We start from the raw sequence: 57,671 nt of genomic DNA on the forward strand, positions 1-57,671 counted from the left end.
CCAGTCGGACGGCCGCCCCGCGGCGCAGATTGCGCAGTTCCTCTTCGATCGTCTTGAGGAGGTTCTCAGCCTCTTCCTCGTCGATGTAGAGGTCGCTGTTGCGGGTGATGCGGAAGGCCTTGGCGGACAGGACCCGGCATCCCGGGAAAAGCTTTGCGCAACAAAGCTTAATCACGTCGCTCAGAAACAGAAACCGTTGCGAACCGGCCTGATCCGGGATCAGTTCCACGATCCGGGGAAGGATGCGCGGAACCGGAAGGATCGCCATCCGGTTTTCGATCTCGGGGGTTTCCGGATAGTCGAGGGCGACGAGTACGTTGAGGGTCTTGTTGCCGATCTCCGGGAACGGGTGGGAGGGGTCGATGGCCAGCGGAGTGAGAACCGGGAAAACCTCCCGTTCAAAGTAGCGTCGAACCCAGGCCTTTTCCCGCCGGGTCAGGGTCTCGAGGGTCTTGAAGACGATATTCTCCTGCCGGAGGGCCGGGACCAGCTTTTCGTGCCAGCAGCGGTACTGGTCCTCAACCAGAGACGCCACCACCGAGTGGATCCGGCGCAGCTGTTCCCGGGGATCCAGTCCCTCGATGCTCTTCTCGCGGACGCCCGAGTCGACCTGCTGGATAAGGCCGGCGACCCGGATTTCGAAGAACTCGTCGAGATTGGAGCTGACGATGGCGAGGAACTTCAGACGCTCAAGGAGTGGTGTGGCCTCACTGACGGCCTGGTCGAGCACCCGTCGATTGAAGGCGAGCCAGCTCAGTTCCCGGTTGAAATACGGCAGGCGTGACCGCTCGGGCGGGTTCGGATCGAGCGTTGTGTCAGTGGAATCAGCCATACCTTCGGTTCGAGATCGGAAGTTCCCGGTCGCTCGCCTTGAGAAAAGATGAGCGAGCGGTTTCACGCCTGTCAATGAACGAGGCGGGTGCGCCGGCGGATTGCGGGATAGGCCGATCCGGAGAGGCACCCGGATCGAACGGATTTTTGAAACGAACGGACTTTCTTCGTGAATATCGCCTGAAGTGCCTTAACGATACTGACATTCCGCTTCAGTTGCCGCGGAATCCGACCCACCCATGGCTCTCGAAACAAGGACGTCCGACTCGGTCGAGGTTTCCAACTGGGTCCTCGTCCGTCGTCTGCTGCTCATGGGGTGGAGCTATCGGAAGGGGTGTATCCGTATCCTCAGCCTGCAGATCGTCCTGCTGACCATTGGTTTGCTCGGACTCAGCCTGACCGGTCTGGGCATTGACGTGATCCATGCGGAAATCGATCCCAGTCACGCCTCGCCGGCCTGGCCTTTCGGGCTGGCCCCGCCTCCGGGGTGGCCGAGTATGGGCAAGATTGGTCTGATTGCCGGTGCCATCCTTCTGCTGGCCCTGGTCCGGGCAACGCTCAATTATGCCTACCAGGTCTCGGTCGCTCATCTCGTTCACGAGGAAATCGTCCTGGATCTGCGGGAACGCGTCTACGACAAGCTCCAGAGCCTCAGCTTCCGGTTTTTTGATGCCAATGCCAGTGGATCCATCATCAACCGGGTGACCGGCGATGTGCAATCGCTGCGGCTCTTCATCGACGGGGTCATCATCCAGGGAGTCATCATGATCCTCTCGCTTGCGGTCTACTTCACCTACATGGTGAATCTGAGCGCGATGCTCACTCTGGCCTGCCTGGCCACCACGCCGATGATCTGGGTGGCCTCCATGCTCTTCTCGGCCAAGGTGAAGCCGGCCTACCGCCGGAATCGGGAACTCTACGACGAGTTGGTACGCTCCCTGGCCGAAACGATCCAGGGTATCCAGACAGTCAAGGGCTTCGGCAGGGAAAAAACCCGTCGGGATCTCTTCCTGGATATCAACCGGAAGTTCAAGCAACAGCAGCGCAGCATCTTCTGGAAGGTCAGCATTTACTCGCCGACCGTGGGTTTCCTCACCCAGATCAACATGATCGTCCTTCTCGGATACGGTGGTTTTCTGGTCTATCGGGGCGAGTTGGCCCTCGGGACCGGACTGGTCGTCTTTGCCGGCCTTGTCCAGCAGTTCTCCGGGCAGATCGCGAACATCGCCAATATCGCCAACAGCGTGCAGCAGAGCCTGATCGGAGCCCGGAGGGTCTTCGAAATCCTTGATGCACCGGTCGAAGTGGCGTCCAAACCGGATGCGGTCAGGCTCCCGAAGGCCCACGGAACGGTTCGTTTCGAGCAGGTGGGTTTCGAATACAAACAGATGGACCCGACTCTGCGGGATATTGATTTCACCGTTGAGTCGGGCCAGTCGGTGGCCATTGTCGGGGCCACCGGTGCGGGCAAGAGTGCCCTGGTCGGACTGATCCCCCGGTTCTACGATGTGACCTCGGGTCGGATCACTCTCGACGGAGTCGACATCCGCGACATCGACCTCGATGATCTCCGGCGCAATATCGGGATCGTCTTTCAGGAGAGCTTTCTCTTCAGCAACACGGTGGCTTCCAATATCGCCTTCGGGCACCCGGAGGCGACCCGGGAGCAGATTGAGAAAGCCGCCCAGGTCGCGGCGGCTCATGATTTCATCATGGAGTTGCCCGATGGATACGAGACCATTCTCGGCGAGAGTGGGGTCGATCTGTCCGGTGGGCAGCGGCAGCGACTGGCCATCGCCCGTGCCGTTCTCCTCGAGCCCTCCATCCTTCTGCTCGACGACCCGACCGCGGCGATCGACCCTGAAACCGAGCACGAGATCCTCGAAGCGATGCAGAGCGCGATGAAGGGACGCAGCACCTTCATTGTGGCTCATCGACTGAGCACCCTGCGGCGGGCCGACAAGATCGTCGTTCTGGATCGCGGATCCATGGTCCAGACCGGAACCCATGAACAGTTGATGGCCCATCCGGGCCTTTACCAGCGGTTGGCCCGTCTCCAGATTGTGGATGATCTTCGGGAGAAGGAAAACATTCTCAAGGAGGTCCGGCCGGGATGACCCACCCATGAGCACGGCACGATTGAGTCTGACCCAGGTCCGGCGGGACGATCATCAGGAGGTGGATCAGAGGCCTCTGGACTTCGGCCTGATCCGGCGGATGTTCGGCTACACCAAGCCCTACGCCTGGAAGCGCAATGCCCTGGTTGTCCTGACCCTGACCCGGTCCTTTCAGCTGCCCCTGCTCGCCTGGGCGGTCGGAGCCGCGATCAGCGGCCCGATCGCCAGCCGGCAGCCCGACCTCCTGACCTCGGCCGTCCTGGCCTACGGCCTGCTGGCCTTCTCGACCGATTTCATTTTCCATTTCCGACAGAGGTATGCCCTCGAGATGGGTGAAGCGGTCATGCATGACCTCCGCAATGAGCTCTTCGCTCATCTGCAGAGGCTGCCCATGAGTTTCTACAATACGACCCGCCTGGGCCGGATCATCAGCCGGATGACTTCGGACATCGAGACCATTCGGGTGGCCGTCCAGGACGTTCTCTTCGTCACCCTCGTCCAGATCGGGCAGATGTTCGTCTCGGCGGCCCTCATGCTTTACTATGACTGGGTGCTTTTCACCGTCATACTCTGCATGGCGCCGATCCTCTGGCTGCTCAATCGCTACTTTCGCCGCCGGCTCAGCCGCAGCACCCGGGAGGTCCAGGAAAGCTTCAGCCGGGTCACCTCGGCCATCGCGGAATCGGTCAGCGGCATCCGGGTGACCCAGGGCTTCGTCCGGCAGGCCACCAATCTCGGGATTTTCCGGGGCCTCATCGTCAACCATTCCCGCAACAACATGGATGTGGCGCGAATGTCGGCCAAGCTGAATCCCCTGCTCGAACTCAACAGCCAGTTCTTCATTGCCGTCCTCCTTCTCCTCGGTGGTTACCGCGCCCTTCAGCCGGGCACGGGAACGGAAATCGGCGACCTCATCCAGTTCTTTTTTCTGGCCAACCTGTTCTTCTCACCGGTCCAGTCACTCGGCAACCAGTTCAATCAGGCCATGACCGCCATGGCCGGAGCGGAACGCGTCTTCCGTCTCCTTGACCTGAAACCGGAATGGGAGGACGACCCGGCTGCGATCGCCATCGAAGACATCCGGGGCGAGATCGAGTTTCGGGATGTGAATTTCGGATACAAGACGGACCGTCCGGTGCTGCACCACGTCAGTTTTCTTGCCGAAGCCGGACAGACCATCGCCCTCGTCGGCCACACCGGCAGCGGGAAGAGTTCGATCATCAACCTGATCTCGAAATTCTACCTGCCGACCGGCGGAGAGATCCTCATCGACGGTCGGGAGATCCGCACCATCACCAGCGAATCCCTCCACCGGTTGATGGGCACGGTCCAGCAGCAGAATTTCCTCTTCACCGGCACTCTGATGGAAAACATCCGATTCGGACGCCCGGAAGCGACCGACGACGAAGTCATCGAAGCCGTCAGGTCGCTCGATTGCCTCGATCTGATCGCCGTCCTGCCCCAGGGATTTGGAACCGTGGTCGGCGAGCGCGGCTCCGGCATCTCGGCCGGACAGCGGCAGTTGGTCTGTTTTGCGCGGGCCATGCTGGCCAATCCCCGGATCCTCATTCTTGACGAGGCGACCAGTTCGATTGACACGGTCACCGAAGCGCGTCTCCAGGCCGCCCTCGACCGCCTTCTGACCGGTCGGACCAGTTTTGTCGTGGCCCACCGCCTGAGCACGATCCGCAATGCGGACCAGGTCCTCGTGCTGGATCAGGGCAACCTGGTGGAACGCGGGACCCACGACGAATTGATCAAGAAGGGCGGCATTTATGCCGGTCTCTACGCCCAGTTCAACCAGGAACCGGACGGCTCCGGCTGAGGAGGCGCATCAGCCGATCTTGGCTCGAATCGGGCGGATTCTGCGTCGACGGTGCTGTTCCGCGACACTGCCCCACCCGGGCATTCGGAAGCGGGGTCTTTCGGGTCCGGGATTCGTGGCGCTGTCAACGATCGCCTCCCGGTAGTCCGGCAGCAGCGACATCGGATTTCCGGGCGCTTCCACCAGGTGATTGAGGATCTCCTCGTAGCGCCGGACATAGCGCAGGATGGTGGTCTTCCTGAAGGTGCGGGTTCGATAGGAAATGAGCAGGGAAATCCCCTTGACCGTGTCGCGAATCTCAATCTTGGGCAGGTTCGGGCCGGCGCCGAAATGGCGGTGGACCGGGTCGATTCGCGTTCCCGTCAGGTGAAGGCCCGCCGGATCGTCGGCGCCGTGAACGATGAAGAACGGCGTAAGTCTGCCGCCTTTCCGGCCGTTGGCCTTGAGAAACTCGGTCACGATCTCTCCGACGGGGAAGGTCCGGCGCTCGATGGCCTTAATCCACTCGCGGGTGGAGGATTCAAGAAAGGTCGAGAAGGTCCGGATTGGGTCGGGTCGGGCGCGGAAATAGATCATCCGTCCGAGGTGCCCGACCATCCGGGCGGCCGCCGGATGAGCCCGTCCGTCGACGACCGAAGCGATGAGAAAATCCGTTTGTCCCGTGTGACGGTTCACGAGAACGGCATTGGATGCCATCAGCGTCATGAATACGGTTGTGCCGAACCGTCGGCTCAATGCGCGGACTCCGGATGCGAGGTCGGGGGGAAGGAGAAAGTGGAGGGTTCGATCCGTCCCGTCATCCCTCTCGGTGACGGGCCCATCGGTTGGAAACCAGGCCCCCAGAGGCGGACCTGAAATCGTCTCCCTCCAGAAGGGTTCCATCGATTGCTTCAGGGCTGGGGTCAACTGGCGCCGCTCCCAGGCGACGTAGTCGATTGGCTGATACTTGGGCATTGGCCAGTCGGGCGCTTCTCCCCGATCCAGTTTCTCGTAGAAGGCGGATACCTCCTCGTAGAAGAGCGCCAGTGAAACGGCATCAAAGTGGGCATGGGGGAAGATGAAAGTGACAAAGTGATCGTCGCTTCCAAACCGGGTCACCTTCACTCTTGGAGTGGAGACGCCGGACAGATTGATCCGCTTCCGGGCGTCCTCACGGAATTCCGCTTTGGCCCTTCTGAGGCGCTGATGTGGCGGCAAACCGGACAGATCCTGTCTCTGAATCACCACTCGGGCCGAAGGCTCCACCGTTACCCGCACGTCGCCGGCCGCGTCCATCCAGGTCCTGGTCCGCATCGCTTCGTGGCGCTTTATGAACAGATCAATGGCATCTCTCAGGGCCCTTTGGTTGAACGGACCGCGGATCCGGAATGCCCGGCTGATGTTTCCGCCTTTGCGTCGGCTGCCCGGTCTGAAGTTCTTGAAATACCAGGTAATATTGCCGGCTGCTTTGGTCTGGCTCCTTTTGTTCAGGCGGATCATTCGGGACGAGACCGACTTCGCGGATTCTCCCTTTCGCTTCAGGGCCAGCCGGGCCAGACCACGAGGAGTGGACGCAGTGTGGAGATCGGTCAGAGTGAAATCGATCCCGGTCCGGCGGGACAGCCGGTAGACCAGCCTCGAAGCCTGCAAGGAATCGCCGCCGACGCAGAAGTAGGAATCGTCGGGCCCGACGACCGGTCGATTCAGGATCTCCGCGAACAACCGGGTGATGGAGGCTTCTTCTTCACTGACCGGAAGATCCTGCGTTTCGATCGGGCTTTCATCCGCGCCGGCAGAACCTTCCGAGGCCATCCGGGCGAGCGCACGACGATCAATCTTGCCGTTCACGTTTCGGGGCAGTTCCCGGACCACCTCGAGTCGGGTCGGGACGAGGTAGGCCGGGAGCCTTTCCCTGAGATACTGGATCAGATCCTGGCCTGCGGGCCGATGGTCTCCCGGAGCCGCGACCCAGGCGGAGAGAAACTTGCCGGTTGCCGGATCGCTTTCGACGAGGACCGCGGCCTGTCGGACGGCTGGATGCCGGCAGAGTGCGCTCTCGATTTCCCCGGGTTCAATCCGGTGTCCCCGTATCTTCACCTGTTGGTCGATTCGCCCGATGTACTCGATCAGCCCGTCTTCCCGCCAACGAACCAGGTCGCCGGTGCGGTAGAGCCGATCACCGGCATGGAAGGGACTGGGCAGGAACCTTTCGGCGGTCAGTCCGGGTTGGTTGAGATAACCGCGGGCCACTCCGGCCCCGCCGATGTAGAGCTCGCCCACCGTTCCGATGGGGACCGGACGGAGTTTCGAGTCGAGAACATGGCAGTTGGTGTTGCCGATGGGACGCCCGATCGGGATCGAACCGCTCTCCGGATCAATCCCCGGAGGGATCCGGTAGCAACAGGCGAACGTGGTCGTTTCAGTCGGACCGTAGCCATTGATCAGCCGGGTTCCGGGCAATGCCGCCTGGGCCCGGGCGATGTGGCCCGGGGAAAGGGCTTCTCCTCCCGTCAGGAGTTGCCGGACCGGCTTCAATATCCCGGGCGCTTCATCGATGATGAAGTTGAACAGGGAACAGGTCAGCCAGAGGGTGTCGATCTGCTCCCGGCGAAGAACCTGTTCGAGCTTTTGAATGGTGGGGACGCGATCGGGAAAGACAACCAGGCGTCCTCCGTGAAGAAGCGCTCCCCAGATTTCGAAGGTGGAGGCGTCGAAGGAGGCCGGAGCCAGGTAGAGCAGTCGGTTGTCCGGCCCGAGTTCCGCATAATCGATACCGAAGAGAAGACGCGCGACGGCACGGTGGGGCACCTCGACGCCTTTGGGCTCTCCGGTCGAGCCCGAGGTGAACATGACGTAAGCCGGATCGTCGGGCCTGACCGGCACCACGGGTGGTTGGGAGGGTGGGGTGCCGGGTGCGGGTCTCTTCGCTTCGAGATGGGTGAAGCCATTCCCCCGGAGCCGGTCGGTGTGGGCTGCGTCATGGAGTATGATCCGTGTGCCCGATGACTCGAGCAGCAGGCGCAGCCGTTCATCGGGGTATTCCGGATCGAGCGGAAGGTAGGCGGCGCCCGCCTTGAGAATCGCGAGAACCGCGACGATCTGCTCGACGGATCGCTCCGTCAGCAGGCCCACTCTGTCCCCGATCCGCACGCCCGTCTCAGCAAGTCGATGGGCCAGCTGATTCGACGCGTCCTCCAGTTCGCCGTAGGTCAGGGAATCCTCCTTCGATTTCAGGGCCACCGCATCCGACCGGCTTCGTGCCTGTCGCGAAAAGAGGGCGTGGATCGTCCGGTCGGACGGGTAAGGTGTCCGACGGCAGTTCCACTTGTGCAGGGTGGCCGCTTCCTTCCGGCCGAGAACGCCAAGCGATCCGACGGTTGAATCCGCATCCGAGGCGAGTTGACCGAGGACCTGTGTCATCCGGTCTGCCAATCGTCTCAGCGCGGTCTCGGTCCAACGGGTCGGATCCCATGTCATCTCGATCCGGATCCGACGGCCATCGTAAACCTGCACTGTCAGGGGGATGTCGGTCGTGGCCTCCAGAGTGAAGGTCCATCCGACGCCGGGAAGCGGCGCGCCCAACTGTTCGGAAAGCTGATAGCGTTCGTAGCCGACCAACGTGTCAAACAAAGCGGTCGTTTCCGGCCAATTCCAGGCCTGCTGAATCAGGTGAAGCGGCGTCTGTTCGTGAGGTCGCATGGCAAACCAGTCGTTCCGGAGGCTGCGCAACCAGTCGAGTTTGGGGCATTCGTCGTCCACTGTGATGTGGAGCGGAACGGTGTTGACGAAGACACCGACCATTGAATCGGCCCGATCGATCGGCGGGTGCCGGCCCGCCCGCGGTGCCCCGAAACAGATGTTCCCCCGGCCTGTTGTCCTGGCGAGGGTCAGGGCCCAGGCTGCCTGGGTCAGGGTGTTCAGGCTGAGGTCGTGGCGGGCGGACCATTGGCGGAGGGCTTCCGTGGTCGACCGTTCAAGCGTGAGGGAAAGCCGCCTGCGGTCCTCCTGGCCGGAATCCGGAAGTTGAGACGGGGTCAGATCCAGCGGCGTGGGCTCCGCACCTGCCCCCACTTTGCGCCAGAAGGACAGCGAGGTTTGAAAATCGTTTCCGGCGACCCAGGCCAGATAATCCGTGTAGCGCGGAGCGGGCGTGAGTGCCGCCTCCCGGTCTTCCAGCAGGGCACGGTAGATCTCCTGGAATTCCCGGAGGAGGATGAGGCGGCCCCTTCCGTCGAAAAGCGCGTGATGGGAGGTCCAGAGAATCTCGGTCTGACCGGATCCGAATGAAAAGAGCCGGAAACGCATCAGTGGCGCCGTGTCGATCGGCATTCCAAGTTCACGATCGCGTCGCCTCGCCTCACTGAGCATGCGTTCCCGGCCTGCCTCGCGGGGGTCTTGGATCCTGGAGGCATGGATCGGGATTTCCACCTGGGGAAGCGTCTCCATCAGGATCCGCCCATCGGGTCCTGCCACGAATCGACTCCTCAGCACTTCATGACGTGCGGCCAGGAGGGCCCATGTTCGGCCGAAGACATCCGTGTTGAACGGTCCCTTCCACCTCCAGCGGAGCTGTTGCAGATAGTGCGCCTTCTCGGGCGAGGCGATCGTCCGCATAAGCATGGCTTCCTGCATGGGCAGGGCGGGATGTGATGTCAGGGTGACCGGTTCCGGTGTCAAAAGCCCCTCGGGAGGTGCCATGGTGCGAGAGTAGAAAGTGAAATCGAGCCGTGAAGAATCCAATGATTGATCGGGGATAACCGGTCCGGGCTTTAGCTTTGGTCTCCGCTTCCTGCACCTCCCGGACCACCGGGGACATCATGAAGCGGATTTCTGGATGCAATTACCATGCCTTCTGATTGAACCGAATCGGGATACCCATGGTTCTTGGGGCTTGAGCCGGACTTTAGGCCAGGATAGGACCAAGATCGAACAATATCTGCAGAGTCGATTTCCCGCCCTGCCGGTTAGAATCCGCCCGGTCCCATCTCTCTCGAACGAATCCATGAACGTCATCCTGCTTACCGTGTTTATCGGCTTGATTCTGGTTGGCTTCTTTGTGGCATTCTTTCTCAATCAGCGCCGCCACAGTGTCTACAGCAGCCCGGAGCGGGATTCTTTGCTTCCTCTTGAGGATGAGGATTTTGTTTCGGAGACGCGCCCCTCGGGCCCTCCGCTTGGAACCCCGTCTGTCACGGATACCCCCGTCAGGTGATCCCCCTTTCCATCCCTCCATCCCCATCATTCCTTTGTTCAACCCAACGCTCGAATAAATGAACGGACAGAAGACGACCATTGAGTACGACGATCGTATCGTGCGCATGTTCATGATTGCCTCCATCTTCTGGGGCGCGGTCGGCATGCTTGTCGGCGTCATCGTCGCCACCCAGCTCAATTTCTGGAGGGTCAACTTTGATCTCCCCTGGCTGACTTTCGGCCGGCTGCGACCCCTGCACACCAACGCGGTCATCTTCGCCTTTGTCGGCAATATGATGTTCGCGGGCATCTACCACTCGACCCAGCGCCTGTGCAAGGTCCGCCTCGCCTCTGATTTTCTCTCCAAACTCCATTTCTGGGGCTGGCAGCTGATCATCGTGGGTGCCGCCATAACCCTGCCCCTCGGTCTGACCCGATCGAAGGAGTATGCCGAACTGATCTGGCCGATCAATATCGCGGTCGCCGTGATCTGGGTGGTCTTCGCCGCCAACTTCTTCTGGACGCTGGCCAGACGCAACGAGAAGTCACTCTACGTCGCCCTCTGGTTCTATATCGCGACGATTGTCACGGTGGCGGTGCTTTACATCGTCAACCATCTGTCGATTCCGACCAGCCTGGTCCACAGTTACGGGGTTTTCGGAGGGGTCCAGGATGCCCTCGTCCAATGGTGGTACGGCCACAACGCGGTGGCCTTCTTCCTCACCACTCCGATCCTCGGGATCATGTACTATTACCTGCCGAAGGCGGCCCAGCGACCGGTCTATTCCTACCGGTTGTCGGTGGTCCACTTCTGGTCCCTGGTCTTTCTTTACATCTGGGCGGGCCCGCACCACCTCATGCACACCGCTCTGCCGCATTGGCTGCAGTCGCTCGGCATGGTCTTCAGTCTCATGCTCTGGGCGCCGTCCTGGGGCGGCATGCTCAACGGTCTGCTCACCCTCCGGGGAGCCTGGGACAAGCTGCGGACCGATCCCGTTCTCAAGTTTCTCGCCGCGGGCGTCACCTTCTATGGCATGTCGACTTTTGAGGGGCCCCTGCTCTCGATCAAGTCGGTCAACGCCCTCGGCCATTACACCGACTGGATCATCGGGCACGTCCATGGAGGGACTCTCGGGTGGAACGGCTTCATGGCGGCAGGCATGTTCTACTGGCTGGCCCCGCGCCTCTGGAACACCAAGCTCCACTCGGTCGCCATGGCCAATATGCATTTCTGGCTCGGGCTGGTCGGCATCCTTCTCTACGTCGCCTCGATGTGGGTCTCCGGGATCACCCAGGGCCTCATGCTCAACGGAACAACCGAGGGCGGTGCGCTGCTCGCTTACCCGAATTTCCTCGAGACCCTCAATTCAATCCGGCCCCTCATGGCCACCCGCATCATCGGTGGCACCCTCTACCTCGTGGGCTGGTTCATGCTGATCTGGAATATCTGGAAGACCGCAAAGAGTGGCTCGCCGGTCAACGGTACGGTCGAGGTCTACATTGAGGAGAAGGATCCGGCCGACAAGATGACACTATTCGGCACATTCGTGAATGCGCCTTTCGTTTACAGCTTCCTCATCATCGTCCTGGCCATGACCTGGGCCTTTGGACGCGACTGGATCTCCCTGGTCTCGATGATCCTCCTCTTTCTCACCTGCATCATCGCCTTCATCCACCTTCAGCAGGGAGAGGACAACTGGGCGGCCTGGTACGACAAACTCCTCTCCAATTTCTTCCCGTTCACCGTCCTCGTTCTTCTCGCCATCCTCGTCGGCGGTGTCTTCCAGATTGTCCCGATGGTCACGGTGGGTCGTGAACGGGTGGTCGACGACCGGATCCAGGTGCCCTACACGCCACTCGAATTGGCCGGCCGCGACATCTATGTGCGCGAGGGCTGCTATACCTGCCATTCCCAAATGATCCGGCCGTTTGTCTCCGAGGTCCTTCGCTATGGAGATTACTCCCGGCTGGGCGAGAGCATCTACGATCATCCGTTCCAGTGGGGCTCACGAAGGACCGGTCCGGATCTCGCCCGGGTCGGCGGCAAGTATTCGGATATCTGGCACTTTCAGCACATGGCCGACCCGCGCAATCTGTCACCCGGATCGAATATGCCGCGCTATCCCTGGCTCTTCACCAGCGCCACCGATGTGGCCGCGTTGACCTCGAAGATCCGCGTTCAGCGCATCCTCGGAGTGCCCTATCCCGAGATGACGGCTGAGGACATTCAGGCCGATGTCAGCCGTCAGGCTGAAGCCATCGCTGCCGGACTTGCCACCGATGTGGATATCGCTCCGGACCGGGAGATCATCGCCCTGATCGCCTACCTTCAGCAAATGGGCAAATCCGAAGTGGCCACTCCGGGGGATCTGGCCGATACCCGTTAACCGCCGGACTGACTCCGAGCGATGTTTCAAAGAATCAACTACGAAGACTGGCAGATGCTCTACCCGATCGTCGGGTTCTCCATCTTTTTTCTCATATTCCTGGTGGCTGTCATCTGGATCATGAGAATGAAAAAGGAGAAGGTGGATCGGATGGGGCGGATGCCGTTGGATGACAGCGACGATCTGAACGCCCATGGCAAGAGAACCGAATAAACGCCCCCCGGAGGATTCCGTCCGCGAGCACACCTACGACGGCATCCAGGAATACAATAAGCGGCTGCCCAACTGGTGGCTCTTCACCCTCTACGGAAGTATTGTCTTCGGCTTCTTCTACTGGTTCTACTTCCACCGCAGCGGAGTCGGCACCTTCGACAAGGAGCAGCTCGCCCAGAAGCTTGCGGCGATCGAAGCGGCCAAGGAATCCGGGCAGGCGAGCATCCTTGACGATGACGGCCTCTGGGCCCTGAGCAAGGATCCCAAAGCGGTTGCTGCGGGTCAGGCCACCTTCGAAGCCAATTGCATTGCCTGCCATCTCAAGAGCCTGCGGGGCAAGGAGGAAAGCCCGACCGCGATCGGCCCCAGCCTGGTCGACTCCGAGTGGCTTTATGGAGGAGGCAAGCCGACCGGATTCAAGAATACCATCCTCCACGGGTCTCCCGATGTGACCAAGGGTATGGTGGCCTGGGAAAGTATTCTCGGCGATCGGCGGATTTCCGAGGTCGTCGCGTATATCCTGAGCCACCACGAGAGGGCGGAAGACGGGACGGCCCTCTGAGCGGCTGTCCTACGAGTGATGAAATGTGTCGTTTCTGACCAAACCCTGCGGGCCCGGGTACCTCGTCCCCGCCTTGCCCGGCGACCCAAAGCAATCTTCAGCGGCACGCTTCAGCGCTCGCAGGACAGCCGCTGAGGTTGCGGCCTCGGCCGATCCGGTTTAGAGGGAGGACTTACCATGGCTGCACCGAACATTCGACCGTCACGCGAATCCGTCACCACGATCAATGAGGATGGATCGCGGTTTTTTCTTCACCCGGCCGATGTTCGGGGTCGTTTCACTACCTGGCGCCGGGCAACGGCCCTCTTCCTGGTCGCTTTCTACGCTCTTCTGCCCTGGATTCCGGTCAACGGCTATCCGGCGGTCTTTCTCGACGTCCGCCAGCTCCAGTTTCACTTTTTCGGGCTGACCTTCGCCGCCCAGGATCTCTGGCTGGCCTTCTTCCTGATCAGTGGTCTCGGATTCACCCTGTTCTACCTGACCGCCTTCCTCGGTCGGGTCTGGTGCGGGTGGGCCTGCCCGCAGACGGTTTTTCTGGAGCATGTCTACCGCCGCATCGAGCGCTGGCTCGAGGGCGACGCGGCCAAACGCCGCCGGCTCGACCAGGCTCCGTGGAAAGCAGACAAGATCATTCGGCGCGGAGCAAAGCACCTGCTCTTCGTCATCGTCTCCCTTGCCATCACCCACCTCTTTCTTGCCTACTTCATCTCCATTCCAGAAGTCTGGCGGATGATGACGACGGCCCCGACCGACAATTGGGGAATCTTTGTTTTCGTCTTCATCGCCGCGGGCATTCTCTACTTCAACTTCGCCTGGTTTCGGGAACAGCTGTGCATCATCATCTGCCCCTACGGGCGCCTGCAATCGGCCCTCATCGACGATGACTCCATGGTCATCGGTTACGACGAACGCCGGGGAGAGCCGCGCGGCAAGGTCGGGGCGGAGGGCGTGGGGGACTGTATCGCCTGCAATCGCTGCGTGGCGGTCTGCCCGACCGGGATCGACATCCGGCAAGGGCTTCAGATGGAGTGTATCGGGTGCGCCAACTGTATCGATGCCTGCGATGAGATCATGGAAAAGGTTGGCCGGCCGAAAGGTCTGGTGCGTTACGATTCTCTCAACGGACTGGCCGGTCTGAAGACCCGGATCGTCCGGGCCCGTGTCGTTCTCTATACCGTTCTCCTCCTGATCGGCGCCACCGTCATGCTCTTCTCCTTCAGTCGCCTGAAGCCTGTTTCAGCGACGGCTTTTCGCATGCAGGGCGCGCCCTATATTGTCGATGATACTTCCGTTCGGAACCAGTACCTGGTCCGGATCGTGAACAAACGCAACCGCCCCGTAACCGTCTCCGCCCGCCCGGTGGCCGATGCTGCCGGACTGGCCTGGACCGGCCTGGACCAGCCCGTTACCGTCGACCCCAACAGCGAAGAGGTCCGCCCCCTCATCGTAACGGTGCCGCGGGCGCAATACGTCGGTCCCTTTCACCTCATGGTGGAATTGACGGATGAAGCCGGAGAGATTCGGATCGAACGGAAGGTTGAATTCCTCGGTCCCAATCCGAACCGCCTCCTGAAGTAAGATGCGCTGGTTTCTTGATCGCCCCTGGCTTCTCGCCGTTCTCGCCTTCGTCATCCTGATCGGCGCCTGGATCACCTTCTTCATTATCGCCGGTCGCAACGCCCCCGAACGCATTGAGGTCCCCTCCCGCGATCAAGGGGTTAAGCCGCAATGAAGGGGTCAGGCCGCTTTTTGTTGACGAATTCATGAATTTGTCAACAAAAAGCAGCCTGACCCCTTCTGGGATCAAGACCTGCAAACATTGTGGAAATCCCCTCGACGAAGCCACGGCTCCCGAGGCGGCGGAACGGGGTTTCTGCTGTTCAGGCTGCGAGTATGTCTACCGGCTGATTCACGGACAGAAACTGGACCGGTTCTATGAGCTGAGGGGCCGGACGGTGGATCCGGTCGGGGGCTACGTCTTCCGTCCCCGGGACACCCGATGGCTCAAGGGTCTGGCTCTCGAGGCGGAAAAGAAGGCTAAGGACCGGGCGGTTCTGACCCTGAGGGTCCAGGGAATCTCCTGCGTCGGGTGTGTCTGGCTGATCGAGAAGGTATTTCTGGATCGGGAGGGTGCGCGATTGGCCCGGGTCAACGCGACCGAGGGCACGGTGCGTCTCGAATGGGTCCCGGGTCAACTGGACGTGCCGGCCTTTGCCCTCGATCTCCAGCGTTTCGGCTATCTGCTCGGTCCGGCCGGTGGGGCCACCCGGGGCGAAAGCAGTCGGTTGACCATGCGTCTGGGCATGTGTGCGGCGTTCGCCATGAATGCCATGCTCTTCACCCTCCCGGTCTACCTCGGGATGACGCCGGATTTCTGGTTCGCCTGGCTCTTCAGCGCCCTCGCGTTCGCCTTTTCCACCATGGCGCTGATCGTGGGCGGATCGTACTTCTTCCGGCGCAGCCTGACCGGCCTTCGCCATGGGGTCATTCACATCGATCTGCCGATTTCGCTCGGTCTGATCTTTGCCTACGCCGGATCGCTCTACGGATGGATCACCGGAACGGAGGGGATGGTCTACTTTGATTTCGTGGCCACCTTCAGTTTTCTCATGCTGGTCGGGCGGTGGACCCAGCAGGTGGCGGTCGAACGCAATCAGAGGCGCCTGCTCGATGCGACCATGGGTCTTCCGCGTGTCGAGCGGGTGGGAGGATCCGGCGAGGCCGGCACGGAGGAGGTCTCGGTTGAAGATCTGGGCCCGGGGGATATCTACCGGCTGGAGCCCGGACAGGCCGTCCCGGTCTGTTCCCAATTGCGGGTGTCGGATGCGTCCTTTGGACTCGACTGGATCAGCGGTGAATCCGAAGCCCGCGCCTCGCGAGTCGGCCAGCTTGTCTCGGCCGGGGCGATCAACCTGAGCCCGACCGCAATCGAGATGCAGGCGGTTGAAGTCTGGGATCAGTCGCTTCTGTCCCGATTGCTGGCGGGAGGTGAATCTGGAGAAAGGGGCGATCCCCTCCTCGAGCGCATCATTCGAATCTACCTGATTGCGGTGCTCGCCTTGGCGGCAGCCGGAGGCGGGGCCTGGTTCGTCCTTGCCGGAGATAGCGGACTGGCCCTTCGGGTGGCCGTATCCGTCCTGGTTGTTTCCTGTCCGTGTGCTCTGGGTGTGTCCCTGCCCCTGCTCGATGAGATGGCAACCGCCCGGATGCGTCGATTCGGGGTTTATGTGCGGGCCGAGCATGTCTGGCAGCGGCTCCGACGCGTCACCAGGGTGGTTTTTGACAAGACCGGAACACTCACGCTCGAATCTCCCATTCTTCTGAATCGCGCGGAACTCGGGAGACTGGATTCCGCCGATCGGGAGGCCTTGGGAGCCATGGTCCGGGAGAGCCGTCATCCGGTGGCGTCGTGCCTCCGCGAGGCACTCCTCGCCGACGGTTGGATTGACGGACGGAGCCAGGTTCGTGGTGATTTGGAGGAAGAGGTGGGGCAGGGACTGATCTGGAGGGACGGTGAACACGAATGGAGACTGGGTCGTCCGTCCTGGGCTGTCTTCGGAAACACCGGGTCGCCGGTGCCGGCCGGCGACGAGGTTCGCACCGTGTATTCCAGGGACGGTCGCGCCTTGATTGGATTCATCATTCGGGACGAAGTCCGACCCGGTGCACGCAGCGAGGTGGCCGCACTGCTTGCCATGGGTTACGAGATCCGTGTCCTCAGCGGCGATCGCCGATCATCCGTTGAGTCCATGGTTCGTGGACTCGGCCTGCCGGAGACACATGGTCTGGCCGAGCAGTCGCCGCAGGAAAAGGCCGATTGGGTGCGGAATCACGATGCCCGCCGGATCCTCATGATCGGGGACGGGGCCAATGACAGCCTGGCCTTTGACGCCGCCGGCTGCCGGGGCACTCCGGCCATCGACCGGGGCCTGTTGGAGCAGAAATCAGACTTTTTCTTCCTCGGCCGGAGCCTTTCCGGGATTCGGAGGCTGATGGAGACGGCCCGCCGGCATGGACGGGTCGCATCGGCCATCCTGGTCTTTGCGATCCTTTACAACCTGGTCGCGGTCGCCTTTTGCCTGGCCGGTCGGATGAATCCGTTGCTCGCGGCCGTCCTCATGCCGCTGAGCGCGCTGGTGTCGCTGGCCATCGCGGCGTGGGGAATGTCCCGTCAGGATTCCGCCAATACAATGATCGTGTCGGATTGACCGAGCTCGAAGGTGGAAGCCCTCCCGGGGTTGAGGACATATTCGGCCCGGATGGGGCCACCCTTTGCCCCCAGTCTGAGTCCGAGGGCGATCTCGCCCCGAATGCAGGCCGCAGCCTGCATCGCCGCGAAGGTGGTCCGCTCCGGTCCAAGTCCGTATTCGGCGGGTGAGCGAAAGACGATCTCGGATCCGCCGGCTCCGAAGAGCTGGTCGAAAATGGCACGGAGCTCGCGTCGCACCGCGACCTGGCAGAGCATATAGCTGATCAGGCTGGGACCGATCACGAGTTCGATCTCCCGATCGCGAAAGAGTTCCGCGTTCGTCGGATCCATCAGCTCGAGCACGATGTGAGGCCGGGTGACCGAAGACCCGAAAATCTCCTCCAGGACGAGATATCCAAGCAGGGTGCGGGCGTCCGATTCGGATTCCGAGCCCGCGAGGGTACTCGCCAGCAACAGGATTGAGTCATAGGTCTCCGGTCGGTGGGCACGCAGTTGGGCCGGGTCGACATATTCACCCTCGATCTGGCGGATCATCACATTCGCGTTGCCGTCCGGTATCTGCTGCAGACGATCGGCGCCCGCAACCCGGGAGATGATGTCGACGACGAACGACTCCTCGGTGTATTCGCGGAATTCCTCGATCAGGGCGATGGCGTGTGGGTTCCAGCCAAGGATGAGGACGCGGCGTTCCGAGCGTTCCCGTCGCGTCGGGCGGACCGGGGACGAGAGGCTGTTTCCCGTTTGCTTCAGGTCGCCGACCTGCGGGGCGGCACATTCGTAACTGGGTGCGATGGAGAAGACCAGATCACCCGGCTTGAGAACGAAGCCGTCGCCCGGATTGAGGTGTGGGTGGAAGACTCCCTGGTCCTGGTGGACGATTCCGAGGGGAATCGCCCGTTCCATCGCCGCCCGGACCTCACCGAACGTCCGCCCGGCCAGTCCGGTCGCCCGGCGGACATAGAGGCGTTGCGGACCCGAGGCGTTGAGCAGCCTCCGGGAAAGCCGGGCGACGCCGGGCTCCCGGATCGCCTGGGCAAGGATTCGACAGACAATGCGGTCGCTGGCCAGGATCTCGGTTGGCCCGGAGTAGGCGCGTTGCGCAAGCGCGATGTGACGGGCATCCTCGATTTCGGCGACGATGAGGGGCAGGGTGTCATTGGAGGTATTCCGATGAAAGACGGAGGCGGAGTAGAGGATCTTTATGGTCCGCTGGTCGGCGTCGCCGCGGTCGTCGGCGTAGTCGTCCGAGGGAAGTACCACGGCCGCCGCATTGAGAAAATCGACCCGCTTCAGGTGGTCCATCTGGAGCGCACTCCCGGTCCGGAAAATGATCTGACCCTCCGACCAGCGACGCCCGAGCCGCTGTTTCAGATCCTCCACCAGGGCGGGCGTCACCTTTTCGGCCAGCACGACGAGTCGCAGGCGCGAGGCCTTCCGGACTTCCAGGAATCGCTTGACCCGTCCTTCCCCGGCGAGGAAGTCCATGATGATCGACGGGGTGCGATTGGTCCAACCGAGGATGAGGATGTGATTGCGCTGGGCGATCGGGGTCAGACCGCTCTCCAGGCGGGTGATCGTCGTGTTCAGCCACTGGGTCATGATGGCGATGAGCGACCCCATGAAGACGACATAACCCAGGATGGTCACAACTGTGGCGATGCTCCGCAGAACGACGCCCTCATCGTCTCCGAGGTAGCCGGGATCGGTCAGGCGCAGGAAGGCCCACCAGACGGCATCCCAGGGATTGGGAAATGAGCCGGTCGAGAGGTAGGCGAATCCCCCTGCGGTGAGCGAAATCAGGACGATCGCTCCGGCGATGACGGCGAGCCGGGAGAGGGTGCCTCGGAGGATCAGACGTTCGAGGATGAAGGTCAGGCGGTTGCCGAAGCGATTCATAAGCCGATCCATTGGTGTATCTGACTTCCGTGGGGTGGGGCGAGCGGTAAACTCCATCCCCCATTCCCGGTCGCTTGTCACGAAGGTTTCTGTTGGCGGTGCGCCCTGCGAAAAAGTTTGCGAATGTTACATTCAGGTTACAATGTCACCTTGTTGTCACAAACTGCGTGTTTGGGACGATTGGAGACGTGAGCCGTGAACCACCCCGCAATTATCCTGATCGCTTCGCTCCTGCCGCTTTCGGCGCTGGCCTCCTTTGATCCGATCGAGCTGCCCACGGATGTCTCCAGGGTCATCGTCCTTGAGACACCCGAGCCCACCCCGGTGGATGCGGATCTGTTGGATTATCCCGCCCATCTGGTTTATCGAATCACCCCTGAATATCCGAGGGAGTTGAAGGCCCGGGGGATCATGGGTTATGTCGAGGTCGAGATCGTCGTCGATACCATCGGCCGGGTCTGCAAAGCGGAAGTCATCAAGGCGGATTATCCGGATTTTGCCGAAGCCGCGCTCCGGGCGACCCGTGAATGGATCTTCGAGCCGGCGCTGATCGAGGGGCTTCCCGTTGCGGTCAAAGTGACGGTGCCCTTCCGGTTCATCATCCCCAGTCTTTTGGCCCAACGCTGAACGCTTTTCCCGCGCTCACCGAAGGTTCATTCGATCGGATTGCGGAAGACAAAGAGGACGGGGCGATGATCGTCCGGGTCGCCGGCCCGCGCGCCTTCATTGTTGTCGATCAGGACGAGGATTTCCCGGTCATTGATGGCCAGTCCTTCCGCCAGTCCATAGGTGCGGTCGGCGTATCTCCATTCGGGTGCGTTTACAGTCTTTTCGTAGGACCAGGATTCGCCGATTTGAAATCGATCCCCATCGGGCAGGAGTTCGGTGACGAGGTGCAGGTTTCGCTCAAGCACAAAAAGTCGGCCGCGCCACTGGCACAGGTCCGAGAAGTCGAGGGTGCGGCCTTTGGGAACCATCCGGTCTGGATCCTCCATCTGCCAAGCTTCGATTGACGCGGATTCATCGTCCGCCCGGACCCGGATCAGCCCGCGCGGTTGGCGTTCGCTCGCCAACAGGTATTCACCGTTTTCGAGCAGGACGATTCCCTCGAGATCGCCGCCCCTGGTGGCGAAGAGTCCGGCCTTCAGCCCTACGGGCTTCAGGTCCGGGGTTGTCCATCGGGCCTGCCCCGAGCCATCGACGATCAGCGCCCGGAAGGACGTTTCGGAGACAAGGTGAAATCGTCCGGACGGATCGACGCAGATACCTTCGAGGTCGAGGTTGAAGTCGGGCGGGGTACCCTCAGGTGGGAGAAACTCAAGGGCAGGCCGGAAGCGGGCGCTGTCGGCCTCCCGGAGCACCTGGAAGATGGTATGGGGATGCTTGTCGCACACCGCATAGAGTTCTCCCTCGCGGAAAACCAGGCCGGATGGTTGCAGGTGGGCCGGTCCTTCGATCGGGAGAGCTTCCAGTAGGGTGAGTTCCGGGTGCGTTTCTGCGAAGAGCAACCGGGGTGAGACGCCGGTCCAGAGAATCAGAAAAACAGTCAGGGCGCTCTTCATCGAGGTTCCTCCGGTCTTGTTCGGGCATCCGCACACGAATTGGAGGAATCCCGGGCCGATCACGATCCCCGGTTCTCCAGGATCCGCGCCTTGAGCAGAGTGCAGCGCTGCCGGCTGTCGCTGTTGCGCACCGCCATGGCATAGGCTGCGGATTCGCCGACCACGATGACCCGTTTTTTCCCCCGGGTGATCGCGGTGTAGAGGAGATTGCGCTGCAGCATCATGAAATGGCTCTTCAGGAGCGGCACGATGACCGCCGGGTACTCACTCCCTTGGGACTTGTGGATGCTGATCGCGTAGGCCAGGCTGATGTCAGTCAGGTCGCCGCGGTCAAATTCGTGGCTGTCTCCGTCGAAGTCGGCCTGGAAGGTTCCGCTCTCGGGATCAACCGAAGTGATCGACCCGATATCACCGTTGAAGAGTCCCTTGTCGTAGTTGTTCCGGGTCTGGATGATCTTGTCGCCCACGCGGAACTCGCCGAAACCGGTCTTGAGGGTCGGTAGGCCCCGGCTGGTCTGTCGACCGGCGAACAGGGTTTGCATCTCGCGATTGAGGTTGCCGACTCCGACCGGGCCGCGGTGCATCGGCGCCAGCACCTGGGTGTCGGCGATCGGGTCCAGATGGAAGCGTTGAGTGATGGTGGAACGCAGCAGGCCGAGGACCTTTTGCAGGCAATCCTCGGCGGAAACAGCCGAGAGAAACCAGAGATCGCCGCTTTCGTCGATGTCTTCGGGTTTGTCCACGGTCGGAGGGAGGATGACTTCGCCGCGGTTGATCGCATGGGCGGCGGTCACGATCAGGCTGTGGGCCTGTTGCCGGAAGATGACCCGGAGGCGCACCACCGGAACCACCGCGCTGGCAATCAGGTCGTTGAGGACATTGCCGGCGCCAACCGAGGGCAATTGGTCGATGTCGCCGACCAGCACGAGGTGGGCGGATGAGGGCATCGCCTGAAAGACCGCTGCGGCCATCCGCGCATCCAGCATGCTGGCCTCATCGACGATCAGGAAATCAGTGTTCAGCGGTTGGGATTGATTGACCGTGAAACCGCCCCGGGCCGGCTCGAACTTGAGCAGGCGGTGGATGGTCTGGGCGAAGCCTCCGGTCGTTTCGGCCAGTCTTTGGGCCGCCCGGCCGGTGGGCGCGGCCAGATGGACCCGGACTTTCTTGGCTTTCAGGATCTCGACCAGGGCGCGCAGGATGGTTGTCTTCCCGGTACCGGGTCCTCCAGTCAGGACGAAGAGCTTGTGGGAGAGGGCTTCGCGGATGGCCTGTTCCTGATCGGGGCTGAAGGGGAAGCCCGCCCGTTGCTGCGCCCAGGCCACCGCGGCATCGATCCGGATGGGAGGGAGGCCGGATCTGACCGCGCCAAGGCGTCGGACGGAGTCGGCGATCCGACCCTCGGCGCGCTCGGAGAGCGGCAGCTGGATGAAACGGCCGGACGGGTTGTCCTCGCTTGATGGATACCGGACAAACACCCGTTCGCTGACGAGGGCCTGGCACCGCGCGACGAGGAGTTGGCGGTCGGTCTGGAGCATCTCGGCCGCGCGGTCGAGCAGCTCGTCCTCGCGGAACGCGGTGTGTCCCTCCTCCTCGAGCGCCTGCATGGCATAAACGAGGCCCGCATCGAGACGCGGCGGACTGTCGTTGGCGAATCCCAGATTGATCGCGATGCGATCGGCCGTCTTGAAACCGATCCCGTCGATCTCGCGGGCCACCCGGTAGGGTTCCTGCTGGAGAACGGTGCGTGCCTCGGAACCGTAGGTCTTCACGATGCGCAGGCATTGGGAGACGCTGACTCCGTAGGTTTGCAGGAAGACCATGACCTCCCGAAGGGCGCTCTGCTCGTCCCAGGCGGACTTGATCGCCGCGGCCCGTCCTTTTCCGATGCCCGGGACCTTGCGCAGCAGGGCGGATTCCTCGCTGATCACCCGGAGGGTGTCCTCACCGAACTGATCGACGATTTTGTTGGCGTAGACTTTCCCGATGCCGGGAACCAACCCGCTGCCCAGATACTTGCGGATGCCGTAGACGGTGGCTGGAAGCTCGGACGAGAACGACTGCACTTTGAACTGGTCGCCGTGCTGGGGATGCCGGACCCAGGCGCCTTTCAGCTTCAGGGTCTCGCCACATTGAACACCCGGGAGGGCGCCCACGATGGTCGTCTTGTTCTGTCCATCGCCCGGCCGGAACTCGGCGATGCAGTAGTGGTTCTCCTCGTTGAAGAAAATGATACGCTCAAGAACACCCTCGAGGGTCTCGTCTGCGGTTGGCGCGTGCCCGGACATCGTTTACCGAGTTCAGCCTTCACACCGGACGGGCTCAATCTCGATCCGGAAGACCGACCGCGCCAGTTCAAACATGTCCGGATGAACACCGTCAGCCCCCGCCGCGATCAATTCGTCCCTTGTGTGGGTGCCCGTCGTCACGCAATAGGCGGGGCGCGAAACACAGTGGGCGGCCTCGATGTCGAAGGGGGAGTCGCCGATGAAGACGACCTCCTCCCCAGGGACCGAAAGTCGGTCGAGGACCGCCCGGCTGAATTCCGGTTGGGGTTTCCGGTAGGGCGTGTCATTGGCTCCCAGCACGAACTCAATCATCGGATCCAGGCCAAGATGGGTGCAGATCCGCCGACTCTGGTCACCGATTTTGTTGGTGAAAACGGCCAGGCGGGCACCCCGGCGGTGAAGTTCCTCGACGAGAGCGAGACTGCCCGGCAGCATTGTCACGTCCTCGAGAAAGATCTCATCGAAATGCCGGCGCCAGATGGCGACGGCCTCCTGCATATGTTGCTGCCCGACAAAATGCCCCATCGTCACTTCCATCGATCCCCCGACCGATCGTCGGACTGTTTCAAAATCGGGCACCGCGAGGCCGAGTTTTCCCAAGGTGTGAACGTAGCAGCGATGCAGGACGTTGAAGTGGTCGAGCAGGGTTCCGTCGAGGTCAAAGAGGACGCCTTGAGGCTGAAAAGTCATGCGGGAAGAGCAATGACGCCATCGCTCGCGAAACGGAAGCGCGAAATGGAACCGCCGGGACGGTCATACGGCCGAACTCGCCGACCGGGTAGCCTCTTGCCCGCTGTCCTGATCGGCGGTCTCGCCGCCATGATCTCCGGCTGCACCACTCCGGTTGCGCCGGAAGAGATCCAGTTGCATACGGTCAGTTCCGAATCGGTGGGACCGGTGACGTTGGCTGCGGGTGCGGGAGTGCCCATCACTTTTCAGCTGGCCGTCGAGGAGCATCTCGATCGACCGGAACTTGCGGTTCGGTCCGGCGCGCAGATTCAGTACTCCGAACGCAATCAATGGGCGGAGCCCCTTGAGGATGGACTCGGCCGTCTCCTGCGAACCCGTCTGGCCGCCACGCCGGGTGTCAGTCGAATCGTGGCTTCCGGAGGCGCTCCCGGTTCTCCCCCGCGCGTGGCCGTCACCGTCGTGGTGGACCGATTTGAAGGGGACGTGTCTCTAGGAGGTCCCGGCCGCGCGGTGGTTGATGCCGGATGGCGGATTGCGCCCTACGGTCAACCTTCGGCCTCGGCCCTTGCTTCCGGGATCTACGTCCGGGAGGCGGAAGGCTGGGATGGTCGGGATTACGAGCGTCTCAAGATCATGTTGACCGAACTGGCCGACGATCTCGCCGACGCCGTCGCGACAAGCGTGAGCGAGAATATCGCGGGGATGGGTGGGTCGAAGGTTTTTCCCTGAGCTCCCACCCCGTTTGTTGCCCGAGGGCCGGACATTGCCCCGGGCTCTTCAGCCGCCCAGAGCCTTCATTACCCGCGCCACCGCCTTCTCGACATTTTCCCGACTGTTGAAGGCGCTCAGACGAATGCAGCCTTGGCCACATCGGCCGAAGCCGGATCCCGGGGTGCAGACAACACCGGCCTCATTGAGCAGACGATCAAAGAAGGCCCAGGAATCACCCCCCGTCTGTATCCAGATATAGGGCGCGTTGTCGCCGCCGACACAGGCCAGGCCGATCGACTCCATCGCGCGTCGGATGATCATGGCGTTTTCCAGATAGAAGTCCGTCAGCCGGCGGGTCTGGCTCTGCCCCTCCGGGGTATAGACCGCCTCGGCCGCCCGTTGGATCGGATAGGAGACACCGTTGAACTTGGTGGCATGGCGCCGGTGCCAGAGGGCATGGATATCAACCGGCTTCCCCTGGGCGTCGCGACCTTTCAGCGACTTCGGGACGACGGTGAAGGCGCAGCGGGTCCCGGTGAACCCGGCATTCTTCGAGAAGCTGCGGAACTCAATCGCGACCTCGCGCGCGCCTTCGAGCTCGAAGATCGATCTGGGAATCGACTCATCCCGGATGAACGCTTCGTAGGCGGCGTCGAAGAGAATGAGGGAACCGTGTTCGCGGGCGTAGTCGACCCAGACCTGCAGCTGCCCGCGGTTCAGGGTGGCCCCGGTTGGATTGTTGGGGTAGCAGAGGTAGATGAGGTCGACGGGCTCGGAGGGCAGGGCGGGCACGTAGCCGTTGGCGGCGGTCGCCTCAAGGTAAACCAGCCCTTCATAGCGTCCATCCTTCCAAGGACCGGTCCGGCCGGCCATCACGTTGGTGTCGACATAGACCGGGTAAACGGGATCAGGGACCGCGATCCGGATGTCCGTGGCGAAGATCTCCTGGATATTGCCCCCGTCACACTTGGAGGCATCACTGACGAAGATCTCGTCGGGAGATACCTCCGCACCCCGCGCCTGAAAATCATGGGTCGCGATGGCGGATCGGAGGAACTCGTATCCCTGTTCCGGACCATAACCCCGGAAGGTTGAGCGGTCGCCCATCTCGTCGACCGCCCGGTGGAAGGCGCTGATGCAGGCCGGAGGCAGTGGCTCGGTCACGTCGCCGATGCCTAGCTTGATCAGGGGCCGGTCGGGATTCTGCTGCTGGAAGGCGCTGACCCTCTTGGCGATATCGGAGAAAAGATAGGAAGCCTGGAGTTTCTGGTAGTGGGTGTTGATCGGAATCATGACGAAAAACGGGTGATTGCTTCAGAAGGGACTCTTCGTTTGGAACTTGCCTATAAGCGACAGCCGAATTGATTGTTCAAGCTCGGAGAAGGTTTCCGGAGGCTGATGGTCGGTCGGTGAAGTCATCGAAGGCATGAGAGTTTCTGGATCCGTTTTTCACAAAACCTCTGTCCGTCCCCTTTGTCCATGCAGATCATAGAGTCAGTCCTCGAGATGCAGTCGCAGGCCATCAGCCTGCGCTCCAAGAACCGGCTGATCGGTCTGGTGCCCACCATGGGCGCCCTGCATCAGGGACATATCAGCCTGATCGAAGCGGCCCGCGCGCAAGCGGATACCGTGGTGGTTTCGATCTTCGTCAATCCGACCCAGTTCGGGCCGAACGAAGACTTCGAAGCCTATCCACGGGACGTTGAAAAGGATATCGAGGTGTGTCGGGAGAAAGGAGTGGACATCGTCTTCCTGCCGGGGAAGGAGGAATTGTATCCGCAGGGATACTCCACTTATGTCCTTGAAGAGCGGCTGAGCACCGGACTCTGCGGGATTTCCCGCCCCCATCATTTTCGCGGGGTTCTCACCGTGGTCGCCAAGCTTTTCAATATTGTCCATCCCGATCTGGCGGTTTTCGGCCAGAAAGATGCCCAGCAGGCGGCCGTCGTCCGCAAGATGGTCGCGGACCTTCACTTTTTTGTCCAGATCCTCGTCTGCCCGACCGTTCGGGAACCGGACGGACTGGCCATGAGCTCGCGCAACCGGAAACTTCACTCGACCCAGCGCGGCGACGCTGCCGTCATCTACAAGGCGCTCAACGCGGCCAAGGCCCTCTACGACTCCGGTCATCACAATGTGGATCGGATCATCGCAGAAGTGACCCACACGCTTTCGACCAGTCGGAGGATCCGGGTCATCTACGCGGGCCTGGTCGATACCGAGACGCTCGAACCCCTCCGCGAGATCACTCCGGGCCGCAGCCTCCTGACCGTCGCCGTCTGGGTCGACGAAATCCGCCTGATCGACAATATCATTCTCTGAACCCCGTCGGGGACCGTCTTCCGTTTCCCCTTCGAAAAACTCCGTCCGCCCCTGCTTCGACCGCGTTCCCCATGCCCCTGGATTTCGATGTCATTGTGGTCGGATCAGGTATCGCAGGCCTCAGCTTCGCGCTGAAAGCGGCCGCCGCCGGCCGCCGGACCGCCATTCTCACCAAGAAGACCCGGGCGGAATCCAACACCAACTATGCCCAGGGAGGGATCGCCTGCGTGACCTCGGACACCGACGACTTCGAGAGTCACGTCCAGGACACCCTGGTGGCCGGCGACGGGCTCTGCCGCGAAGAGGTCGTCCGTTCAATCGTCCGGGACGGCCCGGGCCGGATCAGTGAACTGGTTGAATTGGGCCTGATGTTCAGCCGTGACTCCAGCGGTGGGTATTCGCTCGGACGCGAGGGCGGACATTCCGAACGGCGGATCCTTCACGTCAAGGACATGACAGGAAAGGCGATCGAGGAGGCCCTCCTGCGGGCGGTGGCGGAGAATCCGCTGATCGAGCTGATGGAGCATTTCTTTGCCATCGATCTGATCACGACCGGAAAGTTCGGGCTTGAGCGCGGACCCGACCGCGTGGTCGGCCTCTATGCGCTCGACGTGATCTCGCTCAAGGTGGAGACCTTCCGGGCCCCGGTGGTGATGCTTTCAACCGGTGGGGCGGGCCAGGTCTACCTCTTCACCACCAACCCGGACATCGCGACCGGAGACGGAATCGCCATGGCCTGGCGGGCCGGAGTCGAGATCGAGAACATGGAGTTCATCCAGTTTCACCCGACCACCCTGTATTCTCTGACCCATGACAGGTTTCTGATCAGCGAGGCGGTGCGTGGTGAGGGGGCCGTTCTCCGCAATCTCTCGGGTGAAGCCTTCATGGGTCGCTACCATCCCTCGGCCGATCTCGCCCCACGCGACGTGGTGGCGCGGGCCATCGACTCGGAGATGAAGAAGACCGGGGCGGCCCATGTCTGGCTCGACATCACCGGCCGGCCCGAATCACTCCTCCGCGACCGGTTCCCCCTGATTTTCGACCATTGTCTCAAACTCGGCCTCAATCTCTCGACCGACCGGATCCCCGTGGTCCCCGCCGCCCACTATACCTGCGGAGGGGTCGTCACCAATCTCAGGGCGGAAACCTCGCTCCCGGGTCTCTTTGCCTGCGGTGAGGTCGCCTCGACCGGCCTGCACGGCGCCAATCGACTGGCCAGCAACTCACTGCTCGAGGCGGTCGTCATGGCCGACCATGGTGCCCGGGCGATCGAAGACTACCTTAAGACAATGTCCGGACCGAGGCCGACGCTTCCCGATTGGGTGGCCGGCGATGCTCACGATTCCGACGAACAGGTGGTCATCGCCCACAATTGGGACGAATTGCGGAGGGCGATGTGGGATTATGTGGGCATTGTCCGCACGACCAAGCGCCTGGAACGGGCGCGCACCCGTATCCGGAACCTGAAACGGGAAATCCACGACTACTATTGGAACTTCCGAGTCGAACCCCGGCTGCTCGAATTGCGCAACCTCACCCAGACCGCCGAATTGATCGTGCAATGCGCTCTTCTGCGTGCCGAGAGCCGGGGGTTGCATTACACCCTGGATTATCCCGACAAATCCGACGTGGCGAAGGATTCCAGAGTCGATCGCGATCCGGAAGCCTACTGACCTCCCGGGGCATTGTGAATAACTTGGGAACAGTCCTCCTGAACCGCGATTTTTCAGGCTCTCCGGGTCATTGAGCGTCCGATGATCGTCTCGTTCCTCCGGCTGTTGAAGAAGCCGGCCGGCAGCGATCCGGATTGGCACGTGATCGCTTCAGGCCGGATCTCGAAAAATGCCTGTTGCCTGGCCCGGCAGGCGGCTGACGGACCCGAATTCGGGTTTTGGTGACAGTCTGATTGCAGATTTTCGGTTTGTTCAAGGGGATCTGTAAATAAAGGATATTGAAGAAGTTAGGAGTTTCGTAGGGGAAGTTTTGTCACATTGAGGTGACAATTCTCTCTTCAGAACGTCAGAAAGCGGCTTGAACAAGCGGTCCCGAGCCGGCCATGAGCCGTAATCGGCTCAACCAAGCGGGTTCGGGCTGTATCAGGTTTTCTGAACCTGCAGAATTGTCCGGCATGCGCCCTCAACGGGCGGCGAATCGGGGATCGGCGGCCGTGGCGGGGGCTCGTATCCAGATCCCCCGTGCGATTGTGAAGAATTCCGGGGAAAGTGCCGTATTCGAAGAATGAATCAGTCCGGACGGGGCGCCTGAATGACCTCGATTCCCGCCGAGCGGAGGGGACAGAGCAGGGTTTCCGGAGTCTGCCAGTCGGTGACGATGCAGTGAAGGTTTTCCAGCCCGGTCAGGAAGAAAAGCGAGCGCCGGTCGAACTTGGTGTGATCGAGGCAGAAGATGACCCGATCCGATGCCCGGATCATCGCCTGCTGCATATCGATCAGCAGGGAATGCGAGTTGAAGATCCCCTCCGCGGTAACTCCGCTGGCGCTCATCACCGCCACATCGGCATGGGCTTTGGAGAACGCCTCAACCGCCAGCGGACCGACCAGCACTCCCAACCGGGGATAGATCACCCCCCCGCTCACAATCACTTCGACCGAAGGGGAGGAAGAGAAGAAATTGGCCACCGGCAGGGAGTTGGTGATGATTTGCGGGCTCTTGGACTCGAGATGCCGGGCCACCTGGTAGACCGTGCTGCCGGCATCGATGATCACTGTCTGTCCGTGGTGGATCTGTTCGGCGCAGGCCAGGGCGATCGATTCTTTCTCCTTGATTGACTTGGAGTTACGCACGGTGAAGGCGTACTCGTCGACCCGGGCCGCGAGCCAGCGGGCTCCTCCGTGGGTCCGCCGGACGGTCCCGGCTTCGTCAAGGGCGGTCACATCGCGGCGGATGGTTGAAACCGAGACGCCGAGGCGGGAGGACAGCTCCTCGAGTGAGGCGAATTCCGCCTCCTTCAGGTAGTCTGCGATCCGCATCTGCCGTTCTTCAGCCTGCATCAATAGGGCTCATTTGATAGATTTTGGTAGAATATGCAACTTTTTGTTGACGTGACTTTCAGATTATTGCAAAACATACGAGTTATCTATCGGATACTTCCATGACGACCACTCCGACCCAACCTCATCGTGCCACAGTCGAGCACCTGGTCCGTCGTGTCCTTTACGAGCGTCTGGGCCGGCCGGTGCCGCGGCAGTCCCTCGGTCCGAATCCGTTGGTCGTGAACGTGAGTGCCCGTCATTGTCATCTGACCCAGGCGGCGGTCGAGACGCTCTTTGGCAAAGGTCACACCCTTCACCCGAAGAAGTGGTTGTATCAGGAAGGGCAGTATGCGGCCGAGGAGGCCGTCACCCTGATCGGGCCGCGCAGCCGGGTCGTCTCCAATCTTCGCATTCTGGGACCCTGTCGTGACATCAACCAGGTCGAGTTGGCCTTCACCGATTCCATCTCACTCGGCTTCCGGATTCCGGTGCGTCAATCCGGCAACATCGCCGGGACGCCCGGTTGCATGCTGATGGGGCCGGCCGGGTTCCTGGAACTGCCCGAAGGTGTCATCCGGGCCGCGCCTCATGCCCACATGCACCCGGACGATGCGGATCACTACGGGGTCAAGCAGGGTGACATGATGAAGCTGAAGGTGGGTGGACCCTGCAGCCTGACCCTGAATCAGCTCCTCGTGCGGGTATCCCCCGATTTCAAACTTGAGGTGCACATCGACACCGACGAGGCCAACGCCTGTGGTCTTGGACCGGATACAACGGTCGAACTGATCGCCTGAAGACCCTCTCCGCTTTCTCTCTCTGCAATCACCAACCCAAATCCAGCAAAGGAACGTTTATGAATGAGTCACTAGGAATGGTCGAAACCCGGGGCTACGTCGGCAGTGTCGAAGCCAGCGATGCCATGGTCAAGGCGGCGAGCGTCAGTCTCGTCAAGTTGGTCCAGATCGGCGGCGGAATGGTCACCGTCCTGGTCAAGGGCGATGTGGGCAGCGTCAAGGCGGCGGTGGAAGCCGGTGCCGAAGCAGCCAAGCGGGTCGGGGAGCACCTCTGCTCGAACGTCATCCCACGTCCCCATCCCGAATTGCTGAAGCAGTTCGGTCTCTGATCCACAATTCCGTACGAACAAATCAATCACACATACCATGGCACAAGATGCGTTGGGCATGATCGAAACGAAGGGCCTGAGTCCTCTTCTTGAAGCAGCAGACGCCGCCCTCAAGGCGGCCAATGTCACCATGACCGGTTGGGAAACCATCGGCAGCGGTTACGTGACCGGTTTCTTCCGGGGCGATGTCGCCGCGGTCAAGGCCGCCACCGACGCCGGGGTCGAGGCGGCCAACCGGGTGGGCGAGGTCATCAGCGTGCAGGTCCTGCCCCGGCCGCACGAAGGCCTCTCCTCGCTCGGCAAGTGGATCTGAAGCACCTCTGCTGATCGCGAATCCGGGAGTGGGGCCATCCGGCCCCGGACCCGGGCCACCATCCCTGTTCCGCAATCGTGAAGATCCTCGTCGCCAACCTCGGTTCGACTTCCTTCAAATACCGTCTCTTCGAGATGGACGGTGAGGAAGCGCGCGTCCTGGCGAAGGGCGGATTTGAACGCGTCTCCGACCACGGTGAAGCCATCGACAATTGTCTGGCTTCGCTTCGTCGGGAAGGCGTTGTCGGGTCGATCGACGATCTCGACGCGGTCGGATTCAAGGCGGTCCACGGGGGCGAAGTCTCCGGTTGCCTGCTGGCCGACGACCGGGTCCTCGCGGCTCTCGACCGCTACCGGGACATCGCTCCGGCCCATAACCCGGCTTATGCGGCCGGGATTCGGCAGTTCCGGGCCCGGTCGGCGCGGCTTCCTCTCGTCGCTCTCTTTGAGACGGCTTTCTACCAGTGGGCGCCGGAGCCGGTCCGTCATTACGCGGTGCCCCGGACCTGGCTGGAGGCGGGCGTGCGCCGCTACGGCTTCCACGGTGCGAGCCACAAGTTCGTGGCTGAACGATCGGCCGAGCTCCTCGGGCGCGACGATCTGGCGGAGGCCACCCGGCGCCTCTATCTGGACGGTCCTTCGGTTCTCAACGGACCGGATGTCCGCGTGATCTCCTGCCACCTCGGAGGGAGCAGTTCGATCGCGGGCATCCGCAATGGAGCTGCGGTCGGTTGCAGCCTCGGCTTCAGTCCCCAGTCCGGTCTTCCCCATAACAATCGGGTGGGGGACCTCGATTCGGCGGCGCTTCCCTTTGCCGTCCGCCACCTCAATCTCTCCCTCGGGGAAGCCGAGTCCCAGCTTGCCCGCGAAGGGGGCCTGTTCGGCCTTTCGGGAGTCAGCAATGATCTGCGCGACATCCGCGCAGCCGCAGTCGCGGGGAATGACCGCGCGCAGCTGGCCATCGATGTCCTCATCCAGCAGATCCGTCACTGGATCGGTTCCTTTCTGGTCGAGCTCAACGGTTGCGACGCCCTTGTCTTCACCGGGGGAATCGGGGAAAACAATCCCTGGTTGCGGGCTGCGGTCTGCCGGGAGCTGGACCAGCTCGGCATCCGCCTCGATTCGAACCGCAACGACGTTGATTTCGCGCCCGAGATCGACCTCTCGGCCGACGGGTCCGCCGCCCGGATTTTTGTCATTCCCGCCAATGAGGAACTGGTCGTCGCCCGGGAAACCCGGCGACTGGTCGGCTCCCTTCACCCACTCACCCAGGATCGCGCCAGGTCGGCTCCTTAACTCATCAACCATTCGGTCATTTCAACCAAAGCAATACCATGACTCAAAAAGCAATCGGACTCCTCGAAACCCGCGGCCTCATCGCATTGGTGCAGGGCACGGACGCCATGCTCAAGGCCGCCAATGTCGAATTGGCCGGACCGATGAAGCAGGTCGGCAATGCGCTGGTCACCGCCGTCGTCGTCGGTGACGTCGCCGCGGTCAAGGCCGCCACCGACGCCGGCGCCCAGGCCGCCTCCATGGTCGGCGAAGTCGTCAGCGTGCAGGTCATCGCCCGTCCACACGAAGACGTGGCGGAAGTGCTGCCCAAGATTCCGGCCAAGGGCGGAAAGTAAGGCCATGTTCCTCGCCCGGGTCATCGGTTCCGTTGTCTCGACCAAGAAGGACGAGACGATGAAGGGGCGCAAACTGCTCCTTCTGCGCCCCATGCTGATCGACGAAGCCGATCCGGCGAAGTTCCGGCCCGGCTCGAACACTGTCGTGGCGGTCGACGGGATGGGGGCGGGCAACGGCGAGCTGGTCCTCTTTTGTCAGGGCAGTTCGGCACGGCAGGCCACCGGGCTCAAGCAACTCCCGGTGGACGCCGCCGTCGTGGGGATCGTCGACTCGGTCGACGTCATGAACAAGCAGGTCTATCCGGGCTGATCCCGGAGCCCCTTACCGGGGACTGTGTAACCAGAAATTCAGGACATAAAGAAAATGGCAGGAAGCACTCAGATCAGTCTGGACGAATCGACCGTGCGCAGCGTGGTCGAGGAGGTCCTGCGCAGCCTGGGGCAACTCAATGGTCCGGGACCGGCACCGGCCGCGCCCGGCGCCAACGGCGGTTCCACCCGCAGCCGCCGGCATTTCGGCCTTTTTGACGACGCCGGCGAAGCCGCCCGGGCCGCTCTCGATGCCTTTCACCAGTTGAAGGAGAAAGGTGTCGCCGGTCGGGTCAAAGTGGTGGAGATCGTCAAGGGACTCTGTGAGGAGAAAGCCGTGGAATGGGGCCGGCTCGAGTTCGAGGAAACCAAGATCGGCCGGCTCGCCCACAAGATCGAGAAGCTCCAGATCGTCAAGTTGGTCCCGGGGGTCGAGTGGCTCAAGCCCTACGGCCTGAGCGGCGACCACGGCATCACCCTTGAGGAATACACGCCCTTCGGGGTGATCGGGGCGATCACCCCGGTCACGCATTCCATCCCGACCCTCAGCGGCAACGTGGTCAACATCGTGGCCGCGGGCAATGCCGTGGTCTTCAATCCTCATCCCAGTGGCGCCCGCTGCGCTGCGGTCGCGGTCCGGGCCTTCAATGAGGCCATCCACCGGGAACTCGGGATTGAGAACCTCATCTGTGCGGTCGAACACCCGACCCTCGATTCATTTGCCGCCCTCTGCAAGGCACCCGAAATCGGACTGCTTTGCGTGACCGGAGGTCCCGGTGTCGTCCAGGCCGCCATGCGCTCGGGCAAACGCGCCGTCTGCGCCGGTCCGGGCAACCCGCCCGTCCTGATCGACGATACCGCCGATATCGCGAAGGCGGCCCGCGGCATCGTTCATGGCGGGTCCTATGACAACAACCTGCTGTGCATCGGCGAGAAGGAGATCTTCGTCCTGGACACCGTGGCGGATCGCTTCATCCGCGCTTTCAAGGAAGCGGGTGCCGCCCAGCTCAACCGGAGCCAGCTCGATCGTCTGACCGCCGAGGCTTTCACCGACAGCAAGGATGCCGGCGGATGCTCACACCCGGTGCTCAACCGGACCCTGATCGGCCGGGACGCTTCGGAACTCGGGCGGGTCGCCGGGATCTCGGTCGCCGCCGACACCCAGATCCTCTTCGCCGAGACCGATCCGGATCATCCCTACGTCATGGAGGAACAGATGATGCCGATGGTCCCGGTCGTCCGGGTCAAATCCATCGAGCAGGGCATCGAATTCGCGATGAAAGCCGAGCATGGCTACAAGCACTCCTCGATCATCCACTCCCTCAACGTCGATCATATGACGGCGATGGCCCGGGCGCTCGATACCACGCTCTTCATCAAGAACGGTCCCTGCACCGCCGGTCTTGGCCTGGGGGGCGAGGGTTACCTCAGCTACTCCATCGCCACCACCACCGGCGAGGGCATCACCACCCCGAAGACGTTCACCCGCACCCGCCGGTGCGTCATGGTCGACAACCTGAAAATCTACTGATCATGCTCTACGCACGGGTGGATGGATCGGTGGTCGCGACGATTGCGCATCCCAGCATGCGCGGCCGGCGCACCGTCATCTGTCAGCCCCTCGATGCGGACGGGAACGACGACGGGGCGCCCGTCCTGGCGGTCGATCCCCTCGGCGCGGGGCTCCACCAGCGGGTCATCGTCTCCAGCGATGGATCATCCACCCGGGAACTGGTCGGCGATCCGCATTCGCCGCTGCGCAATTTCGTCGTCGGCCTGGCCGATACCTGAGGAGCTGCCTGAAACGAGATGAGACTGGGTCATGTCATCGGCAAGGTCACCCTCAATCAACGCGAACCGTCCTTTCAGGGAGGACGCTTCCTTCTGGTCCAACCGCTCGACCGCCGTCAGTTTTCCGGGGCAGACCTCCTTCCCCTGCCCAAGGCGAACAGCCTGGTCGTTTACGACAACCTTGGGGCCGGACAGGGTGACATCATCGGCTACGTCGAGGGAGCCGAAGCCACCGCACCCTTCACTCATCCCATCCCGATCGACGCCTTCAATGCGGCGATCATCGACACCATTACCTATCAACCACCTCGATCCGGAGGTTCCGACACATGAAGCAAGTCATCACTGCACGCGAAGCTGAGCAGATCCTGCGCAACGGCGGCATGGCCTCGATCCCGGCCGACGCCGTCCTCACGCCCTCGGCCCGCGATATCTTCCGCGGCGCCGGTCTCAACGGTTCCAAGCCCTCCGCCACGACGACACCGGCCGCGGCGCATGTCCCGTCGGCCATGAAGGCCGAACCGATCATCCCGGATCATGAATACCGCTGGACGCCCGGATCCGATCCGAAAACACCCGCGGAAGTGGCCGCGTTTTTCGTCTCGCCCGCCATCGAAGCGGTCAAGCGGCACATGGTGGATATCGGCCGTCGGATCTGGGAGAAGGATTATGTCGACGGCAACGGCGGCAACATCACGGTCCGGGTCGGCGACAATCTCGTGCTCTGCACCCCGACCCTCATTTCCAAGGGCTTCATGAAGGCGGAGGACATCTGCCTGGTCGATCTGGAGGGACGCCAACTCGCCGGCAACCTGCGCCGGACGAGCGAGGTCCTGACCCACATCGGCATCATGACCCGCCAACCCAAGTGCAAGTCCTGCGTGCACGCCCACCCGCCGCACGCCACGGCTTTCGCGGTGGCCTCGGTCGTCCCGCCCAGCTGCATGATTCCGGAGGCCGAGGTTTTCCTCGGCCAGATCGGTTTCGCCCCTTACCAGACCCCCGGCACCCCGGAGAACTCCCAGACGGTCGGCGAGATCGGGGTCAATCACCAGTCGATCATCATGCAGAACCACGGGGTCATCTGCTGGGGCAAGGATGTCGAGGACGCCTACTGGAAGATGGAAAACACCGATGCCTACTGCAAAACGATCTGGATCGCCTCGCAGCTGGGCAACGGACTTCACACCTTCGGCAAGGACAAGCTCCAGGACCTCATTGCCATCCGCAAGAAACTCGGGATGGACGATATCCGTTCCGAATGGAAGGAGTGCGAACTCTGCGACAACTCGGACTTCCAGCCGGGCGTGGTCTGCACGATTCCGCCGGCCGCCTCCGGCGCAGGTTCCCGACCGGCCCCTTCGGCTGAGCCCGACCCGCAGCTCGAAGCTCTTGTCTCGAAGATCACCAGCCAGATCATGGAGAAGCTCGAAAACTGATCCCGCGAACCCGATCCCATGAAAGTCACCATCGTTGGCGGCGGAGGCCGCGTCGGATCCAATGCCGCCTTTGCCCTGCAATGCGCCGGTATTGTACCGGAAATTCAGATACTTGACGCCAATGTCGAGATGGCCGAGGGCGAGGCTCTCGACCTGCTCCATGGCACGTCCGTCATCGCCGATCAACGGATCTATGCGGGCGACTATGCCCGCGCGGCGGATTCGGACATGTTTGTCATCACGGCCGGGCTCCGGCGCAAGCCGGACGAATCGCGCCTCGACCTGATCAACCGCAACGTCTCGCTCTTCCTGCAGATCCTCGAGAGCATCAAGTCGGCGGGGACACGCTCCGACGCCGTCATCTTCGTCGTTTCCAACCCGGTGGACATCCTGACCCAGCTGGCCGTCCAGAAACTGGGACTGCCCTGGAGCCAGGTCATCGGTCTGGGCACCATGCTCGATACGGCCCGCTTTCGGTCGCTCATCGCGGAGGAACTCAAACAGGCGCCGACCCAGGTCAAGGCCCTCATCCTGGGCGAGCACGGCGATTCCATGGTTCCCATCTGGTCATCGGCCACGGTCAACGGCATGTCGATGGGCAAGCTCAAGGGATTCGGCGCACCGTTCCAGGCGAAGATTTTCGACCGGACCAAGGGAAGTGGTGCCGAAGTCATCCGCCGCAAGGGCGGAGCGGGCTGGGCGGTCGGCCTGACCATCGCGGAGGTGGTGCACAGCGTCGCCCTCGACCGTCGCCAGCTCCTGCCGGTCTCCTCGCTTCAACAGGGAACCTTCGGCCTGCGCAATGTCGCCTTGAGCGTGCCGACCGTGGTGGGCCGCCGGGGCGTCCTTCAGCAGGTCGAGATCGAACTCTGGCCGAAGGAACTCCAGGCTCTCCAGAATTCCGCACGCTCGCTCCAGGCCACCTGGACCAAGGTCTCGGGATAGAGGCTGTTGTGCACTTTCAGCCTGGATGACCCTGTAGGAACAGCCTGCCAAGGCGTCAGATGCCAAGAAATGTAGCAACGCCGCTGTGTCGGCGTTCTCGAGGCAAGGGAACACTTCGACACAGCGAAGTGGCTACACCAGACCAGCCATGACTTGCTAAAGCGACCATGAATCCAAAGTGCATAACAGCCTCTGGTCGTGGTCGTGGCCGAGCGCGACGGTTGCAGCTGCAGTGATCTGGATTCGGCAGGTGGATGGGTCACTCCCTGTGCCGGCGCAGCCATGTGAAGCCGGATGTCGACGCCTTCTTCGGTAGAGTCTGTCGACTTCTGACTTGCCGCGACCCGGCCCGCACGCCGTATTGCGGGTGTGTCGGTCTCCTTTCAGAGAATCGGAGTGGTCGGGGCGGGAGCGGTCGGCGCCTATTACGGCGCCCGCCTCCAACGGGTCGGAAACCGGGTCGCCTTTCTTCTGCGGAGCGATCTGGAATCCGTCCGTCAACACGGTTTTCGTATCCGGGCGGCCGATGGCGCCTTTGACCTGCCCGAGGTCGAGGCCTATGCCTCGACCCGCGAGATGGGGACGTGCAACCTGGTCATCATCGCGCTCAAGGCGACCTCCAATTCCCTTCTGCCGACTCTCCTGCCTCCTCTGATCGGCCCGGACACCGTTCTCCTGACCCTGCAGAATGGCCTGGGGGGCGATGCCTTTCTCGCGGAGCACTTTGGACGGGAAAGAGTCCTGGCCGGCCTCTGCTTCGTCTGCCTGAACCGGACAGCCCCGGGTCTGATCGAGAATGCCATCGAGGGGTACATCACGCTCGGGGCTTTCGACGGGCACGTCGACGGGCGGGTCGAGGAAGTGGCCCGCATCTTCCGGGAGGCCGGTGTCCGCATCCACCTCTCCGATGACATACCGGCGGTCCGTTGGCGGAAGCTGGTCTGGAATATCCCCTTCAACGGTCTGACCATCACAGCGGGCGGTGTCCCCACAGATCGGATACTCTCCGATCCGTCCCTTGTTGCGGAGGTCCGCCTCCTCATGGCGGAAGTGGCCCGGGCGTCGACCGCTTTCGGGCACGAGATCCCGGCGTCCTTTCTCGACCGGCAGATTGAGTTGACCGGTCCAATGGGCGCCTACCAACCCTCCAGCCTGGTGGATTTCCTGGCCGGGCGGGAGGTCGAACTGGAAGCCATCTGGGGCGAGCCCCTGCGGCAGGCCGAGGCGGCGGGCGTCTCCATGCCCCGTTTGCGCCGTCTGTATCAGGCCATCCGACAAGCCATTGCCGACCGCGGGGGCTGAGTGAGGTTGCCCCGGGGCACTGCCGGAAACGGGCGTTGGGTGTGGCCGCGGCATCCGTGGTAAGCCTGTCGAACCCAGTCCCCGGCCGCGCATCCATATCGGTTTTCGTAACGATTGATTTCCCTGTCCGACCGGTTCAGAGTGCGGTTTGTCATGAACCCCCTATTCTATTCCGCCCTGAGCCCGGGAGCCGTCTCCCTGTCGCCGTCCGACTTTGCCGGTGCGGCCTCGCTGGCCGCCGCCGGTGGTTTTGCCGGACTGGAGATTCCGGTCACTTCGCTGGGAGCGGAAACCGATGATGCATCCATCCGGCGCATCCTCGAGAGCAACCGGCTTCGGCCGGCGGGATGGGGGCTTCCGGTCGAATGGAGACGCGATGAAGCCGTCTGGAAGGAAGGCCTGAAGAATCTTCCGGCTTGGGCAAAGCGGGCGGCGGCGCTCGGGTCCGACCGATGCTCCACCTGGGTGCTGTCCTTTTCAGACGAATGCGCGTTCGATGAGAACCTCGCTTTCCACGTGGAGCGGCTCAACCCGATCGCGGCGATCCTTGCGGATCATGGTTGCCGATTCGGGCTGGAGTACCTGGGCCCGCGGACCATCCGCGAAGGACACCGCCATGCATTCATCCATACTGCGGAAGAGATGCTGCGTCTGTGCCGGCTGGTGGGGCCGCTGACCGGGTTGCTCCTCGATTCCTGGCATTGGTTCACCGCGGGGGAGACGATCGATTCGATCCTGAAGCTCTCCGCATCGGACGTGGTTTATGTCCATGTCAACGACGCTCCGGAAGGGATCCCCCTCGACCAACAGATCGACAACCGCCGGTGTCTGCCCGGGGCGACCGGCGTGATCCCGATCGGTTCCTTCCTCGAGGCATTGGTCAGGATAGGTTACGATGGACCGGTGGTTCCTGAACCGTTTGACGCAAATCTGGCGACCATGGCCGACGACCGCGCCCGGGTCGCGGCGGCGGGAGACTCCATGCGGGCGATCTGGAAGGTCGCCGGGTTTTAGGAGGGGGACTTTCGTGCGCCGTCCGCTGATGAGGATGTCGCAACGCCGCTGCGCCGGTGTTCCCGTAAACTGCTACACTTCGACACAGCGAAGTGGCTACACCCGGGCGGAAAGAACAAATGTGGTTGCACTGGGCCGGTTCAGACACGCGTCCCGTTTGATCGGGACGCGTGCTTGCTTGAACCAACCATCTCTGAACCTACGGAACCCTGTGATTCCAGATGTCGCGGGCGTCTTCGCGATTATGACACAGGCTGGTGTGCGGACGAACCGAACACAGCTTGTTCATGCAGGTGACCTCGACGGTCCAATGCTCGGACGCCCACTCCCTGAAATCGGGCAGGGTTCCGCAGAAGGGGCACGGAAGCAGCGTGTCTTCCGAAAGTCTCTTGAGGGTCTTGGGGTCCCGGTGGAGCGAGTTCATCGGCATGATGCATCCTCCGGGTTGCCCTTTGGCATCGTCACGATCTGGTGACCGGGAACCTCAAGCAGGGAATGCCGCTTGCGTTTGCGGTTTTCCACCCAACTCATGCTGGAAACCGGGAACTCAATCACCGGCCGGGTGGAAGTTGGATGGGTCGGAAGCGGACGCGAACTGCGGATCTCGTAAACGGGATCAGCAAAGTGGATGAGGGTGGTCTGCCGTTTCCGAAGGAGCGGCAGGCGGCTGAGTGTTTTGATTCTGAATTTCATGGCTCAAGCAAGGGCTATTCATCAGATGTGGAGGGTTGTCGGACACCACACTAGAATACCACGAATCCGGTGGCGCGCTTGGGAAAGGGGTTGGGCGGATGATCGCGCGGGAAGAATGGTCATCCGACCGGGATCAACGGCTTGCAGTCCAAAAGGAGTTGAACCAACCTCACCCCGTCATGAATGCCCTTATCGTTGACGATGAACGTCTGGCCCGCGCGGAACTCAAGGGCATGCTTGGAGCCCATCCCGGCATCACGGTCGTCGGCGAAGCCGCCGGCGTGGATGAAGCCGTCACCGCGATCGAGGCCCTCAGCCCGGACCTTCTCTTTCTTGATATTCACATGCCGGGAGCGGACGGGTTCGAGCTTCTTGAGCGGTTGCCTCCTCCCGTGCCCAAGGTGGTCTTCACCACCGCCTTTGCCGAGCACGCCGTCGACGCCTTTGCCGTCAACGCCATCGATTACCTGCTCAAACCGATCGACCCGGACCGCCTGGCCGAGTCGATCGCGCGTCTTGAGGACGGCATCGGTTCACCGGGGCACGGGGTCGGGCGGGCGGAGGGCCGTCTCGGGCCGACCGACAAGGTCTTCGTGCGCGACGGCGACCGTTGCTGGTTTGTCGAGGTGGCCGAACTGCGCCTGCTCGAATCGGAGGGCAATTACACCCGGATTGTCTTCGAGCAGGAGAAGCCCCTTCTTCTGCGTTCCCTCAATGTTCTTGAGGGGCGGCTGGATCCCGCCGTTTTCTTCCGGGCGAATCGCAGCCAGATCATCAATCTGAAGTGGATCGACAAGATCGAGCCCTGGTTCAGCGGCAGCTACCGGGTGACGCTGAAGGGTGGGGAACAGGTCGATCTTTCCCGCCGGAAGGCCAAGCTCTTCCGGGATACCATGAGCCTCTGAAACATGGGTGATCATCATCCCTCGGGGCCGGGAACGGGTGACCTGGAAGCGACCCCGCCGCGCCGTCTGGTCCGCCTCTATGGGCGGCTCATGCTGGCAGCCATCGCCCTCTTCCTTGTCGGATTGATGGCCGTGGCGTTCCGGATTCATGAAGCGCAACGCGATCGGGCTCTCGAGGCTCTCCAGGCGCAGTTCGACGAACGCGTCGCGCGTCTGGCGGCCGCCACCGGATCCATCGAGTCGTATGTCCGGCAGTTCACGGATCAGGCCAATGGCTATCTCTCCGGAGGGTGGCGGCTGGTGGCGGCGACCGACCCGGGATCATTGCTGCGGCCGGTGCCCGGCGGATCCGGATTCGAACTGCCCGATGCCCATTGGCGGCAGGATGGCGAGCCCGGAGGCAATCTGATCGCGGCCCATCCCGCGTCCGAGTGGGATGAACGGCAAAGGTTGGTCTCGGGTCTGGCCGTGTTCCTGCAGGGCTATCAGCGGGCGGTCCATCGCGAGCTCGACGCCGTCCTCTTGAGCTATTTTTTCTCCTCAGGAAAGGATCTGCTCGGAATTTTCCCCTATGTTCCCGCGGAGGAATTCCTGCGATCCTCAACGACCCGGGATCTGGCGTCGGCGCTCGCCTTCGCCTGGGAACCCTACGGTGACCTGGAGGTATCCGCGTCGTCCTCACCCCGGCCATTCTGGACTCAGCCTTACGAGGACCGGGCCGGGCACGGGATGATGGTCAGTCGGGTGGAACCGGTGCTTCTTTCCGGAGAGATGGTCGGGGTGGTCGGAGCCGATGTGACGCTTGAGCGGCTTGAGGAATTCGTGGATCCTCTGCCGGGTCCGGCCGGCGTCCTCGTCCTCGTCACCAACTCCGGTCTGGTTCTTGCCGATGCGAGGGAGACGGAACTGAGCCCGACCGAAATCGCAGGCCTCCGGCGCCTGATCGGGCCGCACCTTCCCGCGGATGCCGAAGCCTCCACCCCGGCTCTCCTGCTCCGCAATTCGACTTTCCGGGTCCTGCTCGAGGGAGTTCCCGGTGTGCCGTGGACCGTGGCCTATGCGGTCAGGGATCGTGATCTCAGCGATTTCCTTTCGGGTCAGCGGTTCGCCCTCATCGGGATGGTCGGAGGTGTCGGAGTGTTCCTCATCGGAGGATTCTTTCTGGTCGCCCGGACCTTTATCCGGCCGGCTCTGCGGGCGGAAGAGTCCCTGCTCGACTCGCTCCAGAAGGAGGCTGAGCTCGCGACTCTGCGATCACAGATCAATCCGCATTTTCTCTTCAACAGCCTGAACTCGGTCCGGGCCCTCGTTCGGCTCGATCCCGAACAGGCGCGGGTCGCGGTCACCCGTCTGTCCTCCATCCTGCGGGTCGCCCTGGAGGTCGGCAAACGCCGGGTCATTCCCCTCAAGGAGGAAATGTCCGTGGTCACCGATTACCTGGCTCTCGAAGCGATGCGTTTTGAGGAGCGCCTCTCGGTCGAAGTGGACGTTGCCGATGGACTCGATGAAGCCCGGGTGCCCCCGATGCTTATCCAGACTCTGGTCGAAAACGCGGTCAAACACGGGGTTGAAGCACAGGGAGAGAGCGGTGTCATCCGACTGCGGATCTGGTCGGAGGGCAAGAGCCTGATAGTCACCGTAACCAACCCCGGGCGGCTGGCCCGCGCTTCCCGTTCCACCCGGGTGGGACTGCGCAACGCACGGGACCGATTGGCCATTCTCTTCGGTGAAGAGGCATCCATCTCGCTTGAGGAGATCGATGGCGAACGGGTCCGGGCGGAGGCCCGCTTCCCCTTGATCACGACCGACGACCAATGACCCACCTTCCGTCGCCGCTGACAGGGACGGCCTGACCGTTCATAACATAACCCACCCGAAGACCTCCGGGTAAGCTAAAGTATCGAGCGGAGGATGCGTCGTGACCTGGTCTCCAGGCGCTGGCGTGAGTGACCCGCGTGAATCTCCCCGCTCGGGTCGCTCCCTCCAACTGGCTCCGGGCGGGATTCCCTCCCTCCCCCCGTCCTTCCCGGATCGAAGTCAGAACCTGGGTTCCGCCGCTTTCTGCGGCGGAACCCGCTTGCTTTGGAGGGCAGGGGCGATCATCCTGCCGCTTAGCCGCGACCATGGAGTCGGAAGTTGAGAGATGAGGCAGGATGATGGGATGCAACGGGCTGAGGAATTCCGAGGAATACCCGATGGTATTTCGAGCGAATGACGCAAGTCCGGTGGGCTCAACAGATTGCCTCAGATCGACCTGATCGAATGCATAGTCTTGGCCAAAAAGCGTCCGGCAAAGGCCTCCCCGTCTCCGCCAGACTGACGCCCGAAAAACCCTGAACCTCTCCCCATGGATTCCCGAACGGTGGTGACCTTGCCCAATCTGATCAGTCTGGGGCGGTTGATCCTTGCGCCGGTCATGATCCTGATCGCGTGGCAACAGCAGGCCGGGCTCTTTCGCGCCGCCTTCACCGTGGCTGTCCTCAGCGATCTGCTCGACGGTGTTCTCGCCCGTCTCTTCAACCAGCGGACAGAACTGGGGGCGAAGCTGGATGCCTGGGGCGATATGGCCACCTATCTCGCCCTCTTCTTTGGCTCCTGCATCCTCTGGCCTCAGTTCATTGTCACCCACCTCGATCTGCTCATCGCCGGCTTCGTCGTCTACACCATCGCTTACAGCTTCGGTTACCTCAAGTATGGCCGGCTCACCGCTTACCATTCCTTCGGTGGCAAGCTGACGGCGGTTCTCATGGCCGGGTCGATGATCCTCTGGTTCTTCGGCGGCCCTCAATGGCCCTTTCGCGTGGCCCTCGTTGCCGCGCTTATTTCGGGTGCCGAACAGATTGTCATGACCCTGATCCTTCCCCACTGGGAGCCGAATGTATTCACACTCTGGCACGCCGTCTGGCGGCGGAAAGCCTCGCGCCCCACCGAGGAAGTCCAGGTGCGTCTGCACGGTCGCGACTGACCGACGTCCCGGTCAGCCGTCCACGGTCCTCCGCCCACCGGGATTACTCCGGCCTGAATACCTTCTTTTTCAATTGTCGGTTCAACCCGGCCCGGAACTGCTTCAGATCCCGAACCGCACCAAGCCCGATCAATTGATTGGCGATATTCCCAGTGGCCGTGCCCTCAAGGGCGAATGAGACGACCGGCAGACCCGAATGATTGGCCGTGGTCTGGCAGAGGAGGCGGTTCTTTGAGCCGCCGCCCACGATCAGGATCCGCTCGAATTCTTTCCCGGTCATCAACTCGAAGCTCCGGACCGCGTTGGCGTGACCCTTGCCCAACGACTCGCAGATCAATCGGGTATAGCCGGCCAGATCGGTCGGCGGACTCACTTTCCGGCGCTTCAATTGCCGGTCGATCGCATCCTTCATCGATGAGGGATTGAAAAGAGCGCGATCCCTGAGGTCGATCAGGTGCTCAGGGGCCGGAGAGGCGGCCGCCGCTTTGATCAGCCGGTTCCATTCGGCATTGGATTTCGGCCGGACGGTGAAGGCGGGAAGAATCTGCTCGAGCAGCCAGAGCCCGGGGATTGTCTTGAGCGGGCGGTAGCGCCCGTCGCCGAGGCGTTCATTGCAGACGATGTCTTTTTGCGCCTGCAGACCCAGCACCGGCTTGTCCGACTCGAATCCCATCAGCGACCAGGTGCCGCTGCTGATGAAGAAATCGGTGCCTTCCTCGGCCGCAGGCATGGCATCATAGGCACAGGCGGTGTCGTGACCGGGCACCATGATCACCTCGACATCCTTCAATTCCGGGATGCCCTTGACCCGGCCCAGTCGGGCCGGAGACAGCTTGGGCTCGGAAAACCAGGTGGGGGGTATCCGGAAGAAATTGAGGGCCGATCGGGACATCTCGCGACTGCGCACGTCGAGCAACTGCGACGTGCTGGCCACGGAGATTTCGTTCTCCATTTTCCCGGAGAGCAGGAAATTGAAATAATCCGGCAGCCAGAGACAACGGTCGGCCATGTCCGCCAAGTCGGGGAAGCGCTGAATCAGTTCCTGCAGCTGCAGGCTCGTATTGTAGGAAAGATTGGGAATGCCCGTCCACCCGTAGACTTCGGTCAGCCCCTTCCGGGCGAGTTGCTTGTAGAGCGTTTCCGTCCGGGTGTCGCGGTAGGCGTGCGGGGGGAAGACCAGTCGCCCTTTCCCGTCGACCAGGACGGTGTCACATCCCCAGACATCGACTCCGATCGAGGCGAGCTTGGGCGCGCGGCGTTTGGCCTCCTTCAGCCCGGTCACCACTTCCGTCATCAATCCGGGAAGATTCCAGTAGTGATGCCCCCCCAACTCGTCGAATCGGTTGGGGAAACGGTGAACCTCCTCGAGCTTGAGGCCATTGCGGTTGTAGGTGCCGAGGATCACCCGGCCACTGGTGGCGCCGAGATCAACGGCTGCGACTTGATAGGTTGCCATGGTCAATGCGATTGGGAAATGCCGGGAAATCGGCCCCTTCCCGATGTGAGAATCCCCGGCCTGCAGAGGCAAGACCAGAACGCGTTTATTCATAACCTCCGCCAGAGAACCCGCTCGTAGGGCCGGCGCTCGCGCCGTGCCGCCCAAGCTCAACCATCACCATTCCTCCGGAGCATCCATCCCTCAATCAGGGCTTCGGAAGGGCGCGCACAAGGCACGCCCCGACAACTCGACAATCCCTTAGGACCCGCTCGCAGGGCCGGCGCCCGCGGCGTGCCGCCAAACCTAATCGGCATTCCTGCTGAAATCCGACTGAATCGGGTTGCCCGATCCGGCCATCCCGATTGTCTGGAGGCATGCATGTTCCTCCATCGCGTCCGGTCGGAAAACGGGTCGCTTTCATGGCCACCTGTCTCTGCGATGCGTTCTACGATGAGGCCGCCCGCGCGGCCGTCGAAATCCTCGAGCATCTCGGCTGCGAAGTCGTCTTCCCCGAAGGACAGACCTGTTGTGGCCAACCCGCCTTCAACGGCGGAGATTGGAAATCCTCCCGGACTGTCGTCCGCCATGCCGCCAGGGTGTTTGCGGGGGACCTGCCGGTGGTCATTCCTTCCGGTTCGTGCGCGGCCATGCTGCTCCACGGAGCCGGTCTCGCCTTCGAGCACGAACCCGATCGCGAAGTCATCGCGGACCTCGCGGGCCGGTCCTGGGAGTTGTTCGATTTCATCGTCAACGGCCTCGGGATCCGGGAATGGCCCGGCACCTACGCCAAGCGGGTGGCCTTCCACCGTTCCTGCCATACCCGCGGGACCCAAAGTGGTCCCGCGACCATCCAATTGCTCGAATCGATCAACGGGCTGGAGCTGGTTCCCTTCGGTGAAGGTGAGCAATGCTGCGGCTTCGGCGGGACCTTCTCGGTCTCCTTTCCCAATGTTTCCGAGGGCATGGGCGAATTGAAACTCGATCATGTCCTGGCCGCCCGACCCGATGTGCTGGTCTCACCCGATCTCGGCTGCCTCATGCACCTCTCCGGTCTTTCCTCCCGCAAGGAAAAACCCCTGGCCATGCTCCATGCGGTCCAGATCCTGAAGGCGGCGATTGTCGACGTCGACGGCAATTGGCTGGAGGTCCCGTCTCCGGTCGGAGGGCTCGCCCGATGAAAAAGCAATTGATCGATACCTATTCCTCCCGCCTCGACCCCGAGGTACGGACGGCTGTTCATGACAACAGCGCGGCCGGAACGGACAAGCGCCGCGATGTGCTCTGGGCCGATTACCCCGATCCCGATCAACTGCGGCGGATGGCGGGCGCGGTCAAGCAACACACCCTCGAGAATCTCGACAGCTACCTTCCCGCGGCGGAAGCGCAGTTGCAGAAGAACGGAGTCACCGTCCATTGGGCCGCGGACGGCGAAGCGGCCAACCAGGCGGTCCTTTCCATCATGCGGGAAAGGGGCCTCACCCGGCTGGTCAAGTCGAAGAGCATGGTCAGCGAGGAAACCGAACTCGGCGCGTTTCTTGCGGAAAACGGGATCGATTGCCTGGAAACCGATCTCGGCGAATTCATCGTTCAGATCGACGGCGATCACCCCAGCCACATCGTCAAGCCGATCATCCACAAGAACCGGCGGCAGATTGCCGCCAGTTTCGAGCGCGAGGGGCTCGGCGCCTACAATGATGATCCGGAAGTGATCACGGCACGCGCCCGGAATCATCTCAGGCAGAAGTACCTCGACGCCGATGTCGGCCTGACCGGGGCCAATTTCCTGGTGGCGGAATCCGGCCGGATCGTCCTCGTGACCAATGAGGGCAATTCGCGTTTCTGCCTGGCCCCGACCCGTATCCATATTGCCATGATCGGGATCGAGAAGATCATCCCGCGGGAACGTGATCTCAGCCTCTTCCTCAATCTTCTCGGCCGTTCCGCCACCGGTCAACGGCTGACCGTCTACACCGAGTTCATCGCGGGACCCCGGGCGGCCGGAACCCGTGAAGGACCCGAGGAAATGCACGTCATCCTCCTCGACAACCGACGCTCAGAGGTGCTCGCCTCGAATTGCCGGGAGATCCTCCGCTGTATCCGCTGCGGCGCCTGCCTCAATGTCTGCCCCGTCTACCGCCAGGCCAGCGGTCACGCCTACCGCAGCGTCTATCCGGGTCCGGTCGGCGCCGTATTGTCACCGCTTCTCTCCGACAAGTTCAGTGACCGTGCCGACCTGCCCAAGGCCTCCAGCCTCTGCGGCGCCTGCAACGAGGTCTGCCCGGTCGACATTCCGATTCCGGATCTCCTCCTGCGACTGCGGGACCGGGCCAAGGTCGAGGGTATTCCCAGCCCGGGCGTTCCCCCTATGGGCGGGTGGGCCGTCATGGCCAGCCGACCCTTCGCCTGGAAGTCCGCCCTCACCGCCGGCGCGATCATCAACTATATCCCCAGGTCAATGATTCCGGTTCCGGCCTTCCAGGCCTGGCAGGGGAAAAAGGATCTGCCGGAATGGCGGGGAGGGCGGTTCCGCCAGTGGATGAAGGAACGTGACGCGAAAGGAGGGGATCGCTGATGTCCGAACAACGTGAAAGAGTCCTCGGACGGGTCAGGGACGCGCTGGCCCCGCTCCCGGAGCGGGCGGCCTATCCGGACTACGATCCGGCCATGACTCTGACCTATCCTCAGGATGGACCGTCGCCATGGGAACGATTCAAATCCATGTTCACCGCGGTTCATGGCCGGACTTTCGAGTCCGTTAGCGACCTCGGAGCCTGGCTCGTCGAATCCCAGTACCTGAAAGGGTGTTGTGACCCGGATCTGTTCGACCTCCTGCGCATTGGTCTGCCCGAGAAACTGGTGATTGAGACGGCCTTCGATCGCCACCGGATCGACGAATTCACCTTTGGCATCTCCCGGGCCCGCGGAGCCATCGCCGAGTCCGGCAGTCTCGTTCTCGATGATGCCACCACCTGGAGCCGCCTGGCCGCCCTGGCCCCCTGGGTCCATGTCGCCGTGCTGCGCCGGGCGGATCTCTGGCGCGATATCCCGACCGCCATCACCCATTTCGGAAATGATCCCAACATCATCTGGGTGACCGGCCCCTCCAAGACCGCCGATGTCGAAGGGATCCTCATCGAGGGCGTCCACGGCCCCGGAGAACAGGTCTGCCTGCTCATCGACTGAGTCACGGGGTTCTCTGAGTTGTGGCCACGGCAGTCCCTTGCCGTGTCCCGTCGTCACGCAACCCGGGTAGGGACGGAGATTGGAGATCAGTATTTGTGTCGCGAATTGTAGCCACGCCGCTGTGGCGGCGTGCCCCGAAGCCTTGGGAAATCCGATTTGTCCCTGGGACCTGGAAGGCGGCATAGCGCCGTTGCTACACTTCCCGAAGCATTCTCACCCGGCCTTCAGAACGCCGCGTTCCCCGGCGTGCGGGCAAACGGGATGACGTCCCGGATATTGGATACACCGGTCACGAACATCAGCATGCGCTCGAATCCGAGGCCGAACCCGCTGTGCGGCACGGTCCCGTAACGGCGCAGGTCCAGGTACCAGCCGTAGTCCGCCTCGCTCAAACCGTGCCGCGCCATGTTCGCCTGCAGGATTTCGAGACGCTCCTCGCGCTGGCTTCCGCCGACTATTTCACCGATCCCCGGGACGAGGACATCCATCGCGGTGACCGTCTTGTCGTCGTCGTTCAGCCGCATGTAGAACGGCTTGATCTCCTTCGGGTAGTTGTAAAGGGTGACCGGGCTCTTGAAGTGCTCCTCCGTCAGGTAGCGTTCGTGTTCTGATTGAAGATTGGTCCCGTATTCGACGGGGTAGTGGAAGGCCTTGCCCGAGCCGACGAGGATCCCTACCGCCTCGGTGTAGCTGAGACGCACGAAGGGCCGCTCGAGCACGAAGTCGAGCCGGGTGAGCAGCTCCTTGTCCACGAACTTCCCGAAGAATTCCAGGTCCTCCGCACAGTTCCCGCGGATATCGCGGATCAGATACTTCACGAAGGTCTCGGCCAGATCCATGTTGCCTTCGAGGTTGCAGAAGGCCATCTCCGGTTCGATCATCCAGAATTCGCTGGCGTGACGGGATGTATTGGAATTTTCCGCACGAAAGGTCGGGCCGAAGGTGTAGACATTGGAAAGGGCGCAGGCGAAGACCTCCGCCTCGAGCTGTCCGCTCACTGTCAGGTAGGTCGGGCGCGCGAAAAAGTCCTCGTGGTAGTTGATGGCGCCTTCCTTGGTCTTCGGCGGGTTGGACGGATCGAGGGTGGAGACCCGGAAGAGCTCTCCGGCGCCCTCGCAGTCGCTTCCCGTGATGATCGGCGTGTGGACGTAGATGAATCCGCGTTCCTGGAAGAAATTGTGGACGGCACAGGCCAGCCGGTTGCGCACCCGGAAGACCGCCCCGAAGAGGTTCGTTCGCGGGCGCAGGTGGGCGATCTCGCGGAGGAATTCCGGGGAATGCCCTTTCTTCTGGAGGGGGTAGGCGGCGTCGGCCGTCCCGATCAGGGTCAGGCTGGCGGCGGCGAGTTCCCAGGACTGTCCTTTGCCCTGTGAGGCGACCAGGTTGCCCGTGACCTCGACCGAGGATCCCGTCGTCATCTCCGGAACCTTCTCGTAGCCGGGTATGCTGGCGTCGGCCACGATCTGCAGGCCCTTCAGACAGGAGCCGTCATTGACCTCGAGAAAGGAGAAAGTCTTCGAGTCACGCCGGGTCCGCACCCAGCCGCGGATGACCACGCCCTCGACCGGGCCCCCGGCATTGAGGGCCGCCTTGACGGTCAGGTGCTTCATGCCTCCTCGTTCACCACCGGATTGGTCAGCGTGCCGATTCCTTCGATTTCAATCGCAATGGTGTCCCCTTTCTTCAGCCAGACCGGAGGCTTGCGGGCGAACCCGACCCCGTGGGGCGTCCCGGTCAGGATGACCGTTCCCGGGGTGAGGGTCTTGCTGCCGCTCAGGAATTCAATCAGGGTCGGGATGTCGAAGACCATGTCGGCGGTGGTCCAGTCCTGCATGACTTCGCCGTTGAGAATCGAGCGGATCTTGAGATTGTTTGGCTGGGTCAATTCGTCGGGGGTGACGAGGACCGGGCCCATCGGACAGAAGGTGTCGAAGCCTTTGGCCTGGCAGAATTGACCGCCGCCGAACTTGAACTGCCAGTCCCGGGCGCTCACATCGTTGGCGCAGGTGTAGCCGAGGACATAGTCGAGGGCATCCGCCTTCTTCACGTTCTTGGCGGCCTTGCCAATGACCACCGCGATCTCACATTCATAGTCGACCTGGGTGCTGGCCTGAACCGTGGGGAGGACGATCGGGTCGCCGGGGTGCTGCAGGGTATTTGTCCCTTTCATGAAGACCATCGGACGCTCGGGCACCCCCCGACCGCCTTCTTCGGCGTGCTTCTTGTAGTTGAGCCCGATTCCGTAGATATTGGTCGGTTCGATCGGCGCGAGGGTCTTGGCCCCGGTGACCACCGTGTCCGTCGGGGTCAGCCCACCGAAGGGGTCGCCCTTGAGGGCAAGAACGGTTCCGTCCGGCTGGACAGATCCGTAGCCAATGGAGCCGGAGGCATCGCGGTAGCGAGTGATCTTCATGACCGCCCATTAGATGGGGTTTCCCGGTACCCGCAAGCCGTGTTTGCAGGCGGAAGCAAAGGGGTCAGGCCGGAATGACATTTCGATAAGCCGATTCCCAGGCTCCGAACGTTCGGTTCTTGCTCGTTCAGTTGTCAGGTGTAGCCGCCCCAGTCTCTTGGGGCGTTTCAACGTGGATTCGCGGCAAGAGACTGCCGCGGCTACAATTCGTAATTCCCCAGGAAAACCCCTCATCTTAGGACCATTCGGGTCAGGCCGATTTTCGTCCTCTCTACGCAAACGCCTCCATGCCGACACAGGAACAGACCAGGTTGCGGTCGCCGTAGACGTTGTCGATCCGGGCCACCGCCGGCCAGAATTTCGATTCGCGAATACCCGGCACCGGAAAAGCGGCCGCTTCCCGTGAATAGGGATGCGTCCAGTCGTCGGAAGCGATCATTCCCGCCGTATGGGGCGCATGCTTCAGGGCATTGTCCGCCGCATCCATTTCCCCTCGCTCGATTGCATCGATCTCCCGCCCGATTGCGATCAGGGTATCGCAGAAACGGTCGAGCTCCGCCTTGGATTCACTTTCGGTCGGCTCGATCATCATCGTGCCGGGAACGGGCCAGGACATGGTCGGGGCATGAAATCCATAGTCCATCAGCCGCTTGGCGATATCCTCCACTTCGATGCCGCAACTGGCCTTGCGCGGACGGAAATCCACGATGAATTCGTGGGCGACCAAACCTTTCTCGCCCCGGTAGAGGATGGGGAAGTGCGGGGCGATCCGGTGAGCCATGTAATTGGCGTTGAGGATGGCCGTCCGGGTGGCCTCAGTCAGGCCCGCCGCTCCCATCATCCGGATATAGGCCCAGGAGATGACGAGTATCCCGGCGCTGCCCCAGGGGGCCGCGGTCGTCGGGCCGGTGGCCTCGGCCGCCGGGGAGCCGGCGAACGGCGCGCGCACCCGGTGCGAAGGCAGGAAAGGGGCAAGGTGGGCGGCCACTCCGATCGGCCCGACCCCCGGCCCGCCGCCGCCGTGGGGGATGCAGAAGGTCTTGTGGAGATTGAGGTGGCAGACATCGGCGCCGATCAGCCCCGGGTGGGTCAGCCCCACCTGGGCGTTCATGTTGGCCCCGTCCATGTAGACCTGACCGCCGTGCTGATGGACGATCGCGCAGATCTCGCGTATCGTAGATTCGAATACGCCATGGGTCGAGGGGTAGGTCACCATGAGGGCCGCCAGATCCGCGGCGTGGGTCTCGGCTTTGGACCGGAGATCCGCGACGTCGATATTGCCGGCTTCATCGCAGCGGACCGGGACGACCTTCAGCCCGGCCATGACCGCGCTGGCCGGATTCGTGCCGTGGGCGGAAACCGGAATCAGGCAGACCGTTCGATTGAAGTCACTCCGGGCCCGGTGGTAGGCCCGGATGGTCAGGAGGCCGGCGTATTCGCCCTGTGATCCGGCGTTGGGCTGGAGGGAGACCGCGGCGAAGCCGGTGATGGTGCAGAGCCAGGATTCGAGCTGGGTGATCAGCTCGAGATAGCCCTCGGTCTGGTCGGCCGGGGCAAAGGGGTGGATCCGGGCGAACTCCGGCCAGGTTACCGGGACCATCTCTGTGGTGGCATTCAGCTTCATCGTGCATGATCCCAGTGAGATCATCGAATGGCAGAGAGAGAGGTCGCGTGCCTCCAGCCGACGGACATAGCGGAGGAATTCAGTCTCGGTCCGGAACCGGGTGAAGACCGGATGGGTCAGGAAGTCGGATTTCCTTTGCAGCGGATCCGGGTAATCCGCTTCATCCGCATCCCCTGCCGCGACGCCGGGGGCGGTCTTCCCCGCCACCGCGGCGAAAATCTCGAGCAGGGTTTTCAGATCGCCAACCTCGGTGGTTTCATCGAGCGAAATCCCGACGGTTCGGTCATCGATCCGACGCAGGTTGATCCCGTGTCGATCGGCCTCGGCATGGATCCTGCCGGCCAGGCTGTCGCCGAGGTCGACCGTCAGGGTGTCAAAGACCGGGGCCTGGTTCGTGCGATGGCCCAGTGATCTCAATTCCCGGGCAAGGAGGCGGGTCATGGTGCGCACCCTTCGGGCGATTTGCCTGAGTCCGTCGGCGCCATGGTAAACCGCGTACATCGAGGCCATCACCGCCAGCAGAACCTGGGCGGTGCAGATATTGCTCGTCGCCCGGTCGCGCCGGATATGCTGTTCGCGGGTCTGGAGGGCGAGGCGAAGGGCGGGGTTGCCCTGGGCGTCCTTGGAGACCCCGACCAGTCGACCGGGCATCTGGCGCTTGTAGCGGTCGCGGGTGGCAAAGAAGGCGGCGTGCGGTCCGCCAAAGCCGAAGGGCACGCCGAAACGCTGGGCCGAACCCACTGCGATGTCCGCTCCCATCTCTCCGGGCGGACGCAGAAGGGTGAGGGCAAGGAGGTCGCAGGCCACGATGGAGAGGGCACCGGCCGCAGCGGCCTTCGCGATCAGGGGCTCCGGCTCGACGATATCGCCGCCCGTGGCGGGGTACTGAAGAAGGACACCGAAGGTGGCGGCATCGGGTGAGAGGCTCTCGACCGGTTCGATCCGCACCTCGATGCCGAGGGGCTCGGCCCGGGTCCGGACCACGTCAATGGTTTGAGGCAGGCAGTGATCGGCGACGAGGAAGGTCGCGCGGTCCGGGCCGCCCTTGATTCCGAAGGCCATGGTCATGGCCTCGGCCGCCGCCGTGGCCTCGTCCAGGAGGGAGGCATTGGCGATTTCAAGGCCGGTCAGGTCGGTCACCATGGTCTGGAAATTGAGCAGCGCCTCGAGCCGCCCCTGGGCGATTTCCGCCTGGTAGGGCGTGTACTGGGTGTACCAGCCGGGGTTCTCGAGGATGTTCCGCTGGATGACCGTCGGCGTCAGTGTCCCGTAATAGCCCTGACCGATCAAGGAACGGTGGACCTTGTTTCGAGAAGCAATCCGCCGCAGTTCACCAAGGGTTTCGCTCTCGCTCGTTGCTCCGGGCAGGACCATTGGTGCGGTCAGCCGGATATCCTCAGGAACGGCGCGGTCGATCAGGGCATCCATGCTCTCGAGCCCGAGGGCGTCGAGCATGGCGGCCACCCCAGGCCCCTGCGATCCCAGGTGTCGGCGGGCGAATGTGTCGAGCGCAGCCAGAGGATCGCGCCTGGAACGACTGGACGTCGCGTCCGGACCGGAATGATTGGGAGAGAGGGCCGCAGACAGATCGGGCATATCCGCACGCTACGGGTGACCCTTCTCACTTCAAATCCAAACCGATTGACCTAGGGCGAATCGACATTCAAATTGTGCGCTGGCGGGAACTGCGGAGGGCCTCAGCAAGGCGCTTTTGCGGCGAGAATCCCTTGAAGGGCTTCTGTCGCAAAAGGAACGCGGCTGAGCGCTTCCGCAGACCCGTCCGAAGGATGAGAGCGAAGCGGAAGGTCGCGGCGTTGGTGGCACGGACACGTGCTTCCAGCACGCCTTCCGTGCCACCGCCTTGCGCTGCTTCCGCTTCTCTTCTCACCAGCAGCGCAATTTGAATGTCGATTCGCCCTAAGTCTTTGGAGAGACAATCACCCCTCCGGTCGTGACCGGATTCAAACCGCCGGTTGGATTGGATCAGTCCCTGACTCTGTAGCGGACCAAGGTGGCCGCGATCAGAACAAGGCTGACAATCGCCAGGGCAGTGATGACGGGATCAGGGGTGGGCATGTATCCGGAATGCGATTAGGGGAATCGACTACGGGAAATCGAGGGATTGTGTTGCAGGAAAGTGAATTCTTTGATCCGAGCAAGATCCAACTTCATTGTTATCAAAACTTTTTGCCGGTTTTCCCATCACTGTCCGCTCATTCCAGCCGACCATGGGTCCGGACCTCGGTCCGTGGCGTTTCACCTCTCCTCGCTTGACGCGCGATGATGTCTCCCGCGTCAATAGCCGCATCCCATGACGAAGTCCGAACGTGCCGCCTATGTCGACCGCCGTCTGGCCGAGCTCTATCCGGATCCGCCGATCCCCCTCGACCATACCGATCCCTTCACTCTTCTGGTGGCGGTCCTTCTCTCGGCTCAATGCACCGATGTTCGGGTCAACCGGACCACCCCGGGGCTTTTCGCCCGGGCGTCCACTCCGGAGGCGATGATGCGTGTCCCGGTCGAGGAGATAGAGACCATCATCCGGCCCTGCGGACTGGCCCCGGCCAAGGCCAGGGGAATTGCGGGACTATCCAGGATCCTGGTCGAGCGCCATGGGGGCCGGGTTCCGACGTCATTCGAAGAACTGGAAGCCTTGCCCGGAGTGGGGCACAAGACCGCTTCGGTCGTCATGGCCCAGGCGTTCGGGCACCCGGCTTTTCCGGTCGACACCCATATCCACCGACTGGCCCAACGCTGGAAACTGTCATCGGGGAAGAACGTCGTCGAGACGGAACGGGATCTGAAACGCCTCTTCCCGAAGGACCGCTGGAACGCGCTCCACCTCCAGATCATCTACTACGGACGCGAACATTGCACGGCACGTGGCTGCGACGGCACCGTCTGCGAGATCTGCCGCACCCTTTTTCCGGAGCGGAAACGGGCGATCAAGACGAAGAAGTGAGTCTTCTCTGGCAGAGGCAGGCCACGGCGCGCCCGTCGAAGCCTCCGGTGAATCCGCAACAAGAGGGGTAGGGCGGGACCGCCGGGCCCGCCTCTTCAGATCCCGCAGGTTCAGACCCCGGTCCGTGCCGGCCAGGTATTCAAGATCCGCGTGCCCCGGGTTCTTCGAAGGGTTCCCTGCCTGTCCCGGCCTATGACAGAGAAGCCGGAAGCGAAGCGGGTGTGAATTCCCGCCCAAAAAAAAGTATGGCCATCTCCCGGGCAAATCGTCGATAAAGGCCATCCATCCTGGAGACGGGCGCTTAGCTCAGTTGGTTAGAGCACCAGTATCACACACTGGGGGTCGGAGGTTCGAGCCCTCTAGCGCCCATTTCCTGATCGGGACTGACTCCAATAGTCCACAGTCGCCAGCCCCGGTATCCGTTCGAAGTGCATGGTGTTGCGCGTGACGATGGGCATAGCGGCCCGGTGTCTATTCCTCGAAGAGGGAAAGGTCGATGGCGTCGGCGATGAACCTCAATCCGTTCGCATTGAGGTGGAGGTGATCGCCCGTATGCAGTTCCGCCTGCAGCATCGAAGGATTGTCGGGATCCCGCGCCACGAGGTCGAAATCGATCACGGCGTCGAATCGTCCGCTGTGGCGGATCCATTCGTTGATGGTCTGTCGATCCGCTTCCCCTTCTTCCGAGAAATAAAAGCATCCGCCGTAAGGCATGATGGTCCCGCCGTAGACCTTGATCCCATGATCGTGGGCTCGGGTGATCGTCTGATCGAAGGCGGCGATGATGTCCGCCGCGGTGGCTGCTGGCGAGCCCTGAGCACGCGCCCCGGCCGCCGTGCCGAGATCGTTGATACCCTCAAGGATGATGAGCCACCGGACGCCGGGTTGCGCGATCACATCGCGGTCGAGTCGGGCCAGCATATTCGGGCCCAGGCCGTCCCGAAGGACACGATTGCCGCCGATGCCCTGATTGAGCACCGCGATATGCGTTGTAGCCGCACTTTCCCGCAGGCGCTGCGACAATCGATCCGGCCAGCGATCGTTGCCGTTGGTGGTCGAACCCCGACCGTCGGTGATCGAGTCGCCGAGGATGGCCACCGCCGCAGTCCGGTCCGTCAGGACGTCGACACCGCTCAGAAAGTACCAGTGATCGACCCGGGTTGCCGGGGTCAGGTCGGGCGCATCGACCGGATCGTCGTTGTAACTGAAATAGCTGGTGGTCCGGGATCCCGGATGACCGGTTAGCCCGTCTGGCGCCGTTGTGGTACGGAGAGTTACCGCGAGATCGGCCATGGGCGGAAGGGCAAGTTCCACGACATCGGAAATCCATTGTGCGCCCGGCTGAATCGTTACCGAAGCCTTTCCGCGGAAGGTCAGTGATCGTGACGAATCGGCAACGATCGCCCCGTCGCCTGCGGACCGGGCGACGGCGGCGGCGTCGATGGTGAGCGGCGCATCACCAAAGCCGTTGGAGAACCGAACCCGCAGCGATTTTCCTCCGACCGATGTTCGAATTTCGCGCACGGTCGCCGACGTAAAACTGATCCGGCGGTTGTTGCCCGGTTCGGTCAGCTGTTGGGCCGTGCTCCAGGTGGCCACCCAACGATCCCGGGTCGGAGCCTGAGATATGGTCCGCCCATTCGAGAAAGACTGGCTAGTTAGGCACGTGGTATGGCCTCTGCTGTCGCCAGGCCAACTCGCCGGTAGTCAGGGCGGGTCCGGTGCCCGGGTATTCATCGGTGCCCATTCCGCGCTTCTCGAGCAACTCATACACGGGTGCGGCGGCAACCGCGGCAAGGAAGGCGCCGCGCTGGTCGATCCATTGTCCCTCCACCTCGGG

Annotated in this window: 50 protein-coding genes and 1 tRNA gene (2 of these 51 cut by a window edge); 34 read left to right on the forward strand and 17 right to left on the reverse strand. The window is 62.2% G+C overall.

Annotated elements, in window-relative coordinates; translation table 11 throughout:
* Positions 1-832, reverse strand: the start of a protein-coding gene (gene ppk1 / locus R3F07_03370) for a polyphosphate kinase 1 (GenBank protein ID MEZ5275404.1). It extends 1,292 nt beyond the left edge of the window; the window shows 832 of its 2,124 coding nt (coding positions 1-832); the start codon lies at positions 830-832; the stop codon falls past the left edge of the window.
* 238 nt (positions 833-1,070) lie between these two features.
* On the opposite strand from ppk1, the gene R3F07_03375 reads away from it, so the two are divergent.
* Both R3F07_03375 and R3F07_03380 read left to right on the forward strand, forming a co-directional pair.
* Positions 1,071-2,948 (forward strand): ABC transporter ATP-binding protein, encoded by a 1,878-nt coding sequence (locus R3F07_03375; protein MEZ5275405.1) that lies wholly within the window; start codon positions 1,071-1,073, stop codon positions 2,946-2,948.
* A gap of 7 nt (positions 2,949-2,955) precedes the next feature.
* A complete protein-coding gene (locus R3F07_03380) occupies positions 2,956-4,773 on the forward strand; it encodes an ABC transporter ATP-binding protein (GenBank protein MEZ5275406.1) in 1,818 nt (605 codons plus the stop codon).
* A gap of 9 nt (positions 4,774-4,782) precedes the next feature.
* Here R3F07_03380 and R3F07_03385 read toward each other — a convergent pair whose 3' ends face one another.
* Entirely contained in the window at positions 4,783-9,450 is a 4,668-nt protein-coding gene (locus R3F07_03385) for an amino acid adenylation domain-containing protein (protein ID MEZ5275407.1), read from the reverse strand.
* Between the two features lie 304 nt (positions 9,451-9,754).
* Here R3F07_03385 and R3F07_03390 point away from each other — a divergent pair, with 304 nt between their 5' ends.
* From R3F07_03390 to R3F07_03420, 7 genes are all read left to right on the forward strand, one after another.
* A complete protein-coding gene (locus R3F07_03390; protein MEZ5275408.1) occupies positions 9,755-9,964 on the forward strand; it encodes a hypothetical protein in 210 nt (69 codons plus the stop codon).
* 58 nt (positions 9,965-10,022) lie between these two features.
* Positions 10,023-12,332, forward strand: a complete 2,310-nt coding sequence (ccoN, locus tag R3F07_03395) for a cytochrome-c oxidase, cbb3-type subunit I (protein MEZ5275409.1) — start codon at positions 10,023-10,025, stop codon at positions 12,330-12,332.
* A gap of 21 nt (positions 12,333-12,353) precedes the next feature.
* On the forward strand, positions 12,354-12,545 hold the full coding sequence (locus R3F07_03400; protein MEZ5275410.1) for a cbb3-type cytochrome c oxidase subunit 3: 192 nt from the start codon (positions 12,354-12,356) through the stop codon (positions 12,543-12,545).
* Positions 12,526-13,107, forward strand: coding sequence for a cbb3-type cytochrome c oxidase N-terminal domain-containing protein (locus R3F07_03405; protein ID MEZ5275411.1), 582 nt, complete (start codon positions 12,526-12,528; stop codon positions 13,105-13,107). The genes R3F07_03400 and R3F07_03405 overlap by 20 nt, the downstream gene beginning before the upstream one ends.
* Before the next feature lie 177 nt (positions 13,108-13,284).
* Positions 13,285-14,685, forward strand: a complete 1,401-nt coding sequence (ccoG, locus tag R3F07_03410) for a cytochrome c oxidase accessory protein CcoG (GenBank protein ID MEZ5275412.1) — start codon at positions 13,285-13,287, stop codon at positions 14,683-14,685.
* Position 14,686: 1 nt separating this feature from the next.
* The gene (locus R3F07_03415; GenBank protein ID MEZ5275413.1) at positions 14,687-14,839 is read left to right on the forward strand and encodes a hypothetical protein; all 153 of its coding nucleotides are present in this window, start codon (positions 14,687-14,689) and stop codon (positions 14,837-14,839) included.
* 31 nt (positions 14,840-14,870) lie between these two features.
* Positions 14,871-17,315: a heavy metal translocating P-type ATPase metal-binding domain-containing protein gene (locus tag R3F07_03420; GenBank protein MEZ5275414.1), complete on the forward strand. Its 2,445-nt coding sequence runs from the start codon at positions 14,871-14,873 to the stop codon at positions 17,313-17,315.
* Here R3F07_03420 and R3F07_03425 read toward each other — a convergent pair.
* Complete coding sequence (locus R3F07_03425; protein MEZ5275415.1) at positions 17,279-19,213, reverse strand: hypothetical protein; 1,935 nt, start codon at positions 19,211-19,213, stop codon at positions 17,279-17,281. The genes R3F07_03420 and R3F07_03425 overlap by 37 nt on opposite strands.
* Before the next feature lie 195 nt (positions 19,214-19,408).
* On the opposite strand from R3F07_03425, the gene R3F07_03430 reads away from it, so the two are divergent.
* The gene (locus tag R3F07_03430) at positions 19,409-19,840 is read left to right on the forward strand and encodes an energy transducer TonB (GenBank protein MEZ5275416.1); all 432 of its coding nucleotides are present in this window, start codon (positions 19,409-19,411) and stop codon (positions 19,838-19,840) included.
* Positions 19,841-19,866: 26 nt separating this feature from the next.
* On the opposite strand, the gene R3F07_03435 is transcribed toward R3F07_03430, so the two are convergent.
* From R3F07_03435 to R3F07_03445, 3 genes are read right to left on the reverse strand one after another with little or no spacing between them, the layout of a single operon-like run.
* The gene (locus tag R3F07_03435; protein ID MEZ5275417.1) at positions 19,867-20,775 is read right to left on the reverse strand and encodes a hypothetical protein; all 909 of its coding nucleotides are present in this window, start codon (positions 20,773-20,775) and stop codon (positions 19,867-19,869) included.
* 59 nt (positions 20,776-20,834) lie between these two features.
* Entirely contained in the window at positions 20,835-23,063 is a 2,229-nt protein-coding gene (locus tag R3F07_03440) for an ATP-dependent RecD-like DNA helicase (GenBank protein ID MEZ5275418.1), read from the reverse strand.
* 12 nt (positions 23,064-23,075) lie between these two features.
* Positions 23,076-23,753 carry an HAD family hydrolase gene (locus R3F07_03445; GenBank protein MEZ5275419.1) on the reverse strand — a complete coding sequence of 226 codons (678 nt, stop codon included), beginning with the start codon at positions 23,751-23,753 and terminating at the stop codon, positions 23,076-23,078.
* A gap of 96 nt (positions 23,754-23,849) precedes the next feature.
* Here R3F07_03445 and R3F07_03450 point away from each other — a divergent pair, with 96 nt between their 5' ends.
* A complete protein-coding gene (locus R3F07_03450) occupies positions 23,850-24,482 on the forward strand; it encodes an ABC-type transport auxiliary lipoprotein family protein (GenBank protein ID MEZ5275420.1) in 633 nt (210 codons plus the stop codon).
* Between the two features lie 48 nt (positions 24,483-24,530).
* On the opposite strand, the gene R3F07_03455 is transcribed toward R3F07_03450, so the two are convergent.
* Entirely contained in the window at positions 24,531-25,757 is a 1,227-nt protein-coding gene (locus R3F07_03455) for an LL-diaminopimelate aminotransferase (protein ID MEZ5275421.1), read from the reverse strand.
* Positions 25,758-25,943: 186 nt separating this feature from the next.
* Between R3F07_03455 and panC the strand changes: the two genes are divergently transcribed.
* On the forward strand, positions 25,944-26,786 hold the full coding sequence (panC, locus tag R3F07_03460) for a pantoate--beta-alanine ligase (GenBank protein MEZ5275422.1): 843 nt from the start codon (positions 25,944-25,946) through the stop codon (positions 26,784-26,786).
* Between the two features lie 71 nt (positions 26,787-26,857).
* Entirely contained in the window at positions 26,858-28,459 is a 1,602-nt protein-coding gene (nadB, locus tag R3F07_03465) for an L-aspartate oxidase (GenBank protein MEZ5275423.1), read from the forward strand.
* Between the two features lie 570 nt (positions 28,460-29,029).
* Here the strand turns inward: nadB and R3F07_03470 are convergent.
* Positions 29,030-29,797 carry a DeoR/GlpR family DNA-binding transcription regulator gene (locus tag R3F07_03470; protein ID MEZ5275424.1) on the reverse strand — a complete coding sequence of 256 codons (768 nt, stop codon included), beginning with the start codon at positions 29,795-29,797 and terminating at the stop codon, positions 29,030-29,032.
* Positions 29,798-29,898: 101 nt separating this feature from the next.
* Between R3F07_03470 and R3F07_03475 the strand changes: the two genes are divergently transcribed.
* The 13 genes from R3F07_03475 to R3F07_03535 all read left to right on the forward strand — a co-directional run bounded on the left by R3F07_03475 (position 29,899) and on the right by R3F07_03535 (position 39,648).
* The gene (locus tag R3F07_03475) at positions 29,899-30,576 is read left to right on the forward strand and encodes a phosphate propanoyltransferase (GenBank protein MEZ5275425.1); all 678 of its coding nucleotides are present in this window, start codon (positions 29,899-29,901) and stop codon (positions 30,574-30,576) included.
* 59 nt (positions 30,577-30,635) lie between these two features.
* On the forward strand, positions 30,636-30,905 hold the full coding sequence (locus R3F07_03480) for a BMC domain-containing protein (protein ID MEZ5275426.1): 270 nt from the start codon (positions 30,636-30,638) through the stop codon (positions 30,903-30,905).
* Positions 30,906-30,942: 37 nt separating this feature from the next.
* Positions 30,943-31,218, forward strand: a complete 276-nt coding sequence (locus R3F07_03485; protein MEZ5275427.1) for a BMC domain-containing protein — start codon at positions 30,943-30,945, stop codon at positions 31,216-31,218.
* Positions 31,219-31,295: 77 nt separating this feature from the next.
* The gene (locus R3F07_03490) at positions 31,296-32,513 is read left to right on the forward strand and encodes an acetate kinase (GenBank protein ID MEZ5275428.1); all 1,218 of its coding nucleotides are present in this window, start codon (positions 31,296-31,298) and stop codon (positions 32,511-32,513) included.
* Positions 32,514-32,551: 38 nt separating this feature from the next.
* Positions 32,552-32,848 carry a BMC domain-containing protein gene (locus R3F07_03495; protein ID MEZ5275429.1) on the forward strand — a complete coding sequence of 99 codons (297 nt, stop codon included), beginning with the start codon at positions 32,552-32,554 and terminating at the stop codon, positions 32,846-32,848.
* 4 nt (positions 32,849-32,852) lie between these two features.
* The gene (locus R3F07_03500; GenBank protein ID MEZ5275430.1) at positions 32,853-33,158 is read left to right on the forward strand and encodes a EutN/CcmL family microcompartment protein; all 306 of its coding nucleotides are present in this window, start codon (positions 32,853-32,855) and stop codon (positions 33,156-33,158) included.
* Positions 33,159-33,212: 54 nt separating this feature from the next.
* The gene (locus tag R3F07_03505) at positions 33,213-34,688 is read left to right on the forward strand and encodes an aldehyde dehydrogenase (GenBank protein MEZ5275431.1); all 1,476 of its coding nucleotides are present in this window, start codon (positions 33,213-33,215) and stop codon (positions 34,686-34,688) included.
* Between the two features lie 2 nt (positions 34,689-34,690).
* Positions 34,691-34,948 carry a EutN/CcmL family microcompartment protein gene (locus tag R3F07_03510; GenBank protein MEZ5275432.1) on the forward strand — a complete coding sequence of 86 codons (258 nt, stop codon included), beginning with the start codon at positions 34,691-34,693 and terminating at the stop codon, positions 34,946-34,948.
* Positions 34,949-34,966: 18 nt separating this feature from the next.
* Positions 34,967-35,281, forward strand: a complete 315-nt coding sequence (locus R3F07_03515) for a EutN/CcmL family microcompartment protein (GenBank protein ID MEZ5275433.1) — start codon at positions 34,967-34,969, stop codon at positions 35,279-35,281.
* Positions 35,278-36,387 (forward strand): class II aldolase/adducin family protein, encoded by a 1,110-nt coding sequence (locus R3F07_03520; GenBank protein MEZ5275434.1) that lies wholly within the window; start codon positions 35,278-35,280, stop codon positions 36,385-36,387. The genes R3F07_03515 and R3F07_03520 overlap by 4 nt, the downstream gene beginning before the upstream one ends.
* An 18-nt stretch (positions 36,388-36,405) precedes the next feature.
* Complete coding sequence (locus R3F07_03525) at positions 36,406-37,332, forward strand: lactate/malate dehydrogenase family protein (protein ID MEZ5275435.1); 927 nt, start codon at positions 36,406-36,408, stop codon at positions 37,330-37,332.
* A 396-nt stretch (positions 37,333-37,728) separates the two neighbouring features.
* Positions 37,729-38,634, forward strand: a complete 906-nt coding sequence (locus tag R3F07_03530; protein MEZ5275436.1) for a 2-dehydropantoate 2-reductase — start codon at positions 37,729-37,731, stop codon at positions 38,632-38,634.
* A 153-nt stretch (positions 38,635-38,787) separates the two neighbouring features.
* A complete protein-coding gene (locus tag R3F07_03535; protein MEZ5275437.1) occupies positions 38,788-39,648 on the forward strand; it encodes a sugar phosphate isomerase/epimerase family protein in 861 nt (286 codons plus the stop codon).
* Between the two features lie 199 nt (positions 39,649-39,847).
* Here R3F07_03535 and R3F07_03540 read toward each other — a convergent pair whose 3' ends face one another.
* Positions 39,848-40,078 carry a hypothetical protein gene (locus R3F07_03540; GenBank protein ID MEZ5275438.1) on the reverse strand — a complete coding sequence of 77 codons (231 nt, stop codon included), beginning with the start codon at positions 40,076-40,078 and terminating at the stop codon, positions 39,848-39,850.
* Positions 40,069-40,341 carry a hypothetical protein gene (locus tag R3F07_03545; GenBank protein ID MEZ5275439.1) on the reverse strand — a complete coding sequence of 91 codons (273 nt, stop codon included), beginning with the start codon at positions 40,339-40,341 and terminating at the stop codon, positions 40,069-40,071. The genes R3F07_03540 and R3F07_03545 overlap by 10 nt, the downstream gene beginning before the upstream one ends.
* Before the next feature lie 179 nt (positions 40,342-40,520).
* Between R3F07_03545 and R3F07_03550 the strand changes: the two genes are divergently transcribed.
* The 3 genes from R3F07_03550 (at position 40,521) to R3F07_03560 (ending at position 44,211) form a co-directional block, all read left to right on the forward strand.
* Positions 40,521-41,246: a LytTR family DNA-binding domain-containing protein gene (locus R3F07_03550; GenBank protein MEZ5275440.1), complete on the forward strand. Its 726-nt coding sequence runs from the start codon at positions 40,521-40,523 to the stop codon at positions 41,244-41,246.
* A gap of 3 nt (positions 41,247-41,249) precedes the next feature.
* On the forward strand, positions 41,250-43,064 hold the full coding sequence (locus R3F07_03555) for a histidine kinase (protein MEZ5275441.1): 1,815 nt from the start codon (positions 41,250-41,252) through the stop codon (positions 43,062-43,064).
* A gap of 529 nt (positions 43,065-43,593) precedes the next feature.
* Positions 43,594-44,211 carry a CDP-alcohol phosphatidyltransferase family protein gene (locus R3F07_03560; GenBank protein ID MEZ5275442.1) on the forward strand — a complete coding sequence of 206 codons (618 nt, stop codon included), beginning with the start codon at positions 43,594-43,596 and terminating at the stop codon, positions 44,209-44,211.
* 43 nt (positions 44,212-44,254) lie between these two features.
* Here R3F07_03560 and R3F07_03565 read toward each other — a convergent pair whose 3' ends face one another.
* Entirely contained in the window at positions 44,255-45,667 is a 1,413-nt protein-coding gene (locus R3F07_03565) for an FGGY family carbohydrate kinase (GenBank protein MEZ5275443.1), read from the reverse strand.
* Between the two features lie 356 nt (positions 45,668-46,023).
* Between R3F07_03565 and R3F07_03570 the strand changes: the two genes are divergently transcribed.
* Genes R3F07_03570 through R3F07_03580 form a run of 3 tightly spaced genes read left to right on the forward strand, consistent with a single transcriptional unit; the run spans position 46,024 to position 48,832 of the window.
* Positions 46,024-46,827: a (Fe-S)-binding protein gene (locus R3F07_03570; protein ID MEZ5275444.1), complete on the forward strand. Its 804-nt coding sequence runs from the start codon at positions 46,024-46,026 to the stop codon at positions 46,825-46,827.
* The gene (locus tag R3F07_03575) at positions 46,824-48,221 is read left to right on the forward strand and encodes a lactate utilization protein B (protein MEZ5275445.1); all 1,398 of its coding nucleotides are present in this window, start codon (positions 46,824-46,826) and stop codon (positions 48,219-48,221) included. Before R3F07_03570 ends, R3F07_03575 begins: the two co-directional genes overlap by 4 nt.
* The gene (locus R3F07_03580) at positions 48,221-48,832 is read left to right on the forward strand and encodes an LUD domain-containing protein (protein ID MEZ5275446.1); all 612 of its coding nucleotides are present in this window, start codon (positions 48,221-48,223) and stop codon (positions 48,830-48,832) included. Before R3F07_03575 ends, R3F07_03580 begins: the two co-directional genes overlap by 1 nt.
* Positions 48,833-49,056: 224 nt before the next feature.
* Here R3F07_03580 and asnS read toward each other — a convergent pair whose 3' ends face one another.
* The 4 genes from asnS to R3F07_03600 form a co-directional block, all read right to left on the reverse strand.
* On the reverse strand, positions 49,057-50,442 hold the full coding sequence (gene asnS, locus R3F07_03585) for an asparagine--tRNA ligase (GenBank protein MEZ5275447.1): 1,386 nt from the start codon (positions 50,440-50,442) through the stop codon (positions 49,057-49,059).
* Positions 50,439-51,245 (reverse strand): fumarylacetoacetate hydrolase family protein, encoded by an 807-nt coding sequence (locus tag R3F07_03590; protein MEZ5275448.1) that lies wholly within the window; start codon positions 51,243-51,245, stop codon positions 50,439-50,441. Before R3F07_03590 ends, asnS begins: the two co-directional genes overlap by 4 nt.
* A gap of 271 nt (positions 51,246-51,516) precedes the next feature.
* On the reverse strand, positions 51,517-54,465 hold the full coding sequence (gene gcvP, locus R3F07_03595; protein ID MEZ5275449.1) for an aminomethyl-transferring glycine dehydrogenase: 2,949 nt from the start codon (positions 54,463-54,465) through the stop codon (positions 51,517-51,519).
* 67 nt (positions 54,466-54,532) lie between these two features.
* Positions 54,533-54,757: a hypothetical protein gene (locus R3F07_03600; protein MEZ5275450.1), complete on the reverse strand. Its 225-nt coding sequence runs from the start codon at positions 54,755-54,757 to the stop codon at positions 54,533-54,535.
* Between the two features lie 423 nt (positions 54,758-55,180).
* Between R3F07_03600 and nth the strand changes: the two genes are divergently transcribed.
* Complete coding sequence (gene nth, locus R3F07_03605) at positions 55,181-55,831, forward strand: endonuclease III (protein MEZ5275451.1); 651 nt, start codon at positions 55,181-55,183, stop codon at positions 55,829-55,831.
* A gap of 295 nt (positions 55,832-56,126) precedes the next feature.
* Positions 56,127-56,200: transfer RNA gene (locus R3F07_03610), tRNA-Val, on the forward strand.
* A 102-nt stretch (positions 56,201-56,302) separates the two neighbouring features.
* Here R3F07_03610 and R3F07_03615 read toward each other — a convergent pair.
* Positions 56,303-57,430, reverse strand: a complete 1,128-nt coding sequence (locus R3F07_03615; protein ID MEZ5275452.1) for an SGNH/GDSL hydrolase family protein — start codon at positions 57,428-57,430, stop codon at positions 56,303-56,305.
* Positions 57,431-57,485: 55 nt separating this feature from the next.
* Positions 57,486-57,671, reverse strand: partial view of an acetylxylan esterase gene (locus R3F07_03620; GenBank protein MEZ5275453.1) — the 3' end only. The gene runs 1,128 nt beyond the window's last position; 186 of the gene's 1,314 nt are visible here — the last part of the coding sequence; its start codon lies off the right edge, out of view — the gene reads right to left on this strand; its stop codon occupies positions 57,486-57,488.

The organism is Opitutaceae bacterium (assembly GCA_041395105.1).
In the GTDB taxonomy this organism is placed as follows: Bacteria; Verrucomicrobiota; Verrucomicrobiia; order Opitutales; family Opitutaceae; genus B12-G4.

Coding starts and splice junctions, on each gene's coding strand:
- R3F07_03375 (MEZ5275405.1), top strand. CDS start 1,071: ATGGCTCTCGAAACAAGGACGTCCGACTCGGTCGAGGTTTCCAACTGG.
- R3F07_03380 (MEZ5275406.1), top strand. CDS start 2,956: ATGAGCACGGCACGATTGAGTCTGACCCAGGTCCGGCGGGACGATCAT.
- R3F07_03385 (MEZ5275407.1), bottom strand. CDS start 9,450: ATGGCACCTCCCGAGGGGCTTTTGACACCGGAACCGGTCACCCTGACA.
- R3F07_03390 (MEZ5275408.1), top strand. CDS start 9,755: ATGAACGTCATCCTGCTTACCGTGTTTATCGGCTTGATTCTGGTTGGC.
- ccoN (MEZ5275409.1), top strand. CDS start 10,023: ATGAACGGACAGAAGACGACCATTGAGTACGACGATCGTATCGTGCGC.
- R3F07_03400 (MEZ5275410.1), top strand. CDS start 12,354: ATGTTTCAAAGAATCAACTACGAAGACTGGCAGATGCTCTACCCGATC.
- R3F07_03405 (MEZ5275411.1), top strand. CDS start 12,526: ATGGCAAGAGAACCGAATAAACGCCCCCCGGAGGATTCCGTCCGCGAG.
- ccoG (MEZ5275412.1), top strand. CDS start 13,285: ATGGCTGCACCGAACATTCGACCGTCACGCGAATCCGTCACCACGATC.
- R3F07_03415 (MEZ5275413.1), top strand. CDS start 14,687: ATGCGCTGGTTTCTTGATCGCCCCTGGCTTCTCGCCGTTCTCGCCTTC.
- R3F07_03420 (MEZ5275414.1), top strand. CDS start 14,871: ATGAATTTGTCAACAAAAAGCAGCCTGACCCCTTCTGGGATCAAGACC.
- R3F07_03425 (MEZ5275415.1), bottom strand. CDS start 19,213: ATGAATCGCTTCGGCAACCGCCTGACCTTCATCCTCGAACGTCTGATC.
- R3F07_03435 (MEZ5275417.1), bottom strand. CDS start 20,775: ATGAAGAGCGCCCTGACTGTTTTTCTGATTCTCTGGACCGGCGTCTCA.
- R3F07_03440 (MEZ5275418.1), bottom strand. CDS start 23,063: ATGTCCGGGCACGCGCCAACCGCAGACGAGACCCTCGAGGGTGTTCTT.
- R3F07_03445 (MEZ5275419.1), bottom strand. CDS start 23,753: ATGACTTTTCAGCCTCAAGGCGTCCTCTTTGACCTCGACGGAACCCTG.
- R3F07_03455 (MEZ5275421.1), bottom strand. CDS start 25,757: ATGATTCCGATCAACACCCACTACCAGAAACTCCAGGCTTCCTATCTT.
- panC (MEZ5275422.1), top strand. CDS start 25,944: ATGCAGATCATAGAGTCAGTCCTCGAGATGCAGTCGCAGGCCATCAGC.
- nadB (MEZ5275423.1), top strand. CDS start 26,858: ATGCCCCTGGATTTCGATGTCATTGTGGTCGGATCAGGTATCGCAGGC.
- R3F07_03470 (MEZ5275424.1), bottom strand. CDS start 29,797: ATGCAGGCTGAAGAACGGCAGATGCGGATCGCAGACTACCTGAAGGAG.
- R3F07_03475 (MEZ5275425.1), top strand. CDS start 29,899: ATGACGACCACTCCGACCCAACCTCATCGTGCCACAGTCGAGCACCTG.
- R3F07_03480 (MEZ5275426.1), top strand. CDS start 30,636: ATGAATGAGTCACTAGGAATGGTCGAAACCCGGGGCTACGTCGGCAGT.
- R3F07_03485 (MEZ5275427.1), top strand. CDS start 30,943: ATGGCACAAGATGCGTTGGGCATGATCGAAACGAAGGGCCTGAGTCCT.
- R3F07_03495 (MEZ5275429.1), top strand. CDS start 32,552: ATGACTCAAAAAGCAATCGGACTCCTCGAAACCCGCGGCCTCATCGCA.
- R3F07_03500 (MEZ5275430.1), top strand. CDS start 32,853: ATGTTCCTCGCCCGGGTCATCGGTTCCGTTGTCTCGACCAAGAAGGAC.
- R3F07_03505 (MEZ5275431.1), top strand. CDS start 33,213: ATGGCAGGAAGCACTCAGATCAGTCTGGACGAATCGACCGTGCGCAGC.
- R3F07_03510 (MEZ5275432.1), top strand. CDS start 34,691: ATGCTCTACGCACGGGTGGATGGATCGGTGGTCGCGACGATTGCGCAT.
- R3F07_03515 (MEZ5275433.1), top strand. CDS start 34,967: ATGAGACTGGGTCATGTCATCGGCAAGGTCACCCTCAATCAACGCGAA.
- R3F07_03520 (MEZ5275434.1), top strand. CDS start 35,278: ATGAAGCAAGTCATCACTGCACGCGAAGCTGAGCAGATCCTGCGCAAC.
- R3F07_03525 (MEZ5275435.1), top strand. CDS start 36,406: ATGAAAGTCACCATCGTTGGCGGCGGAGGCCGCGTCGGATCCAATGCC.
- R3F07_03535 (MEZ5275437.1), top strand. CDS start 38,788: ATGAACCCCCTATTCTATTCCGCCCTGAGCCCGGGAGCCGTCTCCCTG.
- R3F07_03540 (MEZ5275438.1), bottom strand. CDS start 40,078: ATGCCGATGAACTCGCTCCACCGGGACCCCAAGACCCTCAAGAGACTT.
- R3F07_03545 (MEZ5275439.1), bottom strand. CDS start 40,341: ATGAAATTCAGAATCAAAACACTCAGCCGCCTGCCGCTCCTTCGGAAA.
- R3F07_03550 (MEZ5275440.1), top strand. CDS start 40,521: ATGAATGCCCTTATCGTTGACGATGAACGTCTGGCCCGCGCGGAACTC.
- R3F07_03555 (MEZ5275441.1), top strand. CDS start 41,250: ATGGGTGATCATCATCCCTCGGGGCCGGGAACGGGTGACCTGGAAGCG.
- R3F07_03560 (MEZ5275442.1), top strand. CDS start 43,594: ATGGATTCCCGAACGGTGGTGACCTTGCCCAATCTGATCAGTCTGGGG.
- R3F07_03565 (MEZ5275443.1), bottom strand. CDS start 45,667: ATGGCAACCTATCAAGTCGCAGCCGTTGATCTCGGCGCCACCAGTGGC.
- R3F07_03570 (MEZ5275444.1), top strand. CDS start 46,024: ATGCATGTTCCTCCATCGCGTCCGGTCGGAAAACGGGTCGCTTTCATG.
- R3F07_03575 (MEZ5275445.1), top strand. CDS start 46,824: ATGAAAAAGCAATTGATCGATACCTATTCCTCCCGCCTCGACCCCGAG.
- R3F07_03580 (MEZ5275446.1), top strand. CDS start 48,221: ATGTCCGAACAACGTGAAAGAGTCCTCGGACGGGTCAGGGACGCGCTG.
- asnS (MEZ5275447.1), bottom strand. CDS start 50,442: ATGAAGCACCTGACCGTCAAGGCGGCCCTCAATGCCGGGGGCCCGGTC.
- R3F07_03590 (MEZ5275448.1), bottom strand. CDS start 51,245: ATGAAGATCACTCGCTACCGCGATGCCTCCGGCTCCATTGGCTACGGA.
- gcvP (MEZ5275449.1), bottom strand. CDS start 54,465: ATGCCCGATCTGTCTGCGGCCCTCTCTCCCAATCATTCCGGTCCGGAC.
- nth (MEZ5275451.1), top strand. CDS start 55,181: ATGACGAAGTCCGAACGTGCCGCCTATGTCGACCGCCGTCTGGCCGAG.